The sequence below is a fragment of the Siphonobacter sp. BAB-5385 genome, from assembly GCF_002261125.1.
Lineage (GTDB): Bacteria > Bacteroidota > Bacteroidia > Cytophagales > Spirosomataceae > Siphonobacter.
On record NZ_NMPS01000123.1, the window covers coordinates 1 to 57,671 of the forward strand.

Consider the following 57,671-nt stretch of genomic DNA (forward strand, 5'->3'; position numbering starts at 1 on the left):
AAGCAGTACTGCTTCGGACTTCTTACTTTTTATACAGAATATCAGCGAACGATAACCACACGACCCGTTGCTTTAAAAGCCGGATCAATGATCGGATAGGTTTGTCCGTTCTGGCTCAATTTCAGTCGGTAGATATACGTGCCGGGCGGAAGGCGGTTGCCCTGATGGTCGGTACCGTTCCAGAAATACTCGTTGGTTCCTACTCGCAGCGGCTGGCTTTCGTTGCTAAGTACGCGTAGCAATTGTCCCTGCATACTCATGATCTCAACCGTCATGGCATCGGGGAGACTGTCGCCCGTCAGTACCAGATGGAAGCGGGTATACAGCTCCAGCGGGTTCGGGCTAACCAGAAACTGCTGAAGTCCCGTTTCCGCCTTGACCTGGAAACGAATGGCGTAAGGCAAAGCTCCGGCATTGTTACCAGCCACATCACTCCCCTGGGCCTGGAAGAAATACGTGCCCTCGGCCAGGTTTTTAGGCTGGTAGGTAACCCGTACTTCATTACCGGCCAGCGTATCCCATTTCATAGCCGGGTTTTTGTAGGAAAGGCGTTGTAACGCACCTTCCGGTTTTTGCCAGTATAAATCGATTCCCACGGTATCCTTCTTGATTGCGTATTTATTCGAATCTTTCACACGAACGACAATCACGGGATTCGCCGAAACGTAGTCTCCTTCGCGGATCGTTCGGCCATCAAACGTCACTTCCAGCGTGGGTGCCGTGCGGTCGGCCTGCACGTTCAGAGCAAACGTAACGGTGTTGTTGGTATAACTTACTTCAGGTAACACCTGTGGATTGACACTAATCGAAAGACGATTTTCTCCGGCCTGCAAATTCCGGTACGTCAGCGACAGGGGAATCGACTTGGCGGCGGCTACCCGGTATTGTTTCGTAGTGGTAACACTGGCGGCGGCATTCGTGAGGGTTTCGGTAACCAGCAGTGAATCTGTAAAGGTAGCCGTGCTGAGTACATTGAAATTCAGAGCCTGCGTAAAGGAAGCCCCTTCTTCCAGTGTCAGCGGTAGTGTGGACAGGTACGAAGTACGTCCCTGTACGTACAAGGCTCCTTCAGGAACGCCCTGATACGAAACCAGCCAGCGTTTCAGTTGTGGAGCCGTAGGACCACTGATTTTTTCCCGTAATCGCAAATTCGGATATTGCCTGGCGTCAATCTTGCTGATGTCAATCAGCGTTGACGTAAGATTAGTAATTAGCAGCGTTTCATTGCCACGGGCATCTACCCCGTACACGTCGAGCGAAGACTTCTGCTGAGCGTTTTTGGTGACCTGCTGGCGAATGGCACCCCAGCGAGTGGTAGGACCAATCAGCGAAGAAGTCAGCACACCCGACGTCGCCGAGCCCGAAAAATCCCAGCGGCCGTTCCGCAACAGTACCTGATCGGTCAGTACGTTTTCGAACTGGTTTGACTGGCTTTGAGCCCAGCCGTCTTCCACCCCTTTGATGTACGTGAATGAATACGTAGACCACTGGTTGGTACCACTCACGGCCTGATCGGCATCGCGTACCCGCCAGTAATAGACGGTGCTGTCAGAAGCAAGCAGAGCTACTTTCCAGCCTTCGGCATTGCTGGAAGGCAACGTTGTTGTTTTCTTGAACGTACTAGTGAAGGCCGCCGACGTATCCAGTTCGAAAAGGATATTTCCCGCAGTTACGCTGGCATTCGTTGGCGTATATTCCGCCATCAGACGAGCCGTCGGAGCACCGTTTTCCTGCGTTCCTACAATGGCAAAATCGTGCGGCAATACGGGCCGGGCTAACGAACCGGGCAGGGCGAGGCTAATGAATGCTTTGTTGTTCTGTTTGTTTAATTCATCGATCTGATTGGCCGCGTCGATCGTCACATCAAAGCGGTTGTTTCCACCACTGTTTGCGGCATTGCTTACGGTGAAGTACAGCGTATCCTGATAGGCAACCGGAGCGTATCGACGCGAACCCAGGTCAATTTCGCGGCCATTAGAAAGTGTCCGCTTCAGGCTGATGGTAAAAGGTTTAACCAGATTCCGACCCAGGTTACTGACCACCATTCCTACGCGGAACGAATCCGCACTGGCTACGACCTCTTTTCCATCAAAACCTTTCAGAAACAGGCCAGAGTTCGTAACGGCGTAATCGGGTTTGGTATAAGGGAAGGGAACAATAGCAGGATCGCCCTGAAGGACAAATTGTTGAGAATGTCCTAAAGCCATTTCACCCGGATAAGCTTTGAGATAACTACGGATGGTCGTGAGCAGGGAACTACCAAAGGATTTGCCCAGACCTAATTCGTTTTTGAACATCTGTTCGTAGAGCGTCGTAGAATAGCCGTTCAAATAGGTAGGGAACCCACTAAAACTGGTGGCAAGAGCCAGAATTGCTCCCCGATCGGCTGTATTTACCCAGTCGGAACTGAGTGGTATGGCCGCCAGGTTGTTATCGAAAATGTTGCCGGCATCACAACCATTAATAATCATAATGGGATACTTTCCTTTGTTCCGATAGCCGAGTGACTCATTCGTCACATATCCTACATCGATGTCCGAGATTTGAGCTGCGGCGTGACCGAAAAAAGTAATGAAGCCCAGGCCTTGATTGACGGAGCTGGAGATGTTGATAAACTCAACCGGATCATCCGTTTTTTTAGAAGTAATGGATACTTTTCCGCCTAGATTATTCTTTTCAGCAATCGTTTTGTAGTTCTCAACGTAGTTGCGAAATAAGTTGAGTTCTCCAGTAGTTTTACCACCACTCAGGTGAAGGAAGGATTTACGCCACAATGCGGGTTCCTGCCGTTCATATTCTTTGACTTTATTTAGATAGGCTAATACTTCTTCCGGCTTGGTTACGCTCAAACGGCCCACCGGAACGCCCGGAATATCCTTTTCACCCGTCAGACCTTCAACGGTAACCCAATCGGATCCCGGCCAGCCGCCCGCAGGTACGAGGTTATTCTGGTAGAAATCAGGAATAAAACGGTAAAACTGAGGAGCCAGAGCTTTGCCAATCAGGAACAGGTGCTCGGGTTTGCCATGTTGAATCATGTAATCCGCAAAGTGGCGAACAGCCACGCCACTACGCTCACCGTAGTTAAACTGATCGGCTAAAAAGTCAATATCGACAACCAGTGTATCGTGTTTACCACCCGCTGCTGATGCTCGGTAGGTGGCGTATTCTTTGACAATATCTGCATAACCCCCTGCAGGTTTCTGCAGACGTTTATTCGTAACAATGAGGTAGTTGCTTTTAGCCGGATCAATCTTGCGGAAGCCGGTCGGTTTGATAGTAGCTACATTCTTTAATTGTCGATTCACCCAGAGACTACGTCCAGAGCTGGTTTGTGAAATGACAGCTGATAAAACACCATTCGTCAGCGTACCTGTAATACGACGTATCTGGTCGGGTTGGGTAATGTCGTAAATCTGATCGGTTGCGGAGGCGGAACCAAGCTGAACAAACGAAGTGCCTGTAGTATTGGCTCGTAAACGGAACGTTTTACCCGTATTCACTCCCTGCAGCGTCAGGGCTTGCGGGTACGAAAGTTGCGTGTAAACCACGTAGTTATATTCATTATCGAAAGAACCCTTGGTAGAAGCAACCGTTAAAACGTGTGATTGAGCTGACAAATCACTCCAGTCGAGGTCGGCCTTGAATAGCTGAAGATCGTAATTTTTGAAATCGATTGTTCCCAAAAGTCGGTTTTGGGTCGAGCTAGTTCCTCCTCGGATCTCAAGTTTATGGGGATCGGGTGTACCTCCGTAGATTGACAGCTCCAATTTAGGTTTGTCCCCTGCGGTATAGGGATTGGTAAGGGAAAAGGTATAGCTTTTACTTTGCCCGTTATTGATCCTTGCGTCGGTATAGCCTTTGCCTACTTCATAAGAGCTAATCGTCATTCCTGAAAGGTACCGTACGCCAATTGGATACGTAGGCCCCACGGGATAACCCGCTTTAAACAACAGAAGCTCATCCTGCCAGTGAAAGGGTTCCGCCTGCAAGGTTCCGGGAGCCTGTGCTGCCACCGTTTCCATTCGTTTTCCGGGCTGACTGTCTAGTCGGTAGGTTAAATAGTAGTACGTTGTATCACTGAATAAACTTACTTTCGGATTGGTTTGAAGCTTCGGATCCCGGTACAAAGAAGCATCCCGACTACCGTCATTGGGAACACCGTAAAATTCAACGTAATCGTTGCTGTCAAACTTGCCATCTTCCTGTCCACTAACCGTTATAGCTTGCTCCGTACCTTGTTTAAAAAGTTGATAGGAAACGGGGTTCTTTTCAACAGGAAAACCGGCTTGCCGTAGCTGGTCATAAGGAATACGATAAACGCCTTTTTCCCAGACCGGAATTTTAAAATACGTTTGTTCGTAGTTAATCCATTCATTCCCAAATCGGCCCTGCTGAGCATGACTTCGACTAAATAGGAGCAAGCCAATAAAAAGAATATATAAAGTATAACGGTTGGCTAACATAAAGGTGAATTATAGATTAGGGATAATAAGCTGGAATAAAGTACGCAATTTAAACAATTCTTTGGGTAGTAAATTAGTCAGCGGAATCATTATAAAAAATAGTAATACCGGTCGTTTTACTTTTTCCCAGTACCGGGCTTGTAAGGGTGAGGAAAGCCAGTCCAGGGCAGCCAGACATCCAAGCAGGGTAGTGGGAGCGAGGAGTCGATAATTTAAGGGATCAAACGGACTAATCAAGCGTAAGAAGGTAATGATCAGGCCATACACTCCTCCCACGTAAAGGTATATACTAGCTCTGGAAAGGTTGAACGTCGTCCCTTTCCAGGAATAAACATTAAAGATGTAAATGAAAAGAGCCAGCTCTATCAATAGACTTACCCAGAGCAAGGGGTCATCTACGGCAGCGTCCCGCAGTACTATAAATTCATTGAACCATCCCTGAGCTATTCCACCCAGGAGAGCAGGTAAAGGCTCGGTTTCCACGAAACGTGCTCCACCCCATAGTGAATCGCCCTGCCAGAGATTTACTCCAAAATACAAGCCATAGCCCACTGCTAACGTAGAGAACATACGTAAGGACCATTGAGCCTGTAGATGTAGTCGGTTCTGCTGAAAATACACGGTTGCAATTGCCAGACTCACACCCACAAAGCCGCCCATGTAACGTACTAAAAAGGCAGCGTAGCTTAAGCCAAGAAAGGCAAAAGAGTTGGCCGCCTCATGCGTCCAGTGGCGGTAAAGTTGCAGGCAGACTAAAACCAGAATGACGATGAATAAGGTTTCCGACCAGGTGTAAATAGCCATCTTCGTTAGATAACCCAGGGCAGAACCCATCACGTATGCCCGGTTACCGTAGGTTCGGTGTAATACATACAGGAGCCCATAAATAGCAAGGAGATTAACCAGTTTGGACGCCCACAAAAGAGATACTGGCAGCAGCCAATGAACGAAGGCAATACAGGCCGAATAGCCCAGGGGCCAGAGAGTATTCCAGCCACCGTGCCATTGGTACCCTTCTCCGCTCGATAAAGCCAAGGCTGATTCGAGATAAGCGTACGAATCAGGTGTGCACCCCTGGTCAGGGACGAAGCGGAGGCCTTCGCAAATCAGCAAACTGTAAAAAGCTGCCAAAGCCAGTAGCTTACACAGGGGAGAAAAAACGAGCTTCATGACAGATACATCCTTCTGAAGAGAACATTTTTAAATCTTCTTTGGAAAAACTTCTCGACCGTATGGTGAAAAAGGTAGGCAAAGGCGATACATACCACAACCCCCAGCATTAAAATAACCAGGCGGGATTCTATGCTTGCATAATAGCGGCTGGCTAAATGGGTGAAACGGGTACCAATGGGTAAGTGGGTTAAAAACAAGGCATACGAAATCTGACCCAGGAACCGGGGCAGGCGAAGCGGTAGTCGAAAAACAATAGCGAAAAAAGCGAACAGGACGCCCAGCAAATGGATGAGATCAGATCGGTGGGTGTAGACCGAAATACATAGCAGGGCAGAAAACGTCCACCAAAACGTCGAGGGTACCAGGGCCGTACGGTGTCGTTGCCACGCTAAAATTCCCAAGGCATATAAGGAGCAGTCATGAAATACGGAAAGATGATTATCCGTGAAGAAGCCTAAACTGGACAGTAGCACCAGTCCGACGCTTTGCCCAGTGGGAGAGGCTCTGAAAAAAGAAGGTGCGGCTAACCCTATCAACAGATAAAACTGCCACTCTACAAACAAGGTCCAGTACGAGGCATTCAGAAAAGGGTAATCAAACAAAGAGTTGATATGTACCAAGTTGGTGAAAATGACGGGTACGTTGAGCTGAAAGGCAGAACCCGCATACGTTGGAGCTATGGAAGAAAGGTAGTTGAGAAAAACGACCAGGAATACGGAAAGTATAAAGGCAGGTTCTAAACGTAAGTAGCGTCGTTTCAGGAATGAGCCAAGGTAACGCCACTGGTATGGGTGATCAGATAAGGATTGAATAATGACATAACCGCTAATGACACGAAAGACCAGCACATTAAATGGATTGTGATACAGGAGTCTTACAAATACAGATTCTGGAGAAAATAACTGATCTGTGCCCAGATGCAATACGCAGATCGACAGCGAAGCTATTGCCCGAAGAGCATCAATATTCTGTAGTCGCTGGGTTGATGTCATGCTGGCAAAAATAGAATGTTTTCCTGAAAAGAGAGCTTTTAGTACTCACTTCCATCTCATCCCGTATTTGAGCCATTCTTACTATATATAAACTACGATAAAATTTATTTTGCCAACTACCTTGCATAACAAAGTACCTGCTATTACTTTTGTTTCAGAAACCGGATTAGGCTTCGGGACGAATAGCCTGCTCAGTCCACTTGATCAAGGAATGAAATGAGCTCTTTCCGAACCTGTTTAAACATTACGCGAAATGAACCTGGAAAATGCTCAAGTGCAAATGCGGAAGGGAATCCTGGAATACTGCATTCTGCACATCATCTCGCGGGGAGAGGTTTACGCCTCTACGATGCTAGAGGAGCTGACTGCGGCCAAAATCATGGTCGTAGAAGGTACTCTCTACCCGCTTCTTACCCGCCTCAAAAACTCGGGTTTGCTGGATTATAAATGGGTAGAGTCTTCTTCCGGGCCCCCACGAAAATATTATATCCTGACTGAAAGCGGCCGCCAGTTCCTGTCTCAGCTACAGACTACCTGGGAAGAACTTCAGTTTTCAGTAAATGAAATTGTGGCGAAAGAATCGAAGGGCGAATAAGACCGACGGCGTACCCCGTTCCTGTCTGCTATCATGCTAACATTCAGTCATTGAACCAATGAAAAAGACCATATCCATCACCATTGCGGGAGTTGTTTTCTACATCGAAGAAGACGGCTACGACCGCCTGCAAGGCTATCTGGAGTCCATTAAACGCTATTTTTCTTCGTACGAAGCAGTGCCGAAATCATCGAGGACATTGAAGCCCGTATCGCCGAAAAATTCTACGAGAAGGTCAAAAAAGACGAAAAACGAGCCATCACTTCCGAGGATGTCGAGGAGCTGATTCAGGCCATGGGTACCGTAGCCGATTTTGAAGCCTTGGAAGAGGATGAAGATTTCGGTACGCCCAAAACCTCGTCGCAGTCCACGTACACGACGGCAGGACCGGCTCAAACGACAGTTCCTCCCGTTCAGAAACGCCTGTACCGGGATACCAAACGTAAAGTCCTGGGAGGCGTATGTTCCGGGATTGCACACTACCTCAACGTCGATCCACTCTGGGTTCGGCTGGCGGCTCTGGTGCTGTTCATTGGTACGCCTGTCTTTGGTGGCATGTCCGGCTTGGGCGATGTTTTTGGCCCCCTCAGTGGTATTATCTTTATTATCTACATAGCCTGCTGGGTATCGTTCCCCGGTAATGCTAACCTGGAAGAAGATGAAAAATTACGGAAACTCTACCGTGATCCCGAAAAAAAGGCCTTAGGTGGGGTTGCCGCTGGGGTTGCTGCCTACACAGGTTGGGATCTGGGAATCATTCGCTTTGTCTGGGTACTGAGTATTCTGCTGTTTGGCTCAGGACTTATTCTGTACTTCGTCCTCTGGATCATTACGCCACAGGCCAAGACCCTCACAGATCGCATGAAAATGCAGGGGGAGCCTATTACGCTTACCAATATTGAAACCAATATCAAGAAGACGCTGAACGTAGAAAATCAGCCCATAGAAAGTACGGCTACGAAGATTCTGCTGTTCCCTTTCCGGGCTATTGCGGCCATCTTCGAGGGTTTAGGACCGTTTTTTAACTTCCTGTTCGTACTTATTCGCATTGCCGCTGGAGTGATGCTGATTGTCATCAGTTTATCGTTTATTCTGGGCCTGGTAGTAACTCTGGGCATTGCTCTGGGCCTTTCCGGACTCGACCACTCGCGTATGGGTATGGATATTCCCGTGGGTTTGCTGAGTGATGCTTCGCCCTGGATGTTCGTGTTCAGCTTTTTGGGACTGGTTGCTCCGGCTATTGCCTTGGGTGTCGCTGGATTGTCCTTACTAGGTCGGCAGAATTACTTCCGGCCCGTGGTTTGGCAAACGCTGCTGGGCGTCTTTCTGATCGGTACCATTGGTTCGTCGGTGATGATTCCGCAGTACGTGTCCAATTTTTCCCGACGCGGAACGGTTGAAAAAACGACGTTTTTGCCCACGCTCAAACGCCTGTATTCGACATGAACGACGACGATTATGACGAGCATCGCAACGGTAGCCTAAGCATGGAAGCCTACGACGGCACGGAAATTAAACTGATCGAAGAATTTTCCAGCCGTGGCCAGAGCCGGAAAGATGCCGAACGGTTAGCGTCGCAAATCACGCATAAAGTCAGTCAGCGGGATTCCATCATTGTCTTTGATCAGTATTTTGATCTACCCGAAGGCACGCCGTTCCGGGCACAGGAACTCCGGATGAAGTTGTACATCCCGTACGAAAAAACCTTCAGTATGACGGAGCGTTTCGCCCAGTACGTAACCAACGTTTTCCCCCGGCAGCTTTTCGACGAAAATCAGTTTGAAGGTTCTCTGTGGCAATACACGCGGGATGGCGAGCTGATTTGCCTGAACCGTAACGTTCCGCAGCAAGAAGAATCCTACAACGAAGATGAAAATGACCATTCGTACGAAAGCCAAATCGGCAGAGGTACGCCTCAGGAATATAACCTGGATGGCTTTTCCAAACTGGATATTTCCGGTGGATACGCCGTCGAAGTGAAACGTGGAAGCAGCTACAAAGTGACGGTGTACGCTGAAAATGAACGCCAGCTCGATGATATAAACGTACGGGTTTCGGGAAATACGCTGGTAATAAACCGGAAAAACCGACTTGGATTTGGCTTCCGCAACCGGCGTCAAAGCATTCGGATTGAAATGCCGGAACTGGAAAACGTAGAATTCACCGGAGCCGTGTCGGCCATCGTGAAAGGCTTTGATAATGTCGGCGACATTGAATTGGCGGGAGCTTCCAAAGCCACGTTCTCGGGACTTAACGCCGAGAAAATGGAAGTAACGGTACACGGAGCTGCGGGCCTTACGTTACTGGGTTCAGCTCAGATACTCAAGGCGGATGTTTCCGGAGCTTCACAGTTAGAAGCTTTCTCACTCAAAGCAAATGAAGTAGAAGTAGATGCTTCCGGGGCCTCTAAAGCTCATGTCATGGCTAACACCATACTGAATGCCACGGCTTCCGGAGCCAGCCGGATTCAATACAAAGGCAACGCGAAAGTGGAAGAAAACCATTCAGGAGGCAGTTCAATAGACCGCGAAGAGTAAGATTTCAAATTCAGAATACAGGTAAAACCCTGCTTCGGTTCGATGGCCGAGGCAGGGTTTTTTCGTTACTTGCCCAGATTATCAACCAGGCATTCACAGGACAGAAGCCGAAAATTCTGGACGTAGTAGTGGCCCTTTTAACTCGAAATCTAATCATGAAACTTTTTACCGTAGAGCAGATACGCCAGTGGGATGCGTATACGATCGCGAATGAACCCATTACTTCGGTGGATTTAATGGAACGGGCTGCGGCGGCTTTTACCGAATGGTTGCTGCGTACGGGACTGGCCGAGACACACCGGGAAATTTTCATTCTCTGCGGTATGGGTAATAATGGTGGAGATGGGCTGGCCATTGCCCGACTCCTGCATCAGGCGGGGTATCGGCCTCACGTATATGTGGTTCGCCATTCCGAACGCAGTTCAGACGACTTCAATGTCAATCTGCAACGCTACGAATCACTAGCTAGTGTACAGTGGCTGAGCGATCAGCAAGCCCTGCCTCTGAGCCAAACGAGCGTAATTATTGACGCTCTGCTAGGTTCTGGTCTGACCCGATCCGCTTCGGGCTTACTGGCTCATACCATTCAGCAAATCAATACTAGTAAGGCAGAAATAATCTCTGTAGATATTGCTTCGGGTCTTTTTGCCGATCAGGCTAATGGAGCGGATGACGTCATCGTACAGCCTTCGCATACGGTAAGTTTTCAGGTACCGAAATTAGCTTTTCTTCAACCTAAGAATACCTTGTACGTAGGCAAATGGCATCTGGTAGACATTGGATTGAGTCAAGCGTACGCCGAACAAACGCCTAGTCCGTATTTCTATACCGATACCCGGGCTGTACCCGAGCTCCCGGATCGCGATTCGTTTTCCAATAAAGGAACGTTCGGACACGCTTTGTTGATGGCTGGTAGTTACGGTAAAATTGGAGCCGCCGTACTGGCTTCACGGTCCTGCCTGCGGAGTGGGGTCGGATTACTAACGGTTCAGGTGCCCCAGTGCGGTTATATGATTATCCAGACTTCCGTGCCGGAGGCAATGTGCCTGACGGACGAGCACGAAACGGAATTATCGCAATTGCATGAGTTGAGCAAGTATTCGGCGGTCGGCATTGGTCCTGGTATGGGGCAGTCGGAGCGAAACCAGCATGTACTCCGCCAATTCATTACCCAGGCTCAGGATATTCCCTGCGTGATCGACGCGGATGCTCTCAACATGCTGTCGCAGGAGCGGGATTTGTTAGAACAACTACCACCCAAAACAATCCTGACGCCCCATCCGAAAGAGTTTGAACGTCTATTAGGTAAACCCTGGAAAGATGATTACGAAAAACTACAATTGCTTCAGGATTTTAGTACTCGCTACCGGGTAGTGGTAGTACTGAAAGGTCAGCATACGGTCGTAGCCTCGCCCGATGGCGAATTTCATTTTAATTCCACGGGTAATGCCGGAATGGCAACGGGCGGTACGGGCGATGTCCTGACGGGAGTACTGACCGCCTTACTAGCTCAAAAACTGGAACCCAAAGAAGCGGCTATTCTGGGGGTATACCGTCACGGTGAGGCTGGCGATCGAGCCGCTGCCCGTCGGGGAATGGTTGCTCTCACTGCCGGGGATGTAATCGATGGATTACGGTGGTGAATCGTAGGTTTCTGATTAATAGCCTTTTAGGATCTTTTCAGAGGCATGAAAAGAGATTTTTAAAGGGAGTTGAATTTTAATGTTACCAAATTGTTAAATTTTAATGAATTAATGGTTAAGTTCGGGTCTACGTCACATTTAACGCTGACTCGCGATGAAAACATTTATTTATCTGGTTGCCTGCACGTTGCTGATCTCCGCCTGTACTACGAGTAAAGTACGAGTCGATACTACTTTGGACGAACAAGTTTCATTAGCCTATAACCGTACGTATTCTATCCTGAAAAGTTCTGATTTAAAGAACCTCGGCGAATACGAGCAGGGAATTATTTTACAGGAAATTGAAAAACAGATGAATGCCCGTGGCTACAAAGCCCTGGAAGAAGGAGGGGATTTATCCGTTCTGTTTTCCGTATACACGGATCAGTTTAAACTCAAACAAAGCAGTCCCGCCTACGCGAATCAAAAACTGAAGAAAGGTACGCTGTTGATTCATCTGGTCGATGAAACCCTCAACCGCTCCGTGTGGATGGGCTATGCTTCGGGCCTTTTTGAAAAGGAAACGACTTTATCCGAACGCGAATTACGGGCGGCTACGCGGCGTATCATGGATCAGTACCCGGCTCTGGCTTATGGTTATGCTCCGGCAAAAATGGTAGTCAAGCAGTAAGCAGTCTTTAGTTAGTTCAGGTAAAAAGCCCCAACGCAGGATTTATCCACGTTGGGGCTTTTTTTATGGGTACGCAGTAATTAGCGACTACACCTAAAACAAAAATTCGCCGATCTCAGAGAGATCGGCGAATCCGTTATTGGTCTTTCTTCCCATTTGAAAACCATATCGTTTACGTCGCTGAATGTCATTCATTGACGATTGGTATCAATTTTGGTGAACCGTTGCGGCGTTGTCCGTAACAATTCTTATGCAATGATACGAATAATATTGAAACATCTAAAGAAATAGTTGAATTTTTTTACGTAAATTTTTTTAAAGAATAAATCGCAAAATTTCTCAGGGTGCTCATGCTAGGTTTAATGGATACTTTTGAGGTATAGTCCAACCCTTATGCTGGCCACCTTATTAAGTACTTTGCTTCATTTTCAGGGACTTAGCCCTGCGTTGCCTGATTCGAACTACGTAGTGGTGCGGGAAATTCGGCTGGTAGGGAATCGACGTACGAAAGACTACATTATTCGTAGAGAGCTGGATTTCAGGGAAGGGGATACGCTATCGCTGCAAATGCTGCCGGAGCGATTGGAAAAAACCGTCGGAAAGTCTTCAATACCAACTTGTTCGTAACGGCGGATGCAAAAGTCAACCTGGAACCGCGGGTCGATTCAGTGCGGACGGCAACCATTGAATTTGACTTGCGGGAGCAATGGTACATTCTGGGCTTTCCCATTTTTCAGCTGGCTGACCGAAATTTTAATGAATGGTGGACTGAGCGTAACCGCGATTTGAGCCGTACCATTTACGGCGTAAACCTGCGGCATTACAACTTTCGGGGTCGGGCTGAGCAGCTGAAAATCAATCTTGAGTTTGGGTTTGCCCGCTATTTTGACTTTTCGTACCGCATTCCATACATCGACCGTAAACAGAAGCTGGGCGTCACCTTTGGCATTTCATACAACACTACTAAAAACCTGCCGTACCGTACCAATCAGGACAAGCTAATCTATCTGCACAGCGAAAACCTGTTACGGGAGCGGTTCTATACCAATGTGATCTTCAGCCGTCGTAATCACTATTATGACTTCCAGAATCTGGAGATTCGCTACGCAACGCATACTGTTGCGGATACGGTAGTAGATCTAAATCCTAATTATTTTCTGCAGCAAAGAACCCGACAACGCTATTTCTTGGTCTCCTACGGCTATACGTACGATTTTCGGGACAAGGCTCAGTATCCCCTGCGTGGCTTTGTTTTTCAGGCGGTAGCCAATCGCTATGGGATAATGCCTAAGGATCAAATCAACCTGACCGACCTGACGTTGAGTTTTGCCCGGTATCGGCCCCTGGGGGGCAAGTGGTATTTCGGGGCGATTGCCGAAGGGAAGACGTCCTACCCGCAATTGCAACCGTACCTACAGACCAGAGGACTGGGGTATTTAAATGATCTGGTTCGCGGCTACGAGCTTTTTACAGTAGATGGGCAACATTACCTCTACCTGAAAAATACGCTGCGGTATCAGTTGCTGGAGCGAAAGATATTCCTGAAACCGCTGCGAAAAATCAGGCAGTTCAATACGCTGCCGATTGAAGTTTATCCCAATATTTTCCTCGACGGCGGGCAGGCCTGGAATCAGTATCGCGATTACTACAATAGCCGCTTCGCCAACCACTTTATGCTAGGCTACGGCGTAGGCTTGGATATTGTCACCTGGTATAATGCGGTTTTCCGCTTTCATTACGCCTTTACCCGGGATGGGGTAGGGGGCTTTCGATTCAATGTAGCAAGGGAATTTTAAATGAAAAAAGCCGGGTAAGACACCCGGCTTTTTTCAAATGAAAACGGTTTCAAACTTAGGGTCTGGCACCGGTATACTCCCATTTTTCTTTCAGGAACAGAATGTCTACGCCGCCCTGAACCATGATGTAGCTCACTTCCATTACTTTGGAATTTCCACTAATCGTAATCTTGTTCACACCACTGGGATCCAACCGAGCCGTTCTTCTATTTGCATTAGTTGGATCGTTCACGGCTACTGAATTCGTAACGCTGGTGACATTTCCTGCATCATCAAACGCGAATACGGGAGAGAATGCTCCAAAATAGCTTCCAGAACCATTATTCAAGAAGCTGAAGAAAGCAGAGCCGCCGTTCAGGTTCGGATCGAATAAATAGTTAGAATTCGCACTAAGCGTTACCAGATCACGCGTACGTGGCGTGTTGGCCGAGAATGCGGCATTCGTAGTGTGTCTAAAGGTGATGTTCGTTACGCGGTACCGTCCATCATATTTATTCTTCACGCTTACATTCAGAAGAATAGTACCGAAATTTCCGCTAACGGTTCCCGAAGAAGTCGATTGAATCTGGATGGGCAGTACGTAGTTTTTGGTAAAATCGAAACTACTGCTTTTCACCTTCAAATTCACCGTTGCCGTACGCTGTCCTTTAGGAATGACTACGGAAGCAGGTAGCGTATACAGGGAGCTGGGAATGAGATCATAATGGGCTTGCTGCTCGGTATTATACTGCGTAAGAGCCGTAGGGTCTGTTCCCAGATTAACAGTAATATCCTGAGGAGCTACGTGTGCACCTGAATAGCTTACAGTAATAGGATAATCGTTTTCTGTTGCGAGATCGAAAGCTCTACTGTACAAAGAATACTTGCTTCCGTATGGAGAAACGAAGTTGCTAGGATTTTTAAACTCAATTACGTTAACAGAATTATCTGGATCAAGAGCTGCTTCATCTTTCAGACAGGAGGAAAATCCTGAAGCCAGCAATACAAACCCAATGAATTTTATGATTGATTTCATGTGTAATATCAGTTAGGATCCCAGAAAATACGGTCTGAGAATTGGTTAACAGTTATGTAATTACCAGCGTTGTACGATTGCTCAGACGAAGGATACAGTACGCGAGTTGGTAATTTATCAGGACGAGTAGAGTTGGACTTGTTGGAAGCAATGTTGGTATAACCATTACCTGACGGATTCGTCCGGGGGTAACCCGTTCTACGGTATTCATTCCATCCCTCATCCGAGTTAATCATATTAACGGCGATGTATTTCTGGGTGATGATCGCCTCAAGCTTCTGCTCATTGGTAGTCGCCAGTTCAAAGTTGACCAGGTAGCTTTCTGGGTTATCTTTTTTATACGTAGCCACATCCGTAGCCACGTTTTTAGAAGCAGATACTGTATTGGTTACATCTTTGTACAGGTACGTAAATGAATCCGTAATGCCCTGGTTAAAGCTAGCGGCCGGGTCACCACTCAGGAAACCTTTCAAACGAGCTTCGGCCTGGAGAAAACGTGACTCAGCTGCCAGCATAATAGGCTGTCCCTGACCGGGGCCTTTCAGAACACCCAGGGAGTTAGAGATGCTGGTAGCACTGCTAAACGTACCCGTATACCAGGTGGAGTAGTTGGTAATGATCGTCGGAGCGTTCGTCTCGTTACCCAGTTGGTTAACGGGCGTTGGAGCACTCGCAGACGTGAAGTTTTTGTAGATGACACTACCGCGACCGTTATCCGTCAATTTCTGACCCTTGTAGAATCCAAACGCGAATTGCGTAGGAATACGTGAGGAATTCGACAGGGTACCGGTGGTTGTATAACCGAAGGTATTCCAGGAAGGATTAGGCTTGTTTTTTTCGTAACCGGGATTAACAATCGCATCGCCGGTGATGAAGCCTAAGGTCTGATCCAGTGCCGCAAACTTGGTGGTCACAAAAGAAGACAGGGAAGATACGCCTGACATTCGAATGAGAATACGAAGTTTAATGGTATTGGCAAATCGCTTCCACTGGGCCATGTCTCCACCGAACATCGGATCAGCCGAGGAGTTTAACGCAACCGGTGATTTAGCATTGTCAATCGTAGCAATGGCCTGATCTAACTGGTTAATTAAATCCTGATAGATAACCGAACCTTCGTCGTATTTAGGAGCCAGGTTGCCATTGCCCTGTAGAGCTTCCGTGTAAGGAACATTATTGAACGCATCTACCAAACGCTGGTAATTGAAGGCTGTCATAATGCGAGCAACCGCGTTCAGGTAGGATTGTTCATCAATACCCTGCGTCTGATTCAGTACGTATTTGTAATCCTGCAGGTTATCGTATGAGCTAGTCCAGAGGAAGTTATAATCACCCGGAACGATGTTATAGTTCAACAAGTTACCAAATCCGGAGAAACCACCAGCATTCGCTACATAGCCCCCGAAGTGTGCTCCGTAACTGAAGTTAAAAGAAGACGTGGTGGCAGCAGTACCTACGATAGCCTGGGGAAGCACCAGTTGGGCAGAGGCTTCGGTAGGATCATTAGGGTTTTGGTTAATATCCAGATACTTATCGCAGGAGGTTGTGACCAGAATGACAAAAGTCAGCAACCAGTACAAGTTATATTTTTTCATCAATGATCAATTAAAACGTTAAGGATAAGGTACCTCCGAAATAACGAGCAGGAGGCGTTTGCCCTAAGTTGGTGATACCAACGGCATTGCTATCCGTACCATTGGCACTGTATTCTGGGTCCGTATACAGGTTGGTTTTAGGTACCCAGATAAACAGGTTTCTACCCTGAACACTAACCGTAGCAGCCTTGATGAAGTTGGCTTTAGAGAGGATAGAAGCGGGGAAGTTATACGCCACTACCAATTCCCGCAACTTCCAGAAACCAGCCGAGTTTGCATAGTTTTCTCCAATGCTCGTATTACGGGTTCCATCAGTCCAGAAGTCAGCACCACCGCTACGTACGGCAATATTATTATTGGCTACGTAATTGCCATCGGCCGTCTGGTAAGAAGAATTCGGAATAACAAAGCGATCCCGGTTGTACCAGGCCGTACGAATACCTGCTCCTGAGAAATCATAACCCGTTGAAATGGCATTGTAGATGTAATGGCCATTCCGGTATTCAAACAACGCAGAGAGTCGCAGACCCTTGTACTTGATTCCGGTGTTTAAACCTAACACGTGCGGAGGGGTAGTAATTCCTAAGTCACTAAAGGTACCGTTGCTGGCAGGATAACCCGTGGTCGGATCAACGATGATACGGCCCTGAGGATCGCGATTATAAGTCGTTACCTGTAACAGGGGGAACGGAGAACCTTTTTTAGCTAATACGCGGGAAGCAGTACCAACCGATGATAATACTAACTCATTCAGCTGATCAGCCAGAGAAATAACTTCGTTCTGGTTGTACGTATAGTTAGCTCCCAGGGATACTTCAAAGCCACTCGCTGTGCGGATGGGAGTGATGTTCAGGTAAGACTCTAACCCTTTATTCTGTACTTCACCAACGTTGGTCCGCAGGCTTGAGAAACCACTGGCAGAAGATACGTTAACCGTAATCGTCTGGTCAACCGTATTGGTTTTGTAAAGGGTGATACCGCCATTAATACCAAGCTTTTTCAGTTCGAAGTCGAAACCGACTTCTGCACCCGTCGTCATTTCAGGTTTGATATTAGAAGCAACCAGGGTATTACCTAAAGTGAAACCAGCTCCGCTTGCGTAAGGATAGCCATACGCCTGACTGAACGTAGTAGCTAAAGCATAGGCACCAAAGTTCGTGAAGTTACCCAGGTTGACCTGACCTACTTTCGAGTAACCACCGCGAAGTTTCAAGCTTTGTAACCAGTTGCTCTGGCTCAACGCTGGAATAGCGTCAGAAGCAATGAAAGAAAGATCTGCAGCAGGGTAGAAGAAGGAGCGGTTATCTTTTGCCAGTACCGAACGCCAGTCGTTACGACCCGTTACGTGCAGGTAAAGGTATTCTTTGAAGCCTAACCGAACATCTCCGTACACACCTAACTGACGAGCTTTAAAATTACTCTCACCTGCCGTAGGGTTATTCAGGCTATTACCTACGTTGTACAAATCGGAGATAACCAGTCCACTAGCTCCGACGCTAACATCCTTTGAAGAGTTATCACGGGAGCTAATCCCGGCTACTACGTTCAAAGAAAAATTAGAACCCAGGCTCGTATTGTACTGAGCAATCAGGTCATTGACTAACTGCGTATTGAAGCCACTGTAATCACCTACAGAACCAGGAATATCCGTTTTGGAGCTTCCAGAAATGCTCTTCGTATAGTCGGTGAACGTAAACTTGCCAACGGTGCTCTTATTGGAAACGTTACGCGTACTCAAACCTACCCGATACGTAATCGATAAAGGTTTGATGGGATTCCATTTCAATTCAACGTTACCCTGGAAATAATCATTACGCGTATTAACGCGGTTATTTTCTAAAGTAAAGTAAGGGTTCGTATAGTATTCATTATAGTAACCATTCGGATTGGCAAAGGGATTGTTCCGCCAGTCTGAATACTGCGTAACATCTACCTGTCCGGGAGACATCAGGAGGTTTTGGTACACCGTAGCTGCCTGACTACTTTGGTCGTAACGGTTAGCAATAAAGTTGGTGTTAAAAGTAGCCGTCAGCTTATCGCTAATTTTACGCGTACTATTGGCCCGTACACTATAGCGTTGGTATTTATCGTAAGGAACCGTAGACTTTTGATCAAAGAACTGGCCTGAGATATAATAGGTCGATTTTTCGTCGCCAGAAGAGATGCTGAAGTCCGTCTGATTTTGAACACCAGTCTCCCAGAAATCTTCCCGTGAGCCTTTGTAAGAATAGGGAACCGACTGGATAGAACCATCCTGCAGAGGCTTACCAATGTTAACCATTGAGCCATCGAAAGCCGGACCATACTGCTGGTTTTCGTAAGGCGTATAGCTGGGGACATCATCAGGCGTTGTTCCTGAACCGAATTGCTTCTGTAACTGGGGTAAGAAACTTACTTTCTCCAGCGTAGTAGTATGAGCGATTTTTACTTCCGTCCGTCCGGCCTTACCTTTCTTCGTCGTCACAATCAAGGCACCGTTCGAAGCATCAGAACCGTATAATGCAGCCGCACCGGCTCCATTCAATACCTGAATGTCTTCAATATCTTCAGGGTTAAGGTTACCCAGGATACTGTTTGGCGAGATAATATTATCAATGATAACCAGTGCCTGGTTATTACCCGTCAACGAACGGTTTCCCCGCAGTACCAGACGGTAGTTAGGGTTCAAACCACTACTAACGGCTGAAATCAACAAACCAGGAACTTTACCGGATAAACCTGCCGCGAGGTTAGCCGCTTTTCCCTGGGTAATTTCAGTGTTTTTGATGGTAGTAGCCTGCGTACCGAGCTCTCTCCGTTGAGCCGTAAGACCCCCTGCGGTGACAACGACCTCATTTAAATCACTTTGGTTTACTTCCAGGCTTACATTAACCACATTGTTAGCCGGAATATCAAGAACTGAGGTTTTGAAACCAACGAAGGAAAAAGAAAGGGATTTGACGGAGGAAGGAACATTTAAGCTGTAAGATCCATCCTGGTTGGTGGTAGTACCCACCGCCGTAGAGCCAACTGCCCGGACGGTTACACCGATCAGGCCGGAACCATCCTCTAGAGCAGTGACTTTTCCAGTCACAACACGACTCTGGCCGTACGCATGCATAACAAGCGTACTGAGCAACATAACCGTTGCCAGTAGAATTTTTCTCATTTGTTTTGGTTAAGGAGTTAAGGATTTATATTGAATCCTGTCTACAAACATAATATAATATTTGCATTCTATCAAAATGTAAAATTTATTGTAAGGTAAAGATTTGAAGTATTTTAAAAATAATCCCCTGTTTTTTGTGAAGATTACAAAACAAAAGAGGCCTCTTTAATAATATGTACAAAAAAATAGAATAAACGATTTTGAAATTTTCTGCGGTCCTTCAAAAGCTTAAATAGGATAATTTCAGTATTTGACTTTTTATAAGATAAAATGAAGTATACGTCAGATAGTGAACGACTTAGACATTAAGTATGCATCCATTTATTGATCCACTCTAACGCGAAAGAGCCAGGGCCGGATGAGAATTTCATCCGGCCCTGGCTCTTTCTGGAAATAGTAATCTTTTAAGCAATAATAAACACGACCAAACTCCGGGCTCCGTGAGCTCCTACCACCAGCGACTGCTCAATATCAGCGGTTTTGGACGGGCCGGCGATGAACGTGCCAAAACCCGTCTCGTCGACCTGAATCCGTCGGTAAGCTTCGTGCATATTCGGTACAATGGTTTCCGCCCGAATAACCAGCACCAGATGCTGAGTAATGAAAGGCAGTGCTCGGTGCTGCATTTCCTGTTCCGTTACCCAGATGGCTCCGTTTTCGGCCACGCCGTACCGCCCCGGAATCACTGCCAATTGAATAGCTTCCAGTTCGTGAGGGTCACTTACCGCCAGATTGGCGTCGGCCAGATGGGCTAGCTCGGGTATGGTAATGGCGATGTGCGTCAGATCCGGGTAAATTTCCTGTAAACGTTCGGCAACCTTGGCCAGATCCGGTACTACCTCCACGGTGCCGCCAATCATTTGCAGCGTTTGCTGATACTGGGCCAGTACATCCGGATAGTTCGATTCGAAGGTATACACGGATGGTAGCGGCAACAAATCGGGTTTATTGGCCCGAATGGCCTGTAATATGATTTCGCGACTCGAGGACATGGCTAACAATGTTTATTTACGATTCTTCTCCCACCATTGCCGGAAACTGTCTTTGGGAGCATCGGGCAACTCGCGGTGAATACTCCAGGCATTCAGCGGATTGTTGGCCGCCCAGGGAGCAATCCGTAAGGCCGTACGAGCCGCGTTGAAACTCAGCTTAAATAAGGTAGGAGAGGCCAGTACCTTCGAAGCCAGCTGTAAACTGGTTTTTTTGATACCGCCTACGTAGCCTTCCTGAGCCAGTACCTGCCGCCATTTGTAAAGCTGGTCATGAATATCGATTTTCACCGGACATACGTTTGAACAACTGCCGCAAAGGGTACTGGCGAAAGGAAGATCCGCGTTCTTCCGCATATCCAGATTCGGAGCCAAAATCGAGCCAATCGGTCCTGCCACGGCGTTGTGGTAACTATGGCCGCCACTTCGCCGGTATACGGGGCAGGTGTTCATACAGGCTCCACAGCGAATGCACTTTAAGGAATTCCGGAAATCGGGTCGGCCCAATTGCGTAGTACGGCCATTATCAACAATGACAATGTGCATCTCCTGACCGGGCCGGGGACGGTGAAAGTGACTGGAATACGCCGTCACGGGTTGTCCGGTTGCACTGCGGGTCAGTAAGCGGAGAAACACGCCCAAATGATCAGCTCGCGGGATGATTTTCTCGAAGCCCATACTGGCAATGTGAATTTCGGCCAGGTGAGCCCCCATGTCGGCATTACCTTCATTGGTACAGACCACAAAGCCGCCCGTTTCGGCAATGGCGAAGTTGACGCCCGTCAGGGCTGCCCGTCGGGTCAGGAAGGTTTCGCGGAGGTGTTGCCGGGCTGCTTCCGTGAGGTACTGCGGATCGGTCGCTCCTTTTTCCGTACCCAGGTGCTCGTGGAAAGTATCCCCCACGTCCGATTTCTTCAGGTGGATGGCCGGGAGTACAATATGACTGGGCGGTTCCTGCCGAAGCTGTACAATGCGTTCGCCCAAATCCGTATCGATCACTTCGATACCCTTGCTCCGGAGAAAGTCGTTGAGGTGACATTCTTCGGTAAGCATGGACTTGGATTTAATCATCCGATCGATGCCCTTTTTGTGGAGTAATGACCAGACGATCTCATTATGTTCCTGAGCATTCGCGGCCCAGTGTACCGTAATGCCGTTTTCCTGAGCCTTACGTTCAAAGTTTTCCAGCAGGGTATCCAGGTTCGATAAAACGTGGTGCTTGATTTGCGACGCTGCTTCCCGTAAAGCTTCCCATTCGGGCAATTGCATGGCCGCCCGGTCGCGTTTCTGGCGTACCCACCACAGGGTTTCATCGTGCCAGTCTACCCGGGGCTCGTCTCTATTGAATACTTCCGAGGCGGCAGCGTGATCAAGTGTATGCGGACTCATGGCGTTGATGTTAGATTACTGGTAGAAGAAGATCTTCTTCGTTTCATACTATATATAACTTAAACTAAAAAACAGTTCAAGCATTCTAATGAAGCTTTCTTGTTCAGTACAACCACGTTTAGGAATTTAATTTTTCCCAGAATGTAAAGAGAGAGCTTGATTTCTTGTTTTTAAGAACAGATGGGGCTGAAACCATTCAAAAGATACGGAAAAAGCGTATTTAGTAAAATTTATGAAGCTCAAAAATCCATTACACAGAGCTTTTTTAAAGTTTTCTTCCGGTAATCATTAGAACTTTTCTAAGTCACACCTTTTAGTGCGAAGCTTTTTTTACTCAACTATTCCAAAAAACGGCCAAAAAAACCATTGGACTTTTTAAACAACTTTCGGCACTAAAAATAGAAATGTTGTATTATTCTAAGTTTATGGTGGCACCGTAAGAGGAACTTTTCGGATTTAACATTTAGGTAATTGACTCATAATCAAACTATGTGCACCTTTGTATCACCCAAACGGCAAAACACAATCAAAAAGCTGTTTGCACTTGTTTTGTATTTTTCCCATTTGAAAAACATATCATCCCATGAAAAAGTCCATCAACTTCATCCTTGCAGCCTTCGTGGCTTTTAGTAGTGTAGCTTTCAACGCCACTGCTACCGTAAATTCTGATCCTGCGAAAGAAACGGTAAAAGCAAATCCGTACAACGCACAACTGGCTCAGGATTCTCAACTGCGTTTCCAATTGACGTTCCAAAATCCTGATAAAAAGAAATTGACGATTGCTATCAAGGATAAGGAAAACACGACGCTGTTCACTGAAACGACTACTAACGAAAACTACCTGCGTCTGTTCGATCTTTCGACCTTAGGCGATGGCAAATACACGTTCGAAGTATTGGGTGGCAAAAATCGCTACACGCAATCATTCGAAATCGCTACGCAAACGAACCGTACGGTTTTAGCTCGTAACTAATTAGAATCCCCCATTTTTTGCAGCGTCCTGTAAGCCATGGCTTACGGGACGCCTTTTTTTATTCCTGGGCGTTCAGAATTTCGGCGATGTGTACAATCCGAACCGGACTTTTCTGGCGTTTCAGAATACCTTCCAGGTGCATCAGGCACGACATGTCGCCCGCCGTGATGTACTCAGCTCCGTGGCGTTGGTGATCCGCGACGCGGTCTTTCCCCATTTTCGAGGAAATTGATTCTTCACTGACGGCGAACGTACCGCCAAAACCGCAGCATTCGTCCTTACGGTCCAGCTCAACCAGTTGCAGATCTTTTACCATGCCAAGCAGTTTACCGGGTTTGGAAAAGGCCGGGCAGTTCAATTCGCTCATCTGTGAGGTTTTGAGTCCCCGCTGGCCGTGGCAGCTTTGGTGAACGCCTACCTTATGCGGAAAGCGGGCTTCCAGCTTTTCGACCTTTAGGATGTCCGTCAAAAATTCCGTGAGTTCGTACACCCGGTGCCGAATGGTATCCGCCAGCGACTGATTTTCGGGATAGTGCAAATGTTCCTTGACGTGCAGTACGCAGGAACCGGAAGGAGCTACGATGTAATCATACCCCGTAAAATTGCGTACAAAATTGGCGTCGCAACCGACGTTGAGGTGGGCAAAGCCCGAATTGGCCATGGGCTGCCCGCAACAGGTCTGATTACGGGGGAAATCGACTTCACAACCAAATTTCTCAAGTAATTCCAGGGTAGCAACGGCTACCTTCGGATAAAATTGATCGACGTAGCAGGGAACAAAAAGAGCAACTTTCATCAGCTTTGAGCTTGTCGCTATTGGCTGTGTACTCGGGTTTCTGCTTTCGGATCAGCGAAAAGCGGACGGCCAATAACGATTTATAATTCCGTACAAACTGTTTTCTTCAACGTAAATAAACTCCCATCAAAGGGCTTTTCCTTATTCCAGGCGTCCTCGATAACCAGAGCCGCTCCCAGAGCCGAAGCCTGAGCAATTTCCGAAGCCAGTACTTCACATTCCGGAAAAGCCTGAGCCAGCAGATTCAGGTAAATTTCGTTCCGGCTGAAACCACCGTCCACAAAAATTCGCCGGATGGCCGTGTTGCCTTTGGCTAATTTGACCGAAGCGATTTGCTGAGCCATCAAATCCAGAATCAACTGATGGTACGCTTCCTCGTAACTACTGAATTCGTTCAGGTTTCGTTCCGAAAAAGTGGAATCTTCCAGCGAACCCAGCCGTACCGAATCGGGCGAAGCCTGGGTGAAGCGACTGCGTAAGGACAAAAGAATCGCTTCGTCGTATGATACTCGCTGATACTGCGAAAGATCCGTTTGGAAATAATCCGCCAGGTGTTTAACGGCCCGTTCGTGTTCATTTCCGGCAAACAGTCGGGAAGCTTTGACCGGATCGCCCCGGAAGGTGAGGTAACTGAGACAATCCTGACGTAACTCGCTGATCGTAAGGGGTTCGTCGCTGAACGGGTTCATGGTAATACACCAGGTACCCGTTGAAATCAGCAGAAAAGGTTCCTGCCCGAACGCCCGCAGGTACGGTACCAGAGCCGCCGAACTATCGTGAATACCTACACCTACCTGCATATCGTCTTTTTCTACGGCGGGGGAGGTCACAAAGGAAGGCAGTACCATTTGCCCGAGTGAATGAAAACCTTCTTCGAATACCCAGCGGTGGTACTTGCGTTGCGTAAAATCCCAAAGCCCCGTATGGCAACCGACACTGGTAATTTCAGAAACCGGACGCCTGGTAAAAAGATAACTGGCGTACTGGGGTAGATGCAGCGAGTGCTCAATCTGCCAGTACAACTCGGATTTTTCGTACTTGAGCCAATACAACTGCATCCCTGAATTCAGCATACCCAAAACGGGCGAAGCCGTACGGGCCGACCATTCCAAACCCGGACCGTAATGATCGTTAAAGCGTTGCTGAAGTTCCAGTGGGAATGTTTTCAGGTAATTATAAAGTGGCGTGACGGGTTTTCCGTCGGCGTTAATATGAACGAAACTCGCCCCGTACGCGGAAAAATTCAGAGCCCGTACGTCAAATCGGCCTTCGTTCAACACTTCCGCCAGACTGTCGATCAGCCAATTGCTCAATAACTGTAAATCATCCCCGTGGAATCCGTCATCGTCCGGAATTTCTTCGAAAGGTGTCTGCTTCTGGTACACAATCTGGTAGTCCTGATCAAAGAGAAGCAGTTTCTTATTGGTTTTCCCAATATCAAAAATGGCGACGCAGGGGATAGACATGGGGCGTACAGAATGAATTAATGAATGGGTGGATTAAAAAAACGTCAGGTACAGGACTTACCTGTACCTGACGTAGCTATTAAAGACCAGTAGCCACGGCTTTCAAACCACGAGCATCGATCAGTTTGTTGCGAAGGGATAACTCACGATATAGGCCGACTGGATTCAGAGCGGCATCGGCCCGCAAACGGGCTTCGGCCAGCAGGGGCCGTAAATCCGTACGGAAGGCATTCTGTAACAACTCCTGAGCGGCGGCTACATCATTATTAGTACGGGCTTCTTCCAGAGCCACGCGATCCACGAGCAGTGCCTGAGCGTAGGCGAGCTTGATGGCTTCCACCGATTGCAGCAAATCTTCCAGCGGGTCTTTTACGTTGTGTGACGCATCAATCATCCAGCCCAGATCCGAGGCGTGATTCATGCCGCGAACGTCCATGCCATCAACCAGTTCGTTGAAAATCAGGAACAACTGATAGGGTTTGATGCTGCCGGCCGTCAGATCGTCGTCGCCGTATTTCGAATCGTTGAAGTGGAAACCACCCAGCTTTTCTTCCATCAGCAGCAGCGATACAATTTGTTCGATGTTGGCATTGGGCAGGTGGTGACCCAGATCGACCAGCGTGTAGGCTTTAGGGCCTAACTTGCTGGCGTACAAGAATGACTGTCCCCAGTCACCCACCGTAGTTGAGTAGAAGTTGGGTTCGAAGGCTTTGTATTCGACGAAAATCTTCCAGTCGGCGGGAAGAGCCGCGTAGATTTCCTGCAAACCTTCTAACGTACGCTGGAAAGCCTTGCGGAAGTTCAGTTGTCCGGGGAAGCTCGAACCATCGGATAACCAGACCGTCAGGGATTTGGAACCCAGAGCTTCGCCGTAACGAATCACGTCGATGTTATGATCGATAGCTTGTTTGCGAACAGCGGCATCGGTATGTTGCAGCGAACCAAACTTGTAGCTCAGTTCCTGATTCGGCTGATCTTGAAACGTATTCGAGTTCATGGCGTCGAATACGAGGCCGTAGCTGGCAGCCAGTTGTTTGATGGCCTCGCCGTCGGTCGGAATGTCCCAGGGAATATGCAGGGAAATGGCTCCGCTCGAACGGTTCAGGGCGTGTAGCAGGCCTACGTCAGCAATTTTTTCTTCGAGATTCCGGGGTTCTCCACCACCCGCAAAGCGACCAAAGCGGGTACCACCCGTACCCAGAGCCCAACTGGGAATGGCAATCTGAAAATCAACGAGTTTGCTAAGAATACGCTCGGTGTTTTCGGAGCCCAGTTCTTCGGCTAAAAACTCAAACTTCCGGCGATGAGCAACTTCATGCTGCTGGTTATATTGGGCTATCTGATAGGATTCGAGAGGCATATGTTGGTTAGTATTAGCGTGTTGAGTTTTGGGTTTAGGGTTTTATCAAGTCAGAAATAGGGATAGTTAGATTCACTCATTCATTCAAAATGGACGATAACCGCAGCCACTCAAAACCCTAAACTCAAAACACCAAACTCATTTCAGGTAAAAAACTTCCGGTAAAGCGACCTGTACGGGTGACTGGTCTGGATTGGTTTCCATGAGATCAGCCATGTACGCCCACCACTTCTGCATGACGGGATTTTCGGGTAACTTCCCTGTAACGCTCAGATCATCGACTTCCTGTACCCCGAAAAGCGTATTCGTGCTTTCGTCCAGAAAAATCGAATAGTTATGAATCCCGCTGGACTGGAGTAATTCTACCAGTTCCGGCCAGATTTCGTCGTGTCGCCGGCGGTATTCGTCCACGTTTCCCGGAAACAACTGCATTTTAAAAGCAACGCGAGGCATGAGGGGAAAGATTATCGTTGTCAGTTTGCGGTTTTCAGTTTTCAATAGTGAACCACTGGATGATTCAACCTTGTATGGCGAGATCAAACTGAAAACAGAAAACCGCAAACTGGAAACTTGCTTATCGATAAAAGCCCATTGCAACCCCACCATCTACATTCAGGGCGTTGCCGGTGGACTTGTTGAGAAGTCCGCCTACGAACGCGAAGCAGGCATTGGCGATGTCTTCCGGTAAAATGATTTCGTTCAACAAGGTCCGCTTGGCGTAGAAGGCGGGCAGCTCTTCCACCGTGATACCGTACGCTTTAGCCCGACCTTCGGCCCAGGCACCCGCCCAGATTTTTGAATCGGCAATAACCGCGTCGGGGTTGATGGTGTTGACCCGGATGCGTTCGGGACCGACTTCCGCCGCCAGCAGACGCGTACCGTGGGCCTGAGCCGCTTTCGCAGAGCCGTACCCCAGGTTGTTGGGACCACTCACGACAGCATTTTTCGAAGCAATATTGAGGATGTCACCCCCCAGAGCCTGCTTCCGCATGACAGCTACGGCGGCTTGCGATACCAGGAACTGACCTTTGACGAGAATATCGAAGAGTAAATCCCAGTCCTTTTCCGTATGATCTTCGATGGATTTGGAAATGGAAATACCGGCGTTATTCACGACAATATCCACGCCACCGAAAGCCAGCGAGCAGGCATCGAAGGCCTTGGCGATGGATTCCGCCGAGGTGACGTCGAGCAACTCGGAAGCGGAAGAATCTTTCCCATAGCTTTTCAGGAACTCTTCCTTGGCTCCGGCCAGACGATCCGCGTCGTTATCATTCAGGAATACAACGGCACCTTCGGCCTGTAATTTTTTGGCAATGGCTTTTCCAATACCACCCGCCGAACCCGTGATCAGGGCAATTTTACCCGAAAGCGGCTTAGGCTTGGGCATGCGTTGCAGCTTGGCTTCTTCCAGCAACCAGTATTCGATGTCAAAAGCTTCCTGACGGGGTAGGGACGTATATTCCGAAATAGCCTCGGCACCCCGCATCACGTTGATGGCGTTGACGTAAAATTCCGATGCTACGCGAGCGGTTTGTTTGTCTTTCGCAAATGTAAACTGACCCACGCCCGGCCACAGAATCACCACCGGATTGGGGTCACGCATGGCGGGACTGTTGCTGCGTTTGCAGCTTTCGTAGTACTCGGTGTACATGGCCCGGTACGCTTCGAAGGCCGGAGCCAGTTTTTCCTTCAGAGCTTTAGTATCCGAAAGATCCGCGTCGGCGGGCAGGTCGAGTACCAGCGGCTGGATTTTCGTACGCAGGAAGTGGTCGGGGCAGGAGGTGCCCAGCGGAGCCAGCTTGTCCAGGTCATTGGAATTGATGAATTGGAGTACGCGTTCATCATCCGTAAAATGACCGATCATGCGTACGTAGCTGGAGCAGAAACCCCGCAGTACGGGAGCCAGTTTAGCTGCCTGCTCTTTCCGGTTTTCAACGGTTTGCACTTTCTGACCACCGAATACGGGGCCTTTTTTGCCGTAGTTTTCTTCCAGATATTCCGCACAACGTTCGATCACCTCGAGCGTGTTGATGTAGCTTTCATACGCCGTATCACCCCAGGTAAATAAGCCGTGGCTGCCCAGGAAAATGCCGCGAATACCCGGATTTTCGGACAGACAGCGTTCCAGTTGCAGACCCAGATCGAAGCCGGGACGCTGCCAGGGTACCCAGCCGAGCGTACCGCCAAACAGGTCTTTTACGATTTGCTCGCCGTCTTTCGCTGCTGCAATGGCAATGGCCGCGTCCGGGTGCAGGTGATCGACGTGATTGAACGGCAAAAAGGCGTGTAAGGGAGTATCGATGGAAGGAGCTTTCGAGTCCAGATCGTAAATGCAGTGGTTAAACAAATCCACCATCTCATCTTCAAATTCGAGGCCCCGGTACCGGTTTTTTAACGCGTGCAGACGATCTAGATACAAAGCCGCCAGTCCCGATTTCTTCAGCGTACCCAGGTCACCACCGGAGCCTTTCACCCACATCACGCGGGTATCTTCGCCCGTCAGCGGATCGGGAGAGGTCACTTTGCAGGACGTGTTGCCACCTCCGTAATTGGTCAGGCGAAGGTCGGCACCTAACAGATTGGAACGATAAATCAGGAGAGCGACTTCATCGCCAGCCAGTTCGGCGGCTTTCGCATCATCCCATAAATAACTTACGTGCTTGAAAGAGGTAGTCTCGGTCATGATTGTATACAAAAAATGATATAGGCCTTAGTTAGCGGTACAAATGAACCAAAGGAAAAAGAATGAGCTGTCATGGTCTGTTAGGGTGAACCATCCTGCTCTGTCGAGGGAGTTTGTAGTCAGCAGGTTAGACAGAGGGTATTTGAGAAGGTATCAGGTTGATCGTTGGTTTAAGATTTCAGTAGCATCAAGTGCGAATCCTTTGAAAACCCCAGTGGGGTTCAATTTAATTAATTCGGGGTTACAACCCTGGGCCTTTCCAGTAGCAGAGCCAAGCAAAGCATCCCGGAAAGATTACGCACGTTAATTAAATAAGTCATAGGCTTACTAATTAAAAAAGAATAACTTGTGGATTCGTTTAATCCATAAAAACCGATCCAGGAAAGAATTTTATATACATTCTTTAAAAGAGTATTATTGATAATTTTTGACAACCCTCTTTAAAATGATGAAGTTTACAGTTTTTAGTAAGTATATTAAATTAAAATATTTGATATTTGTCGATTGCAATAGTATGATTAATTCGATATAATAATTAGAAGTATATACTAAAAATTATTAGTTTAGATAAATGATTTGAATATTAATAAATAATAATTATCAAGATAAAATAATTAATCCCAACGATATTTTAAATCGGTTACTGTATAAAAATAAGATTCTATACATTCTAACTTACTGTCATTAAATATAGCTAAATTATAGCCATTAGGATACATAGAACTTTTATACTCTATAGCATCAAAACCTAATTTTTATTTAATGAATTCACATAAATACTGAGTTGGTAAATAATCTAAATGAATATCTTGTTTTCTAACAGGTTTAGAGAGTTCTTGCCCTAGTCTCTGCAGATAAGGTCTATATTGTATAAACTCTTCTAAAATAAATCCTTTGTCAATTATCTCAAAAGGACTATAGTCAGATATACTCTTTAGTGAAATTATATTCAAGGGATGAGTTAAAATAAATTTTCCTATACTTATTCCCTCGTGCAAAGCAACTCTAGTTTCGTAAAGAGTAGTTTCTTTGCTTTCTGATACATATAAATAAGGAATTCCAATAGGATTAGCACGGCCAGGGGTAGTTTTGTCAAAAGGAGGTTTGCCTAATTCATTTCCTTTAAGCAAATTATCAGATATTCTGGCTCTATAGAAAGTTGTTCCTGTTGGGTATGTTGAGGTCAGCCTTTGGAAGATACTTCCTAGTATATCTGTGTCAATACTAGTATTTAGAAAAAACCTATTATTATACTTTATTTCATTGCAAAAAGAATCCCATTTTAATTCAAGATTATTGTTTTCTGTCTCTGTAATTGCGATCGAAAGTTCAACAGGTTTTGAAAATAAATCTGAAGTATACAATTGACTACCTCTGCCAATTTGATCAATTAGTTGTTTGACGTCTTTTAACTTTAATGTCTTTGTGTTAAATAAATTTGGCCAGTATGTAGATAAATGCTCGTGTAACAAAAAAGGAGCATCAATCTTTAGAGAGGTGATAGAGCTAGGGAAATTTTCATATAATTCAAAAAGATTTTCAAAACTGTCACTTAATTTTTCACAATTAACTATAGTAACGTCCCTTGTGTCGCAGAAATCGCAATTTCCCGACAATGTCGATAATGAATTAATAATATTTATTAAACTAGTGTCGCAGAAACAGTTAGTGCAACAATTCATAACAACTATAATATAGATTGTACTAATTCAATATGGTGCATAATTGATAATTTTTTAATTACTCCCAATCCCGGGAAAGATCCTTTTTGGTAATAATCCTTAAATTGTCTAACAGCTACAGTATCTATTCCTTGTGCATTTACAAAATTTATAAGTTTTTCTAGTGCTTCATAAAACTTTCCAGCAGTATCGCTAGTATCTTGGTTGCTATCTGAAAGAAAGTGTTTAATTCTTATGTCTTTACTCGTTCTGTCCAAATATGTAAGATGAATAACTACTGCGTAAGGTAACATTCCTCCTTCAATAAACTCAGAACCGATAGTTAAGTAATCGGAAAAACCACAAAAGCCCTCACTTTTGTAGTGTAAATAATCATTAGAAAAGAATTCATCTTCAAAGTCTTGATAATCTCCATTTTTTTTCTGCTTTACAAATGGATCGCTTAAGAATGCTAAATTTTGTGCAGTATAACCCCTTTTTAGACCGAAAATATGATTTACTTGAATTATGTTATAGATAATATTTGTGGATTGTGTGATTTTTTTCAATTCCTCAGCACTCGTTATCTGATTTAATCTAATTAGAGAATATCCAGTGGTATTATATTCGTTACTATATAAAGTATCTTTAAAATTTTTGAAATCATTTTCTGTGTTTATAATGTAGGTTGGGATAACGCTTTTCACCCCATGCCTGTGAAGGTTATTTATAAAATCTAAAATTATAGTCTTGTCTTTCTTGAGTTCTCCATTTTCAGGGTTTACTATTATTTGAACATTTATTTTGTTCTTATATAATGACCCTACTGCAATTTGAATTCCTTTCAAGTCTTTTTTTACAGGTTCAATGATAGGGGATATTTTATCCGGAGATAATGGTAGTCCTGAAAGATCTCTTAAAGCTAAAAGCTCAAATTGCTTCGATCTTAGAAAGGGTAAATACATATAAATATACAATTATAGTTGAAATTTCAGGTGTTTTGTAATGAATTTGTAATTATTAGTACTTATGTTGGACAAGTAGCAAGAGAATTTTAATATATTAGGTACACCTTGAGTATTAATTAGATCGTTTGTATTAAGATTTATTCTATTTTTTATTGCTTTTAAAAATTCTTGTTGAATTTTTTCAGGAGGTAGTTTGGATATTTCTGCCATGCAAGTTTTAAACATCATAACAGGCTTTACTATTGGTATATAGCCTAAGAGATTCTTAGTCATAGCTAAAAATTCATCTTTTCTGAGAGCCTTAGCCATAACTACAGAATCTAATTTATGATTTACAGGTCTTGAATTGCGGAGTAATTTAATTGAATTGCATGAAGAAAAAATCATTATACCTACATTCTCGTCAACAATATGAATATATTTTTCAATATCAGAGTGATGAATAATTATGTATACCTCTGAAAATGCCTTATAGTAATCGTTAATTTGATTCTTTAATCTTTCTGGTGAATCTAATTCTGTTTTTATTTCAAATACTTTGTTGGTGCCATTGACTAGTATTATATCTGCTATGGAGCTATTTATCTTAAATTCATTAAGAATTACTGTGTCTGATAGTGAATAGTTTCTTAGGACATATTCATTTAGCCAAACAAGTTTATATAAGTATTCGTATCTGTAATTTGCTAATAAATGTTCATATGAGATATTTATCAAGTCATTGATAGAATGTTTTTTATTTAATGACTTTCCACTTGCTTTAAGGAGATTTTTGATTTGAATTCCATATGATTTGTAGTCTTCTTTGTTTACTAATCTTTTAAAACCAGCATTGGACACTAGCTTGGATAAAGCATTTAAGTTTGCTGTCGATATGGAACTACTTTTTCTCATGGTTAATGATACTGTACTCTTTTGTTTGTAGCAAATTTAGTATTTACTGAAATTCGTTACAAATTATAATTATTATCAAACATAATTATAAATATCAAACATCACAATTTTAGTTATTTCACCGCGGGTGAGTAAAGAATAATCACCTGCGGTGAAATAACTAAATCTACTGAATCTCCACTTGGTACGACCCCGGAGCCAGCGTAGTCGTATTGGTTTTGAGTTTCTTCCCGGCCAGCGTAGCAGTTTGGCCCGCTGTCAGGGGCAGTACCAGTTCGGCCTGCGTATTGGGGGGCACGGTGACGTTCAACTGCAGCTTCCCGTTTTTGCGTTCCCAGTTGGACACAATCGGGCCGTATAGCGACTGATACGAAAACTTCACCCAGTTGAGGTCTTTTGGTGGCTTGGGAGCAATGCGGAAGGTTTTGAAGCCCGGATCGATCGGTTCCACACCGGCCAGATACCGGAAATACCACTCAATGACGGAACCGTACGCAAAGTGATTGCGGGAGTTCATGCCTTCGGGTTTTTCCTTGTCCGAATTCCAAAGTTCCCACATCGTCGTAGCTCCATTTTCGGCCATATAGCCCCAGCTCGGGTACGTTTTCTGCGTAGCTACCTGATAGGCCAGGTCATTGTACCCGTAATCCGACAGGCGGGGCAGAATCTGCTGGGAAGCGATGAACCCCGTCGTCAGGTGATTGTCGTGAGCCTTCACATCATCGGCTACGTTCTGAGCAATGCGGGCCCGCAGGTTTTCCGGTACAATGCCGAAGGTAAGCGGCATCAGGTTAGCCGCCTGGGTTTTGCCTTCGTAATTGTTGTCCTTGAAATAGAGATCGTTATACTTCGAGGTGTACTGTTTGGCCAAGGCTGCGTACTTCGTAGCATCTTCCGTTTTGCCAAGAACAGTAGCCGCTTTTGCCAGGAGCGTATTGGAATAAACCTGATACGCCCCGCCAATGGGCTTACTGGGCGAGGCCACAACGGGAACCCAGTCGCCGTAGCCGAACCATTTTTCACTGGGATCAGCGAAATAGTACAGTCCCGTTTTTTTCGTAGAAGCGTGCTGGTTCATGTACTCCACCCAGGCTTTCATGCTGGCGTAGTTCGTTTCCAGAATTCGTTTGTCGCCGAAAAATTCGTAGGAAGTCCAGGGAACAATCAGCGTCGCATCGCCCCAGGCGGGCTTCGACGGGCCACCCACTACCATCTTCGGATTAACGTCGTACACGTACCCCGAAGGGTGTTGGGAATCCGCAATATCCCGTGAATACTTGGCCCAGAAACTGTTGATGTCCATCAGATAGCAGGAAGAAGCCACGAAAATCTGAGCATCGCCCATCCAGCCCAGTCGTTCGTCGCGTTGCGGACAATCGGTGGGAATGGACAGGGCATTACTTTTCAGCGTCCAGCGGGCATTTGAGTAGATTTTATTGAGAATGTCCTCGGAGGTAGAGAATTCGCCAATCGGCTCAAAATCCGTATGAATGACTTTGGCTACGACCTGATCAGCGGTAGGCTTACCCGGAAAACCGACTACTTCGACGTAACGGAATCCGTGGTACAAAAACATCGGTTCCCATTCTTCTTTTCCGCCATTGCTTTTGCAGATGTACCGATCCGTAGACTTGGCCGAACGCAGGTTTTCCTGAGCTACGGTTCCATCGTCGTGGAGCAACTCCGCGAAATGCAGAGCTACTTCCTGCCCGTACACGCCTTTCGGAATACTCAGATGCACAATCCCCGCCATGTTCTGACCAAAGTCAAAAACGAAATGGCCGGGTTTGGGTTCAGTCACTTTTACGGCTTTGCGGGTTTCCGTGACGCGGATCGGTGGAGCTTCCTGAGCCACCACCTGTAAGGTACTCATGTCGAACGTGGCCGCTTGTTCGTTCGTGTTGGCGTCGGCATTGGGGCCAAACAGGGTCGTCTGGTTTTTGGCCGTGTTCAGTACGACGGGCGTTACCCAGCCGTCTGCCTCCGTACCTTTCGCTTCCTGCCGGGCATCGTAATGCTCGCCGTGGTACATGGAGTCGTAAATGACGGGCGACAACCGAATTTTCCAGCTGGGATTCGAAGTAATCAGCTCCCGCGTACCATCGGCGTAGGTCAATTCCAGTTGGCATAGCAGCCGCAGCGGGCCTTGTGAATACCGATGAAAACCACCACCCCAGCCGAGGCCACCGCTCCACCAGCCGTTCCCCAGAAAAGCGTCGATCTGGTTGTTGCCTTCCTTGAGTAGCTCCGTGACGTCGTAGGTTTGGTAGTATACTTTCTTGAGATAGTCCGTCCAGCCGGGTGTTAGCAGCATATCACCTACGCGTTGTCCATTGATTTGCAGAGCGTAATCACCCAAACCTGTAGCATAAATACGGGCTTTCACGAGTTTGCCGCGTACCGAAAATTCCTTCCGGGCCTGCGTCGAGCGGGGCGGTTCGCCCACCACGCCCGCCATACCGATCCAGTCCGCTTTCCAGTCGTCTTTGGCGAGCAGGCCCATTTCCCACCAGTCGGGTTTGGACCAGCCCGAGGCTTTCCCTTTTTCATCCCAGACTTTTACCTTCCAGAAATACCGTTGCCGACTTTCCAGATTTTTTCCCTGATAATCGACGTAGACGGATTGCGAAGCATTAATCTTACCCGAATCCCACACATCTCCCTGGTTTTTAGCCAGGGCCTCTGCGGAAGAGGCCACGAGGATTTGATAGGCCGTCTGCCGGGCTCCGGCCTGTGTAGACGCAAGCTGCCAGCTCAGGCGAGGCTTCCTGACGCCGGTTCCCAGGCGAATATCGCCGTATTCGTAACGAAGTTTGTGAGGGGCCTGTTGGGCCTGAACCTGTGACAAGAGCCCAACTAAAACCAGGCACAGCCAGGTGTGAAGAAAACGTTTAAGCATAAGTTTAGAGTGATTAAATACTAACCATACAGGCTTGAGTTTAAATGTACGTAACCTGTCTATTCGGTAAGTGTAGCCAGTGGTTTTTTTCTACTCAAGCCGTACGGAAAATATTCTATGGGGTATTTAGGACGTAACTTACGATCTTTACGGTTCAGTTTGCCTCCTATTCGCATGAAACAAACGGTTCGTCAGGTCTTTGAAATCATTCAAATTGATGAGTATTCAACGACCCCCAAATACAAGCAGATTGTCAATTCAGTAATCGCGGCCATCGAGAAGGGGCTGATCAAGACCAAGCAGGGATTGCCGTCGATTAATGAACTGTCGATGCTGTATGACATTTCCCGGGATACGGCTGAAAAGGCGTATAACGAACTCAAAAAGCTGGGCATTCTGGGCTCCGTGCCCGGAAAGGGCTTTTATATTGCCAGTGCCAGCTACCGGCAGAAGCGTCGGATTTTTCTACTTTTCAATAAGTTAAGTCCCCACAAAAAAATCATCTACGACGCGATGGTGGAGGTGCTGGGCGAAGAAACAGCGGTTGATTTTTACATCTACAACAACAACTTCCGGCTGTTTAAAGAACTGATTCAGAACCGGGCCGGGCATTATACACATTACGTGATCATCGCCCATTTTCTGGAAGGTGGCGAAACGGCGGCGGAACTGATTAATCAGTTTCCCAAGGATCAGCTACTGATTCTGGATAAACTGGTCCCCGGCGTAGAAGGCCCGTACGCGGCGGTGTATCAGGATTTTGAACGGGACATTTTTACAGCTCTAACCGAAGGGGAGGAATTGTTACGAAAGTATCAGGTACTCAAGCTGGTTTTTCCGCTGTATACGTATCACGCCCGCGAAATCCTGATTGGTTTTCAAAAGTTTTGTACCGAATACGGCTTTCCGTACAAGATCATTTCGGATGTATCGAAAGAAGTGATGTCGCCGGGCGATGTGTACATTAACTTAATGGAAGACGATCTGGTGACGCTGGTGAAGCAGGCGAAAACCAACGGGTATCGGGTAGGCAAGGAAGTAGGGATTATCTCCTACAACGAAAATCCGCTTAAGGAAGTCATTCTCGACGGAATCACGGTACTTTCCACGGATTTTGAAGCCATGGGGAAACAGGCCGCCGAACTGATTCTCAACAATTCGACCCAAAAGTTAGCGAATCCATTCCGGCTGATTGTCCGGCAGTCGGTATAGTAAAATATGGGAGGTACGGTACAGGTTTGGAAACCTGCACCAGTGTTCGTCCCTCTTTCAGGGAGTACCCTAACTCCGGAGGGGTTCAATCTGAATAGCCTCGCATACCATGCGGGGAACAAACAAATCCGTCTGCATCCAACGCAAAACATAGAAAAAAGGGTACGCCGTTCAGAAACAGCGTACCCTTTTGGTAATCAACTAAAAACGACCCATTACCGTCTCCGGCGACCGCCGAAATCTTCTTCGTCATCATCTTCCTCCTCGTCGTCATCGTCAAAGTTCATGCCGGCAATAAGGCTGTCGGTCAGATCCTTGAACTGTAAGCCTTTGTCGAGGGGTTTCTTACTGATAAGCGAAAACTCGGCCATCCCGTGCAGGGCAAATTCCATGAAGAAGAACTTTTCGTCGCCCGTGAGTTCCGTGTGAAATTCTTCCACCAGATCATCCAGGCCATCGATGGCTAGCAGTCGGTTCTGGTAATCTTTATCGGACAGATCGCTCAGTAAGTCCAGCGAGTGTTCGCCAAACCAGGTTTGTACTTTCTGGAACGGATTCTTCTTATTTTTGATCTGTTTTTTCAGCTTTTCCGGATCGGGGAAATACTGTAAAAACTGCGTTTTAATGGCTTTACTGACCAGGTTCATCGCCACGATATAGGGCCCTTCCACTTCACCTTCGTACACCAGCTCTACCTTACCCGTAATCGCCGGAATGACTCCGTACAGATCCGCAAGACGCACGTACGTACGCTCTTCACTGTTGAGCAAAGCCCGGCGTTCCGCGGCAGAAACCAGATTTTCGTACGCCGAAATCGTCATCCGGGCGGATACCCCCGACTTGGCATCGACGTATTCACTTTGACGGGCTTCAATGGCAATTTGCTCGATCAGGTCTTCCGTTACTTCATTGATCGAGACGATTTCCTGACCTTCTTTCACCTTCGCTTCCTGACGCGTGATGCGTTTCCCGATCTCCAGCGTACGCGGGTAGTGCGTCAGAATCTGGCTGTCGATCCGGTCTTTCAGGGGTGTTACAATGCTACCCCGGTTGGTATAATCTTCGGGATTCGCGGTGAAAACAAACTGAATATCCAGCGGTAAGCGGAGTTTGAAACCACGAATCTGAATGTCTCCTTCCTGCAAAATATTGAAGAGTGACACCTGAATCCGGGCCTGCAAATCCGGTAATTCGTTGATCACAAAAATGCCCCGGTGCGAACGCGGAATTAAACCAAAGTGAATCACCCGTTCATCCGAGTAGGGGAGTTTCAGCGTAGCCGCCTTGATCGGGTCCGCATCGCCAATCAAATCGGCAACGGATACGTCGGGGGTGGCAAGTTTTTCGGTATACCGCTCATCCCGGTGCAGCCAGATCACGGGCGTTTCGTCGCCTTTTTCGGCAATCAGATCCACCGCGTAACGCGATAAAGGCTGTAGGGGATCATCGTTGAGTTCAGAACCTTCAACGACGGGAATGTACTCGTCCAGCAAGTAGATCATCAGGCGGGCAATCCGGGTTTTAGCCTGTCCGCGAAGACCCAGCAGGTTAATATGGTGTCGGGAAAGTAGGGCTCGTTCGACATCCGGGATAACGGTGTCTTCGTAGCCGTATACGCCGGGAAACACTTCTTCGCCCGAACGCATTTTGGTGATGAGGTTGCGACGAAGTTCGTCTTTAATGGATTCAGGCTGATAGCCAGCCGCCTTGAGCTGACCCAGCGTAGTAATAGTGAGTTTATCGGAAACGGAAAGCGAGTGATACGACATCAAAAAAGGGTTTAGCTACGTAAGTGGGTAACGTTTTCAGAATCAAAAAGGTTTGGGCTGGCCGTACCGATGGGCAATTAACCCAAAGATATACGATGCAAGAAGCAGGCGAAATACAAAAAAATGCGAAATCATTTGGGATATTGATTTTTTATTCTACGTTTGTAGAGTAAAATCTATGAATGTAGAATATGTCTCAGTTAACGAAAGCCGAAGAGCAACTGATGGAGTTGATCTGGCAACAGGAAAAAGTATTTATGAAGGACTTACTGGAACTGTATCCGGAACCGAAACCCGCCGTTACTACCGTGGCTACCTTACTGAAACGGATGCAGGAAAAAGGCTTCGTGGATTACACCGTCTACGGTAATTCCCGAGAGTATTATGCCCTGGTGAAGAAGGATGATTACTTCGCTAAACACGTGAAAGGAATCATTAAAAGTTACTTTGAAAACTCAGCGTTAAAGTTTGCTTCCTTTTTTACGAAAGCCTCTGATTTATCGGTTGATGAACTGGAAGATTTAAAGCGAATCGTTGACGAAGAAATCACTAAAAAGAAAAAGTAATGGACTATATTCTGAAGTCTATACTCTGCTCCATCCTGTTTCTATTGATCTACAAAATATTGCTGGAACGGGAGACCATGTTTGTGTTCAATCGTTTCTATTTATTGATGAGTCTAGGAGCCTCCTTAGCGATTCCATTACTGACGATAGAACTGGATAATTCGGAGGTAATTCCCGCAACAGAAGTAGTATACCGATTGACTGGCAACGAAGTAAATAGGCCGTTGATAACGGTTGAAAAGCAAGCTGTTACGTTCGAACAGTATGCATGGTTAGTATATGCCCTCGTTACGGGTATACTCGGCATTCGCTTTCTGAAAAATGTACTGGCCGTGGTATGGAAAATCAGGAAAGCAATGGTAATCAGGGATTCGGTGAAGATTGTTTTACTGGACGAAGATGAATTGCCGTATAGTTTCATGAATTACGTTTTCGTCAGTAAACGTAGCTATCAAAAGCAGGAAATAGAAGCACAGATCTGGCAACACGAATTAGCCCATATCCGGCAGCGGCATACCTGGGATATTCTGTTCATGGAGTTAGTACAGGTATGCTGGTGGTTCAATCCGGCGGTGTATGTCTACCAGAAAATGATCCGGATGAATCATGAATACCTGGCCGATCACGCAGTATTATCCATCGATCCGGAAGTGAAAAAGTACCAGCGTTTATTAGTGAGTAAAGTAAGTCAGGGCTTATTTCTTACCAGTTCGTTTAATTATGTAACCACTAAAAAAAGACTACTGATGATGACGAAAATGACTTCTAAATTTCGAACGGTTATTATGCAACTTAGTATGCTTCCGTTGTTGGGAATAAGCATTCTTTTATTCGGTAACGTAGAACATACGATAGCCCAAACGAAGCCAGCAAAACAGCCGACGTTTGAGCGGCCCTCAAAGCAAGGTGAGATTGATAAGGTTCCCGGTAAGGAAGGGGTTTCTGATGATCTTTTAAAAGAATATAAAGCAATTGTTGAAAAGTGTTTCAGAAAAAAAGATAATAGGTACGTACCTAAAAATTTTACAAACGCAGACGAAGCTAGACTCATTGTTATCTATAATCAGATGAATCAGCAGCAAAGGGATCAGCAGGATGTTGTAGTACGTCATGTCTCCCCAATGAAGAAAGAATCACCTACGCAAAAAGACCTGGATATATGGAAAAACCCTAAAACAAGCGGCGTATGGATTGACGGTAAACGAGTGGCTAATTCAGTGTTGAATAACTACAAGCCAGAAGATTTTTCCTACGCGATGGCAAGTAGATTGAGTGGCAAGGCAAAAAATCCTAACTATAGCTACCAGATTGATTTAATGACGAATCGTTATTTCGATGAATATGTAAAGGAAGTAACGACAAAGCCTATCTATCTTGTCCGAGATAGAGCCTGGGGAAAACCGAATAAATAAAGATCTATTTTCCAGGAAGCGTACAAACTAAACCGTGGCTGGTGTTCTTACCAACCACGGTTTAGTTTGTAAAGATTGGAGAGCATTAACCCACCGTGTTCACCAGCGTACCAATGCCATCGATGGTGATCTGTACTTCATCGCCGCGTTGCAGGGTGAAATCATCCGGGGGAACAATACCCGTTCCCGTCATCAAAAAACAGCCATAGGCAAACGAGCATTCGCGGAACAGGAACGAGACTAACTCGGTATGTTGCCGTTTCATCTGGCTGATGGAAATTTTATTATCGTATACACTTTCCCGGTTCCGGTGAATTTCCAGTCGAATGTGCGTATGCGGATCAATCGGCGTACCGGGTACGTACAGGCAGGGCCCCAAGGCTGCACTACCATCGTACGATTTGGCCTGGGGTAGATACAGGGGATTTTCTCCCTCAATATCCCGTGAACTCATATCGTTGCCGCAGGTATACGCTACAATTTTTCCCGAAGAAGTCATGAACAAAGTCAGTTCCGGCTCCGGAACGTTCCAGTGTGAATCTTTCCGAATGCGTACCGTACCGAGGGGATCCGCTACCCGCTCGGGAGTAGCCTTGAAGAAGATTTCGGGCCGTTCGGCGTCGTATACGCGGTCGTAAAAACTACCGCCACCGGCATCCTGGGATTCTTCCATCCGTGCATCGCGACTCCGCAGGTACGTAACTCCGGCGGCCCAGACTTCCTGCCGGCCGATGGGAGCCAGCAAATCCGTATGCAGCCAGTGGTGCAACTCCGGGGAGGAGCTTACCGATGTGGTAATCGTTTGCAATACTTCGTGCAGGTTATCCTGGTTAATGAGCTGATCCCAGTCAGTTGCTTCGATGGGATAATATTGTTCGTTGGCTTCCAGAACGATGCCCAGGCGGGTTTTGTATAATCTCATGGGTTTAGAAGAGATAGAAGAAATGATGGATGTGTTTCGAGAAAGAGGTTGGTTTGCGTACGTCACCCTGTACAAAGCGGGTATTTACTCAGGCGTCACAAGGACAAACGTACGTTGAATTTCTGATCAGAGGCGATTCGTAGCTTTTCTAACGTAGAAAAAAGGGACGGTAATCGTTCCGCCCTAAAACAACAACGCCCCGCATGACCAGGGGCAGCGGGGCGTTGTTGCGTAACTTATCGGCGATTCAGCTTCGCCAGGAGTTTCAGAATTTCCAGATACAGCCAGACGATCGTTACCAGCAGACCAAAAGCGGAATACCATTCCATAAACTTGGGAGCCTGCTGAGCCACGCCCGCTTCGATGAGGTGAAAATCGATCAGTAAGTTCATGGCCGCAATGCCTACCACTACCAGCGAGAAAATGATACCGATCCAGCCCGCTTCATGAATATAAGGTACCAGGATACCGAAAAAGCTCAGAGCGAATGTCAGCAGGTAAAGCAGAGCCACGGCTCCGGTAGCAACCATCACGCCCCGCATAAACCCTTGCGTAACACGAATCAGGCCCGTTTGGTAGACGACTAACAGCAACGCCAGTACACCGAAGGTGAGTACGGCCGCCATAAATGCCAATCCGGAAAACAGACTGGAAATACTACCAACAAAAGCCCCCTGTAGCACGGCGTAGAGCGGAGCCAGCGTTGGGGCAAGGGTAGGTTTAAAAGCTAGTACGAGAGCAATAATCAGGCCACCAATGGCTCCTGCGGGTAATAGAAGCGAGGTCCATTGCTGACCCTGAAGGGCGGCGTAAAAGGTTACTGCCGCTACGCTGATGGTAAGCGTTAATAAAAGGGCGATTTTGTTTAACGTGCCCTGCATCGTCATGACGTCATCTGACGCCACGGAAATTTTGTCAAAGGTTTTTTCTGAGAAAAGCGGATTTGCCATAAAACAAGGGAGGTTTACTAAACAGTCGCCAATAAAAGGGGATTTTTCTGGAAATCAAACATACTCATCCACAAAGGGAAGATTGGAAGTAGTAGTGGAAAAGGGAGCGTTTGAAGTAAATCTAGTAGAGGTAAGCGAATGAAGTAAAGGCGACCTGATGAATTGCTTTCTGTAACTGGATAAGTGTACTGAAACGAGTGATTATTCCGACTGTCAACTACTAAATTTTCAAGCGTACCAAAGGTTTTAAAACTCCTGAAACGGAACTAATTTGGCTAGCACCCAGTGGGTAAAGGTTTCGCGATCCAGTAAGCCGGAAGCGAGGTCTAGTATGATTTGTTCCTGCTCATCGATAGAAGCCTCGATTTCATACCCATTCAAGTTTAACAAGTACTCTAAAGCAGCGTGCCCAATTCTCTTGTTTCCATCAACAAAAGGGTGGTTCATTACTGGAGAGAAACATAAACAGGCCGCTTTTTCGGCAATACCCGGATACAAATCTTCTCCTCCAAAAGTCATCAATGGTGATTGAATGCAAGAAAAAAGAAGTTGTTTGTCTCGAACACCGGTACCTCCTCCTGAAGTGTCAACAATAAGTTGGTGAAGATCAAGAATGTCTTCAATCGTAAGGTATTCCATTACGCTAATCTTCGATACAGTTCAGCATTTTTTCTACCACCCGTTCCATTAAACGCTTTCTACGATTCGTTTCACTTTCCAGTAGTTTTTGAACGGTCTGTTGAAGTAATACTTCCGCTGATTCCAGTCCCATTTCCTGAGCTTTAGCCTCTAATTGCTTCAAATCTGTTTCTTCGATGGGTATGCTAAGTGTTGTCATGTGGTGAAAGCAGATTATAGTTTTTAAACTAATCATTTGAGATAAGCATCTCGATAAGATGCTTATCTCAAACGCAAATAAATTAAACTACCGTACATTCTTTTTCCGATTCCTTTCGAAATCTTCAAAAATAAATTCACCTAATCCTTTCAGGCTTGAGTAATAGGCCCGGCCATTATTGGTTTCCGTAAACTTGCGAACGAAATCCTGGAGGTATGGATCCCGGGCGATCATAAATGTGGTAATTGGAATCTTAATCCGGCGACACTGGGCGGCCAGTGTTAGCGTTTTATTCAGGATTTTACGGTCCAGACCAAAGCTGTTTTTATAGTAGCGAATGCCTTCTTTCAAACAGGTGGGTTTACCATCCGTAATCATGAAGATCTGCTTGTTTTTATTCTTCCGACGGCGGAGTAAATCCATCGCCAGTTCCAGTCCGGCTACGGTATTGGTGTGGTACGGACCCACTTCCAGATAGGGCAGATCTTTCACCTGAATCTGCCAGGCGTCATTACCGAAAACGATGATGTCGAGTGTATCCTTGGGGTACTTCGTCATAATCAGTTCCGACAGGGCCATGGCTACTTTTTTCGCGGGCGTAATCCGGTCTTCCCCGTACAGAATCATCGAGTGGCTAATGTCAATCATCAATACCGTGCTCGTCTGAGCCTTGTATTCGGTATCGACAATTTCCAGGTCATTCTCAGTCATCATAAAATCGCCAATACCGTTGTTGATCTGGGCATTCCGAATGGATTCGGTCATAGCGATTTGTTCGAGTGAATCCCCGAACTGGAAGGTCCGGCGATCCGACGTTGCTTCGTCACCCGTACCCGCGTGCGAAGTCCGGTGATTGCCGCCTGAGCGTGATTTTTTGAGTTTCCCGAAGATTTCATCGAGCGACTGTTTCCGGATGGATTGTTCACCTTTCGGCGTCAGTACGGTTTCGCCCTCGGCGTTTTCTTCGGTGATATAGCCTTTCTTTTTCAGGTCTTCGAAGAAATCCCCAATGCCGTAGTTTTCGTCGGTAAGCTTGTATTGTTTGTCCAGTTGCGTCAGCCACGACATCGCCTGAGCCACGTCGCCACTGGTCATGGTGAGCAGTTGATTAAAAATATCCAGCAACTGGTCAAACTTGGCCTGCTGGGAATCCTGCTGAATGTCGGGTACAAATTCGGAAAAACGGTGACCGAGCATAAATGTCTTGGATAGAAGCGTCAGGCAGAACCTGTCGGCTTGAGTTTAGCGAGTAATCAAGGCCCGTAAGCTGATTTATCAGATAGAGGCGGTTTAGAAAAGCGATTCACGTACCAACATCGTCCTTTCTACTAATTTAACCCATTTTCAGGGATTGAGTTTGTCCAGTGGCTAAAACTTGCTCCGGGCTTCCCGTGTAAAAGGTTATCTTTGCGTGATCCGATTGAGAGATACACATTTACAACGACTAGAAAACGGCGATAGTACGCTCCAAACGATTCGCCGTATCCCCTAAACTAACGGGTTAACTGCTTTATTATGAGCGTTCCTAAAACACAGCAATCCGGTTTTGAAGCCCTGGCTCAGCAGACACTTTTGTATCCCCAGGAGCAGCTGGCTCCCATCAAAACCACGCAGCATTCCCTGCTGATTGGGTTGCCCAAAGAAATTTCATTTCTCGATCACCGCATTGCTCTGGTACCCGAAGCGGTTTCGTTACTGGTTCGGAATGGTCATCAGGTGATTCTGGAGAGTGGAGCGGGTGAGGGGGCTCAGTTCAGTGACCACGATTACCGCGAAGCCGGTGCCCGCATTGTCTACTCGCCCGAAGAAGCCTACGCCGCCGATGTGATTCTGAAAGTAGAGCCCGCTACGGAAGATGAATACAAATACCTGAAACGCGGCAGTACGCTGATTTCAGCCCTGACGCTTCCCAACCGCACGCAGGAGTACTTTGCGGCTCTCAACGAAAAGCAGATCACCGGGATTGCCTTCGAATACATCGAAGACAAATCCGGAGCCATGCCCATCATTCGTACCATGAGCGAAATTGCGGGTAGTACCGTGATGATGATCGCCGCCGAATACCTCAGTGGCGTACACGAAGGTAAAGGCATTATTCTGGGCGGCATTACGGGCGTTCCTCCGACCAAAGTCGTGGTACTGGGAGCGGGTACGGTGGCCGAATACGCCACCCGAATGGCTCTGGGACTGGGAGCTCAGGTACAGGTTTTTGACAAAGATATGTACCGGTTACAGCGATTGCGGTACGCAGTGGGGCAGCCCATTTATACGAGTATCATTCACTCCGAGGTGCTGTCTGATGCCATTCAGCGGGCAGACGTGGTGATTGGAGCCATCCGGAGTGAAGAAGGTCGTAGTCCGATGGTCGTAACGGAAGATATGATTTCACGGATGCGTACGAACTCTGTAGTGATCGACGTATCCATTGACCAGGGAGGGAATTTTGAAACCTCGGAAATGACCAGTCATAAAAATCCGACTTTTAAGAAACACGGCGTCATCCACTACTGCGTACCTAATATTCCCAGTCGCGTGGCCCGCACGGCCAGTATCGCCCTGAGCAACGTATTTACGCCTTTTCTCTTGAAAACGGGCACGCTGGGCGGGATCGAGGAAATGATGTTCGCCAATAAATGGTTTATGAAAGGGGTGTATGTGCACAACGGTTCCGTAACCAACGCCCACATTGCCCGCCTGTTCAATTTACGCTATAAAGATTTAGGGCTGTTACTAGCCGCGAGAAGATGAGTTTAGTGGACAGTTTACAGTTGTCTGCTTTCAGTTAAAAATATGTAAGTTACTGGAAGTGAAGGCAACAACGAGAACAGCGAACAATTGTCTGTTTTAGTTAGTGATCTGGAATGCATTATTTGCTGAACAGGAAAACTGTAAACCGCAAACGGAAAACTAAAAGAAATGATCGACGAACCCGAAGCACTATCCAATGCCCCCAATTCGCCGGAATTGAGCGGGAAATACCTCGGCATGATTACGGCCGACTTTGTGAAAGTATCCGAATTTATTCAGGAAGCCGCCCACCAGATCCGGCAGCGGGGCTTTTCCAATTACCCCATTTTTGTGGCTTGTCAGCAGCCGCAACCGCTTGGTTCGGTGTTGATTGGTCGGGGAGAAATGAACGATAACCAGTGGTACTACTCGGCTACGTTTCTCGAAGAATTCCTCCAGCGGGAAATCATCGGGGAAGATGGCGAGGAGCTTTTCAAGGAAAGCTATAAAGACCCCGCCGAGTACGCGTGTCTGTTCATCATTGACGCGGATTTCACCAAGTTCATTTTCGTTCCGTATCCCGAAGATTAGGGAACAGAATACCAAAGCCAGCGGCCCGATGAATCATTCGTCGGGCCGCTTTTGTTGAGTCAAAGGCTGGCCGACAATGCTTCCGTCAGGGCTTCCAGATCCGCCGCTTCGTTGTAAACGTGCGTCGCAATACGCAGGGTAGTACCCCGCGTGGAAATGTATACCTGATGGCGTTCCAGCTCCGTCCGCAAACGGTTCATATCCAGCCCTTCGTGCCGGAGTCCGAACAGGTGGGAGCTTCGATACGCTTCTGCTTCAATCCAGAAACCCAGTTCCTGCCAGTGGGCCACGTGCGGACGAACCAACGCCTCACTGTACGCCTGCACGGCTTCGGGCGTCCAGGCCAGGATTTGCTCCAGAGCCGTCGCCAGCATCGGTATCTGGATGAAATTGCTTTGTTCGCCCATCGAGTAGCGACTGGCTCCGGGCCGGAACTCTGTCGTATAGGCCATCAGTAAGCGGAAATTATCACTGCCCTTGCGATTAATCCAGCTTTGTTCAATGGAGCGGCCTTCGTCAAAGGCGGGACCGAAATACGCCAGTCCCATCCCGTACGTACCCAGCAGCCATTTATACCCGCCAACGATCAGAGCATCCACCGATACCTCCGTTAGATCAAGCGGTAAGGCTCCCACCGTCTGCGTACCGTCGAGTACGAACAACGTGCCCGTTTCCCGACAGCGTTTGCTGAGAGCTTCGATGTCAAATCGCGTTCCGTCCGACCAGTGGATGGGAGCGATCATCAGCAGGGCGGTTTCTTCACTGATGGCGTCTAAAACGGCTTCGTTCCAGCTTTTACCATCGCCTGTACGGCTAATCGTTTTTAGAGAAATGGCCTGCGTTTGGCAAACTTCTTCCCAAGCGTATACATCCGAGGGGAACTCATCGGCGACCAGCAGGATATGCTGGCCAGGCCGGGCGTTCAGGTTCTTTGCCACAATCGCCATCCCGTACGAAACGGAAGGAATAATCGCGACGCGTTCGTACGGAACGTGTACTAGTTGTCCAAACAGTTGCCGGACGCGGTCTACATCGGTAAAGTAATCTTCCTGGTGAATCGTGTGGGGTTGCGATTTGCGTAACAATCCCTGAATACCCGCTTCTTCGACGCTTTTAAGCAGGGGAGACATGGATGCTCCGTTGAGGTAATGAATGGCTTCGGGGAGCGAAAAAAGAGGTTTCTGGCAGGTAAGCATGGAAGAAAGAAGTTGGTAGATGCTAACGGATGAGTGGACGTTTTGGCCTTCACTTTTCAGAAAAGTCCTGCTCAAACTTAGTAAACGGCCGAGGAATTCCGACTTTCTTTTTTCAGCTTCAAAAAATCGCAAAAAAGGGCTGAATTATTTGTGATTTTCTTTGAAAAAAGCACGGTTTTGTGGTAAAAAAATTGTATTTTTACCAAGTTTATTTCGAAAGGTGAGGCGAGTTTTATTGTTTGCCCAGTAGTCTAAAAACCAAGTATTTATGACCAACGAAGTTTTGGAAGAAGATAAGGTCGTAACGGCCCGCAACGATTATGGTGCCGATAATATTCAGGTGTTGGAAGGGCTCGAAGCCGTACGGAAACGGCCTTCCATGTACATCGGAGACGTAGGAACGAAGGGACTTCACCACCTGATCTGGGAGGTAGTAGATAACTCGATTGACGAAGCTCTGGCGGGGTACTGCGATACGATCCGGGTAACCATCAACGAAGACAATTCGATTACGGTTGAAGATAATGGCCGGGGTATTCCTACGGGGATGCACTCGAAAGAGAAAAAGTCGCTCTGGAGGTGGTTATGACCGTTCTCCACGCCGGTGGTAAATTCGACAAAGGCTCTTATAAAGTTTCAGGTGGTTTGCACGGCGTGGGGGTTTCCTGCGTGAACGCCCTGTCTACGGACCTGAAAGTTAACGTTTACCGCGAAGGAAAAATCTTCCAGCAGGAATATAAAATCGGCGTTCCCCAGTACGCGGTTAAAGTCGTGGGTGACGCGGGTGAACGTACGGGTACGACGGTTCGTTTTCAGCCCGATGCCACCATTTTTACCATCACGGAATACAAGTTCGAAACCGTTGCCCAACGCTTACGGGAACTGGCTTTCCTCAACAAAGGCATTCGGATCTTCCTGACTGATTTACGGGATCTGAACGAAGCCGGTGAGCCTCTGACCGAAGAGTTTTTCTCCGAAGGCGGTTTGATCGAGTTCGTGAAATACCTCGACGGTACGCGGGAAGCACTTTTGGCTGATCCCATTTACATGGAGTCGTCGGATAAAGCGTCGATTCCGGTACAGGTGGCGATGGTGTATAACAACTCGTATTCCGAGAACGTATTCAGCTACGTTAACAACATCAATACCATCGAAGGCGGTACGCACGTAGCGGGTTTCCGGGGAGCACTCACGCGTACCCTGAAAAACTACGCCGATAAAAACGGCATGCTGGCCAAAGAGAAAATTGAGATTTCGGGCGAAGATTTCCGCGAAGGTTTAACGGCAGTTATTTCCGTGAAAGTAGCCGAGCCTCAGTTTGAAGGACAGACGAAAACGAAATTAGGTAACGGCGAGGTTTCCGGAGCGGTTTCCCAGGTAGTAACCGACATGTTACAAACCTGGCTGGAAGAGCACCCCAAGGAAGCCAAGACGATTGTCGATAAGGTAGTCATTGCGGCCAAAGCCCGGATTGCGGCCCGCAAGGCTCGTGAAGCGGTTCAGCGTAAAACGGTACTGGGGGGCGGTGGCTTGCCCGGTAAACTGGCGGACTGCTCGGAATCGGATGCGGAACAGTGCGAATTGTTCCTCGTTGAGGGGGATTCTGCTGGGGGTACGGCCAAGCAAGGCCGGAACCGGAACTTCCAGGCGATTCTGCCCTTACGCGGTAAAATCCTGAATGTAGAAAAAGCTCAGGAGTATAAGATTTACGAGAACGAGGAAATCAAAAATATGATTACCGCTCTCGGGGTACAGTTTGGCAAAGAAGGCGACGAAAGAGCCTGAACCTGGATAAACTGCGGTACCACAAGATTGTGATCATGACTGATGCCGACGTGGATGGTAGTCACATTCGTACGCTGATTCTGACCTTTTTCTTCCGGTACATGAAGGATCTGGTTGATCAGGGATACGTATACATTGCTCAGCCTCCTTTGTATCAGGTAAAGAAAGGTCAACAAAGCCGGTACTGCTGGACGGAACAACAACGCGAACGAGCCGTTATGGAAATCGGTGGCGATCGTCCGGATTCAGTAGGGATTCAACGCTACAAAGGTTTGGGTGAAATGAATGCCGAACAGCTTTGGGAAACCACGATGAACCCCGATACGCGTACGCTGAAGCGGGTGACCATCGAGAGTGCCGCTGAAGCCGATCACGTATTCTCAATGCTGATGGGAGATGAAGTAGCTCCCCGTCGCGAGTTCATCGAACGCAACGCTAAATACGCCAAAATCGATATTTAACGGTTTGATTTGGCAATAGTTACGGGTGGTGGGTGGAAACGCCCGCCACTTTTTTTATGAAAATTTGGGTAGGCAACGCCTGCTCGTTTTTAGATGCTCATTAGTCGGTAGGTACGACCTACGTAAAATGCGATTCCGTATGACATTCGATTTCAAATCATACCACATCCGTTCCATCAACGCCAGCGATGAGGAACGAGCCGTTATTAACCAGGAATTGAAAGATTTATACGCTTCCCTTTCTCCGGAAGATAAGGCTATTTTTAACGAACAATTGCAGACTTTTCTGGTTAAGGAGATGGCTAACATTGGGTCGGAATATGCGGCAATAAAATCCCAGTTAAATAATAATAACTAGGGTTATGCTCGTTTTTGTAACGAAGGTCTGACCGGATGGTCTGGTTATTTAACAAAACCATAATCGAATATTCGTCCGGCTCAGCGATAAAATAGGTTTGTTTTGTGTCGAGAAGAAACTCAATATATCACCGTTTATCGAAAGGCTCGCGGACCTCGGGCCTTTTGTCGTTATTTCGACGGCTGATTCGTTTTCGTACCTTTATGGAAGATCAGAAGCGTCTGGCACGTAGCCAGGAAAAAGTTAGTTCAACCATTGAACAATCCCCGTACCTCAGCCGCGACTTAAGCTGGCTGGCCTTCAATGAACGGGTACTTGACCAGGTTCGGAATCCCCAGCGAACCTTATTTGACCGACTTAAATTTCTAGCGATCACGGCTTCCAACCTGGATGAGTTTTTCTCCATCCGTTTGGGAAGTTTATATAACTACCTGGATTACAAGAAAGAACGAATCGATTATTCCGGCTTACGGGAATGGCCCTTCCGACAAACGCTGCTGACGATGAGTCAACAGTTTTACGAAGAGCGTAATCGGATTTTCCGGGAAGAGCTACTACCGCTGTTTCCCGAAAATGAACTGCGTCTGGCGACTTGGAGCGACTTGACGGAAGGAGAAGCGGCGGCAGCCATCGGGCATTTCGACCGTACCATTTTTCCGATGCTGACACCCATGGTGTACGATCAGACGCACACCTTTCCCAGCCTGATTCCGCGTACGCTGACGTTTGCTGTAGTGACGAAAAACCCGTACGTAACCAAGAAAGATCAGGCCGAGAAAAAGCTTTCGTTCATTCAGATTCCACAAAATCTGCCGCGTTTCTTCGTAATCGATCGGGTAGAAGAAGTCGTATTTCTGCCGATGGAAGAAATTGTGCGGCACGAGATCCACAAGTTGTACCGCAACATCGAAATTCTGAACGTTAGTCTGTTACGGATTATCCGCAACGGGGACTTTGCGGTTGATGACATTGACGATGTCGAAGATGATATTGTGGACGAGATTCGCCAGAAAGTGAAAAACCGTCGTCTGGGCCGCGTAGTAAAAGTGGCCGTAGAACCCAATTGTTCGGAATGGGTGATCAACATCCTGAAGAAGAAATGGGAAATCGACGATCTGAATATTTTCTACGCGGATCAGCTCATCGACTTTACTTCCATGTGGCAGATTATTCGCCACCCGGAATTTCGCGATGAACTTCCCAAATCTCCATCGCCCGTACCGGCTTTGGGGCTACCCCGAGGGCCGATCGACGATATCTTTTCCGTCATACGGGAGCGGGACATTTTTCTTCACCACCCGTATAACAACTTTGAAGCGGTACTACACCTACTCGAACAGGCCGCTGAAGATCCGAACGTACTCAGTATCAAGCTGACCGTTTACCGCGTTGCGAAAAATTCCCGCGTGACGGCTGCTTTGCTTAAAGCCGCAGAAAATGGGAAGAACGTAGCCGTACTTTTTGAAGTAAAGGCTCGTTTTGACGAAGAAAATAACATTCGCGAAGCCGAGCGTCTGCAAAAAGCGGGTTGCTTCGTAATCTATGGCATTGGTCGGTTCAAGACGCATACCAAGCTGTTGCTGATTGTACGGGCCGAGGGAGATGGCGTGAAACGTTACGCCCACTTATCGAGTGGAAACTATAACGAGGATACGGCCAAGCTGTACACGGATGTTGGCTTGCTGACGGCCAATGAAGTGTACACGAGTGATGTGGCGGAGTTTTTCAACGTAATTACGGGTCACTCCTTACCCAGCAGTTACCAGAACCTGATTACGGCTCCGGGTGACATGCGGAATAACCTCATCGAATTGATTCGGGCCGAAGCAGCGAATGCCCAAGAAGGGAAACCTTCGGGGATTTGTCTGAAGATTAACTCGCTGGAAGACCGCGAAACCATCGACGAGCTGTACCTGGCTTCGCAGGCGGGCGTCCCCATCAAATTGATCGTACGCGGCATTTGCTGTTTGCGTCCGGGTCGGGAAGGGCTGTCTGAAAACATTACTGTACGGTCGATCGTTGGCGATTTCCTGGAGCACACGCGGTTATTCTACTTCCATAACGAAGGCGACCCCAAAATCTACGGCGGTAGTGCTGACCTGATGGTACGGAGCTTCGATAAACGAATCGAGTCCCTGTTTTTACTGGTAAACCCGAAAGTACAACAACAGGCGGTACAGATTTTGGAGTACAACATGAAAGATAACGTCAATGCGTATACGCTCAAAGAAGACGGTACGTACGCGAAATGCCCCCGGAAGGCCGACGAAGAGGTTTTCAATATTCATGAGAAGTTCTTCGAAGTGACCGAAGCCAGTCTGCCGGAAGCACAAGTGTTTTAAGCGAGTATCGTTCAAAAGCGGTGAAGAGGTTTTTGTATCCTGGATACAAAACAATCTTCACCGCTTTTTAGTATCAAAAAGAAATCCGTTCGTACTTCGGAAAACGACGATCAACTCTTATCAGACCGCTGATTAGCTATGCGTTATTTCATTGCCTTCTTCCTGGGATGTATTGCCATTACTACGCAGGCCCAGAATATTCGCTATTCGTATGTGGCCCGACCTGACTCGGTGCTGAACATTCTGGTATCCCAACGGCAGGGTTTGTATAAGCAATGGGCTCAGGATCAACAGGAGCGAAATGCCTTTTTCGGCGGCCAATCCAAGAAAGACCTACGGAATATCATCACTACGCTGGAGCAAATTCTGAATAAAGACAACGAAATTCTTACCGAGCTGAACCGGATGAAACAGGCCGAAGTGACGGAGCTTCGCCGTAAAAACTCCGACGTCTCCAAACGTGTCAATTCGTACCTCGACGAAAGCGGAGCCCTCATGGAAGAAAACAAGCAGTTGCGGTCACAGGCCGAGCGAAACCGAAAACGGGCAGAAGCACTGGAAAACCAGTCCAACTACCCGTTTCAGATTACGATTTGTCTGCTGATTGCTTCGTGGGTTTTGTTCTTTTTGCTCCGTCGAAAAAAGGCTACTGCGGAGCCGCAGCGGAATTCTGATTTACGATAGGCCAAACGCCCGGACGCGGTACGCTAACGCCCTTCGTCATTCCCCGTTGCATGTTATCGGGACCGAAGTAATAGAGCGGCCAGCCTTTATACACCAGTTGGGTACGGCCAAAAACCGTAATGGTTTTAAAGTCAGCCGCATTCAGTAGTGAAGGAACGTTTTTCGCGGAAAACTCGGCTAAGGGCCAGGTTGCGTTGTTACTGAAATCGGATTTGGTATAGGTGTTGGTATCCCGTTTGTCCGGAGCAAAGGCGTATAAGGTACGGCCCAGACTATCGACCAGGAAAAGCGTTTCACCCGTTCCTTCCGCGTACGTTCCGGTATATTTCTTTCCATCATTACCCACCAGCTGAGCCATGCCGAGCATGACGCTAAAATGCGGTTTGGCGACAAACCAGACGCTGTTCACCTTATCCCCTTTGGTATCGCCAGCGGCAGCATCATTCTGGTAATAGTACAGCGGCCAGCCTTTGTAGGTCGTTTGCTTGCTACCGTCAGCCCGGGTAATCGTAGCGAAATCAGCGGTGGCGAGGCCCGAGGCCAGTTTAGGATTTTCCGCGTAGAACACAGGCCATACGCCCAAACAGTTGCCTTCGCATACCGATGCTCCGGCGACGTCGCGGGCGAAGAAGTACAGCGTTTTTCCTTTGGAGTCCGTCAGCACTTGCCCTAGAGACGTGGATTGAATGGAAACGTCCGAAGCGGGCGTCTGTTCATTTTTGGAATCAGAAGAGCAGGCGGTTAATAAAACAGCGGCTGCCAGGGTGTAAAGAAAGTTTTTCAGGTACATAGAGTTCATCGTTTACGATTCATCTAGGGTACTCGGAGAAAAGGGCGGAAAAGTTGTTTCAGCCGAAAAATTTATCCATCTGTCGAAAAGCGGGGCTCTTGTGGAACGTAAAGCGAAGGATTGGTTTTGTCTTCGGGTCGAAATGGGTTAATTTCGCAGGGTTTCATCACACACTAGCAGTAGCTTCCACTTACCATATGGATCGATTTACCGGATTGATTGGCATTATTGTTATTCTGGGCATCGCCTTTGCCTTATCCAATAACCGAAAAGCCATCAATTATCGAACAGTAGGCATTGGCCTGGCCCTTCAGGTCGGTCTGGCTGTTTTCATCTTAAAAACTTCCGCCGGTCAACAACTTTTTGGAGCCATCGGCGAGCTCGTCAAAAAATTACTCGATAAAGCCAGCGAAGGAGCCACCTTCGTTTTTGGTCCCCTGGTTAATTCACCCCTGCTGACCAGCGTTTTCGGAGCGTCTAACAACTTCATTTTCTTTTTCCAGATTGTTCCTACGATCATTTTCGTGGCCGTACTGGTGAACATGATGTACCACCTGGGCATTATGCAACGCATCATTTCCGTACTGGCCCGGGGAATGTACTGGCTGATGGGCGTAAGTGGGGCGGAAGCTCTTTCCAACGTATCGAGTGCCTTTGTAGGGCAGGTGGAGGCTCAGATTATGATTAAGCCTTACCTGAAAGACATGACCAAATCCGAACTGATGTCTTCCATGACGGGTAGTTTTGCCTGTATTGCCGGAGGAGTCATGGCGACGTATATCAAATTAGGCGTGGATGCTTCGTATCTGTTGGCGGCCAGTCTGATGGCGGCTCCCGGAGCCCTGGTTATTTCGAAAATCGTCTATCCCGAAACGGAAGAATCGGCGACGAAGGGTGTTGTAAAACTGGAAGTCAAGAAACATCACGCCAACCTGCTAGACGCCATTGCTGCCGGAGCGGGGGAGGGTTTGAAAGTAGCCTTTAACGTAGTGGCGATGCTCATCGGTTTCATTGCGTTGATTGCTCTGGTGGATGCCATCTTCTGGCGGGTTGGATACTACGTTTTTGGGATGAGCGATTTAAGCCTGAACTGGTTTTTAGGAAAAATCTTCTCCCTTTTTGCCTGGTGTATGGGTGTGCCGAGCGAGCACATTGAAGAAGCCGGAGCCCTGATGGGTACGAAAATGGTAGTAAATGAATTCGTGGCGTACCTGGATCTGGTGAAAATCCGCGAAACGCTGGACCCCAAAACCATTGCCATTACTAGCTTTGCTCTCTGTGGATTTGCCAACTTTAGCTCCATTGCCATTCAGGTAGGGGGCATCGGTGAGCTGGCTCCCACGCGGCGTTCGGATCTGGCTAAACTGGGTTTTAAAGCTCTGATCTGTGGAACCCTGGCCAGCTACATGAGTGCGACCATTGCCGGTTTGTTGCTCTGAAGCTGACGTAAAACTTAACAAGAGATGGCGGGCACATGACCCGCCATCTGTGTTTTCGGCGTATGAATCAGTTGCTGGATTACTTTCATTTCAAACCCGGTGAAGTCATCGGCAGTCTCGGCTGTGGTGGCGGCTTGTGGGAAGCAGGCTGGGGCGTACAGGTGGATCAACTGACCTTTGTATTGATGGATCTGGTACCGGAAATGCTGAATGAAGAAGAAATTCAGGCGGCGGTGCAGTACTGGGAAAAACAGTATAGGAAAACGTGTACCAGCCAGTTTATTCTATACATCAGTACTGAAACAAAGATTCCGCTCGACGATGAGCAACTGGACAAGCTTCTGGTGATTAACGCCTTTCACGAATTTTCTGAAAAAGAAGCCATGATAGCCGAAATGAGGCGGGTACTGAAACCTGGCGGCTGGCTTTTTGTGGAAGAACCCCTGGCTCAATATCCCGGCGAAGTACACGAAGGCTGCGGAAAACCACTCTATGAACCCTTGGCTCTTCGGACAGTCTTTGAAAACCAGGGCTTTGTGTATCAACGGGCTGAGTCCACTTCACCTATTTCTCAAGTATTTACCTTCCAAAAACGATGATCGACGTTCGTTCTCCCCAAACCGCTGAAGAATGGAAAGCGTATTACCAGTTACGCTATGACGTGTTACGCGAACCCTGGAATCAACCCCCGGGCAGTGAAGTATTGCCCGACGATCAGACGGACATCATCCACGTGGCTGCCTATGACACCGACGGTATTACTTTAGGAGTAGCCCGCCTGCATACCAATGCCGATGGCAGGGGGCAGGTTCGCTGTGTGGCCGTCTCAAAAGCCGCTCAGGGCAAGGGCGTAGGTAAAAAACTGATGGCTCATCTCGAAACGCTGGCTCAGCGAATGGGTGTTATGGAAATCATTCTTGAAGCTCGGGAAAATGCCGTTCCCTTTTACCAGTCTCTGGGGTATGACGTTACGCAAACGAGTTATTTACTATTCAATGAAATACAGCATTATACCATGCGTAAACGCTTAGCCTAGGGTAAGCTGGCATGTTTATTTTTCGGGGATGGGGAGACAATTGCTTATCTACCCATATGAATATGAATGCAAATCGTTTTCACTCCAGCTTTTCAGCCTTAAGCATATTAGGAGCCGGCATGATGGTGGTTATGTGCACGCAGTGTGTACAGAAATCCAAAGATGACGCGTCCCAAACCGATTCTACTGCTGTTACCACCCCGGTTGCTGAACCTACCGTACAGTTGCCCGAACCTTCGAAGCCTAAGAATAAGTTCAGTAATATCATTGGCTGGTCGGATGGACAGATGCCCCAGGTACCCGCCGGATTTGTCGTTACCGAATATGCAGGAAATCTTAAAAGTCCCCGCTGGGCCTATCAGTTGCCGAATGGGGATGTCCTGATTGTGGAATCCAATACGGAAACGAAAGGAGCCAAACGCGTTCAGGAACAAGTTTCTGGTAAAATCAAATCCCGTTCGGATGACGGACTGAGTGCCAACCGAATCACCCTCTTGCGGGATAACAACAAAGATGGGAAGCCCGATATGCGGGAAACGTTCCTTTCGGGTCTTAACCAGCCTTTCGGGGTAGTATTGATCAAAAACGATCTGTACGTAGCCAATACGGACGGCGTCTACAAGTTTCCGTATAACGAAGGCGATACGAAAATTACGGCCAAAGGACAGAAAATTCTGGAACTGCCCGCAGGTGGCTACAATAACCACTGGACTCGAAATCTGCTGACCAACGCCGACGGTTCGAAGATTTATATTTCCGTAGGATCGGGTAGTAATGTGGCCGAGCACGGCATGGAAAATGAAGTACGCCGGGCTAACATTCTGCAAATCAATCCCGATGGTACAGGGGAGAAAATTTTCGCCAGTGGTTTACGTAATCCCG

At 47.3% G+C, this 57,671-nt stretch carries 46 protein-coding genes and 1 pseudogene (1 of these 47 running past the window's edge); 22 read left to right on the forward strand and 25 right to left on the reverse strand.

Annotation, left to right across the window (positions count from 1 at the left end; genetic code table 11):
- Window positions 1-41: 41 nt before the first annotated feature.
- Genes BWI93_RS12480 through BWI93_RS12490 form a run of 3 tightly spaced genes read right to left on the reverse strand, consistent with a single transcriptional unit; the run spans window position 42 to window position 6,631 of the window.
- A complete protein-coding gene (locus BWI93_RS12480) occupies window positions 42-4,466 on the reverse strand; it encodes a C25 family cysteine peptidase (protein WP_094811761.1) in 4,425 nt (1,474 codons plus the stop codon).
- Between the two features lie 9 nt (window positions 4,467-4,475).
- Complete coding sequence (locus BWI93_RS12485) at window positions 4,476-5,636, reverse strand: hypothetical protein (RefSeq protein ID WP_094811763.1); 1,161 nt, start codon at window positions 5,634-5,636, stop codon at window positions 4,476-4,478.
- A complete protein-coding gene (locus BWI93_RS12490; protein ID WP_094811765.1) occupies window positions 5,633-6,631 on the reverse strand; it encodes an acyltransferase in 999 nt (332 codons plus the stop codon). Before BWI93_RS12490 ends, BWI93_RS12485 begins: the two co-directional genes overlap by 4 nt.
- 253 nt (window positions 6,632-6,884) lie before the next feature.
- Between BWI93_RS12490 and BWI93_RS12495 the strand changes: the two genes are divergently transcribed.
- From BWI93_RS12495 to BWI93_RS12525, 8 genes are all read left to right on the forward strand, one after another.
- The gene (locus BWI93_RS12495; protein WP_094811767.1) at window positions 6,885-7,226 is read left to right on the forward strand and encodes a PadR family transcriptional regulator; all 342 of its coding nucleotides are present in this window, start codon (window positions 6,885-6,887) and stop codon (window positions 7,224-7,226) included.
- 58 nt (window positions 7,227-7,284) lie between these two features.
- A complete protein-coding gene (locus BWI93_RS27445; RefSeq protein WP_141217446.1) occupies window positions 7,285-7,512 on the forward strand; it encodes a hypothetical protein in 228 nt (75 codons plus the stop codon).
- 8 nt (window positions 7,513-7,520) lie between these two features.
- On the forward strand, window positions 7,521-8,672 hold the full coding sequence (locus BWI93_RS12500; RefSeq protein ID WP_094811769.1) for a PspC domain-containing protein: 1,152 nt from the start codon (window positions 7,521-7,523) through the stop codon (window positions 8,670-8,672).
- Window positions 8,669-9,763, forward strand: coding sequence for a head GIN domain-containing protein (locus tag BWI93_RS12505; protein WP_094811771.1), 1,095 nt, complete (start codon window positions 8,669-8,671; stop codon window positions 9,761-9,763). The genes BWI93_RS12500 and BWI93_RS12505 overlap by 4 nt, the downstream gene beginning before the upstream one ends.
- 155 nt (window positions 9,764-9,918) lie before the next feature.
- Complete coding sequence (locus tag BWI93_RS12510; protein WP_094811772.1) at window positions 9,919-11,406, forward strand: NAD(P)H-hydrate dehydratase; 1,488 nt, start codon at window positions 9,919-9,921, stop codon at window positions 11,404-11,406.
- A 154-nt stretch (window positions 11,407-11,560) separates the two neighbouring features.
- The gene (locus tag BWI93_RS12515; RefSeq protein WP_094811774.1) at window positions 11,561-12,076 is read left to right on the forward strand and encodes a DUF4136 domain-containing protein; all 516 of its coding nucleotides are present in this window, start codon (window positions 11,561-11,563) and stop codon (window positions 12,074-12,076) included.
- A gap of 393 nt (window positions 12,077-12,469) precedes the next feature.
- Entirely contained in the window at window positions 12,470-12,703 is a 234-nt protein-coding gene (locus BWI93_RS12520; RefSeq protein ID WP_094811776.1) for a POTRA domain-containing protein, read from the forward strand.
- Window positions 12,694-13,872 (forward strand): BamA/TamA family outer membrane protein, encoded by a 1,179-nt coding sequence (locus BWI93_RS12525; protein ID WP_176454205.1) that lies wholly within the window; start codon window positions 12,694-12,696, stop codon window positions 13,870-13,872. The genes BWI93_RS12520 and BWI93_RS12525 overlap by 10 nt, the downstream gene beginning before the upstream one ends.
- Before the next feature lie 55 nt (window positions 13,873-13,927).
- Here the strand turns inward: BWI93_RS12525 and BWI93_RS12530 are convergent, their stop codons facing one another.
- From BWI93_RS12530 to BWI93_RS12550, 5 genes are all read right to left on the reverse strand, one after another.
- The gene (locus BWI93_RS12530) at window positions 13,928-14,887 is read right to left on the reverse strand and encodes a DUF1735 domain-containing protein (RefSeq protein ID WP_094811779.1); all 960 of its coding nucleotides are present in this window, start codon (window positions 14,885-14,887) and stop codon (window positions 13,928-13,930) included.
- 8 nt (window positions 14,888-14,895) lie between these two features.
- A complete protein-coding gene (locus BWI93_RS12535; RefSeq protein WP_094811781.1) occupies window positions 14,896-16,482 on the reverse strand; it encodes a SusD/RagB family nutrient-binding outer membrane lipoprotein in 1,587 nt (528 codons plus the stop codon).
- Window positions 16,483-16,492: 10 nt separating this feature from the next.
- Entirely contained in the window at window positions 16,493-19,630 is a 3,138-nt protein-coding gene (locus tag BWI93_RS12540) for a SusC/RagA family TonB-linked outer membrane protein (RefSeq protein WP_094811783.1), read from the reverse strand.
- A 404-nt stretch (window positions 19,631-20,034) separates the two neighbouring features.
- Window positions 20,035-20,622 carry an LUD domain-containing protein gene (locus tag BWI93_RS12545; RefSeq protein ID WP_094811785.1) on the reverse strand — a complete coding sequence of 196 codons (588 nt, stop codon included), beginning with the start codon at window positions 20,620-20,622 and terminating at the stop codon, window positions 20,035-20,037.
- A gap of 12 nt (window positions 20,623-20,634) precedes the next feature.
- Window positions 20,635-22,008, reverse strand: coding sequence for a lactate utilization protein B (locus BWI93_RS12550; protein ID WP_094811786.1), 1,374 nt, complete (start codon window positions 22,006-22,008; stop codon window positions 20,635-20,637).
- A gap of 583 nt (window positions 22,009-22,591) precedes the next feature.
- Here BWI93_RS12550 and BWI93_RS12555 point away from each other — a divergent pair.
- Window positions 22,592-22,981: a hypothetical protein gene (locus BWI93_RS12555; protein ID WP_094811788.1), complete on the forward strand. Its 390-nt coding sequence runs from the start codon at window positions 22,592-22,594 to the stop codon at window positions 22,979-22,981.
- A 58-nt stretch (window positions 22,982-23,039) separates the two neighbouring features.
- On the opposite strand, the gene BWI93_RS12560 is transcribed toward BWI93_RS12555, so the two are convergent.
- The 9 genes from BWI93_RS12560 to BWI93_RS12600 form a co-directional block, all read right to left on the reverse strand.
- Window positions 23,040-23,777: a (Fe-S)-binding protein gene (locus BWI93_RS12560; RefSeq protein WP_094811790.1), complete on the reverse strand. Its 738-nt coding sequence runs from the start codon at window positions 23,775-23,777 to the stop codon at window positions 23,040-23,042.
- Between the two features lie 80 nt (window positions 23,778-23,857).
- The gene (locus BWI93_RS12565; RefSeq protein WP_094811792.1) at window positions 23,858-25,243 is read right to left on the reverse strand and encodes an FGGY-family carbohydrate kinase; all 1,386 of its coding nucleotides are present in this window, start codon (window positions 25,241-25,243) and stop codon (window positions 23,858-23,860) included.
- Between the two features lie 79 nt (window positions 25,244-25,322).
- Entirely contained in the window at window positions 25,323-26,603 is a 1,281-nt protein-coding gene (locus BWI93_RS12570; RefSeq protein ID WP_094811793.1) for a TIM barrel protein, read from the reverse strand.
- Window positions 26,604-26,741: 138 nt separating this feature from the next.
- On the reverse strand, window positions 26,742-27,056 hold the full coding sequence (rhaM, locus tag BWI93_RS12575; protein ID WP_094811795.1) for an L-rhamnose mutarotase: 315 nt from the start codon (window positions 27,054-27,056) through the stop codon (window positions 26,742-26,744).
- 121 nt (window positions 27,057-27,177) lie between these two features.
- Window positions 27,178-29,289: a bifunctional aldolase/short-chain dehydrogenase gene (locus BWI93_RS12580; RefSeq protein WP_094811797.1), complete on the reverse strand. Its 2,112-nt coding sequence runs from the start codon at window positions 29,287-29,289 to the stop codon at window positions 27,178-27,180.
- A 755-nt stretch (window positions 29,290-30,044) separates the two neighbouring features.
- Complete coding sequence (locus BWI93_RS12585; protein ID WP_176454206.1) at window positions 30,045-30,905, reverse strand: RES family NAD+ phosphorylase; 861 nt, start codon at window positions 30,903-30,905, stop codon at window positions 30,045-30,047.
- Window positions 30,906-30,976: 71 nt separating this feature from the next.
- Entirely contained in the window at window positions 30,977-31,915 is a 939-nt protein-coding gene (locus tag BWI93_RS12590) for a sce7725 family protein (RefSeq protein WP_094811801.1), read from the reverse strand.
- A gap of 12 nt (window positions 31,916-31,927) precedes the next feature.
- Window positions 31,928-32,812 carry a sce7726 family protein gene (locus tag BWI93_RS12595; RefSeq protein ID WP_094811803.1) on the reverse strand — a complete coding sequence of 295 codons (885 nt, stop codon included), beginning with the start codon at window positions 32,810-32,812 and terminating at the stop codon, window positions 31,928-31,930.
- A gap of 166 nt (window positions 32,813-32,978) precedes the next feature.
- Window positions 32,979-35,711, reverse strand: coding sequence for a family 78 glycoside hydrolase catalytic domain (locus BWI93_RS12600; RefSeq protein ID WP_094811805.1), 2,733 nt, complete (start codon window positions 35,709-35,711; stop codon window positions 32,979-32,981).
- 174 nt (window positions 35,712-35,885) lie between these two features.
- On the opposite strand from BWI93_RS12600, the gene BWI93_RS12605 reads away from it, so the two are divergent.
- On the forward strand, window positions 35,886-36,923 hold the full coding sequence (locus BWI93_RS12605) for a GntR family transcriptional regulator (protein WP_094811852.1): 1,038 nt from the start codon (window positions 35,886-35,888) through the stop codon (window positions 36,921-36,923).
- A gap of 215 nt (window positions 36,924-37,138) precedes the next feature.
- Here BWI93_RS12605 and BWI93_RS12610 read toward each other — a convergent pair whose 3' ends face one another.
- Window positions 37,139-38,692, reverse strand: a complete 1,554-nt coding sequence (locus tag BWI93_RS12610) for a sigma 54-interacting transcriptional regulator (RefSeq protein WP_094811807.1) — start codon at window positions 38,690-38,692, stop codon at window positions 37,139-37,141.
- 191 nt (window positions 38,693-38,883) lie between these two features.
- Between BWI93_RS12610 and BWI93_RS12615 the strand changes: the two genes are divergently transcribed.
- Both BWI93_RS12615 and BWI93_RS12620 read left to right on the forward strand, forming a co-directional pair.
- Window positions 38,884-39,258: a BlaI/MecI/CopY family transcriptional regulator gene (locus tag BWI93_RS12615; RefSeq protein ID WP_094811808.1), complete on the forward strand. Its 375-nt coding sequence runs from the start codon at window positions 38,884-38,886 to the stop codon at window positions 39,256-39,258.
- Window positions 39,258-40,670: a M56 family metallopeptidase gene (locus tag BWI93_RS12620; protein WP_094811810.1), complete on the forward strand. Its 1,413-nt coding sequence runs from the start codon at window positions 39,258-39,260 to the stop codon at window positions 40,668-40,670. The genes BWI93_RS12615 and BWI93_RS12620 overlap by 1 nt, the downstream gene beginning before the upstream one ends.
- Window positions 40,671-40,755: 85 nt before the next feature.
- Here the strand turns inward: BWI93_RS12620 and BWI93_RS12625 are convergent, their stop codons facing one another.
- The 5 genes from BWI93_RS12625 to BWI93_RS12645 form a co-directional block, all read right to left on the reverse strand.
- Window positions 40,756-41,592, reverse strand: coding sequence for a fumarylacetoacetate hydrolase family protein (locus BWI93_RS12625; RefSeq protein WP_094811812.1), 837 nt, complete (start codon window positions 41,590-41,592; stop codon window positions 40,756-40,758).
- 236 nt (window positions 41,593-41,828) lie between these two features.
- Window positions 41,829-42,542: a Bax inhibitor-1/YccA family protein gene (locus BWI93_RS12630; protein ID WP_094811814.1), complete on the reverse strand. Its 714-nt coding sequence runs from the start codon at window positions 42,540-42,542 to the stop codon at window positions 41,829-41,831.
- 246 nt (window positions 42,543-42,788) lie between these two features.
- The gene (locus BWI93_RS12635) at window positions 42,789-43,181 is read right to left on the reverse strand and encodes a type II toxin-antitoxin system death-on-curing family toxin (protein ID WP_094811816.1); all 393 of its coding nucleotides are present in this window, start codon (window positions 43,179-43,181) and stop codon (window positions 42,789-42,791) included.
- Window positions 43,182-43,185: 4 nt separating this feature from the next.
- Window positions 43,186-43,380 (reverse strand): hypothetical protein, encoded by a 195-nt coding sequence (locus tag BWI93_RS12640; protein WP_094811818.1) that lies wholly within the window; start codon window positions 43,378-43,380, stop codon window positions 43,186-43,188.
- Between the two features lie 87 nt (window positions 43,381-43,467).
- Window positions 43,468-44,577 (reverse strand): VWA domain-containing protein, encoded by a 1,110-nt coding sequence (locus BWI93_RS12645; RefSeq protein ID WP_094811820.1) that lies wholly within the window; start codon window positions 44,575-44,577, stop codon window positions 43,468-43,470.
- A 318-nt stretch (window positions 44,578-44,895) separates the two neighbouring features.
- On the opposite strand from BWI93_RS12645, the gene BWI93_RS12650 reads away from it, so the two are divergent.
- Entirely contained in the window at window positions 44,896-46,128 is a 1,233-nt protein-coding gene (locus BWI93_RS12650) for an alanine dehydrogenase (protein WP_094811822.1), read from the forward strand.
- 168 nt (window positions 46,129-46,296) lie between these two features.
- Complete coding sequence (locus tag BWI93_RS12655; protein ID WP_094811824.1) at window positions 46,297-46,698, forward strand: hypothetical protein; 402 nt, start codon at window positions 46,297-46,299, stop codon at window positions 46,696-46,698.
- Window positions 46,699-46,757: 59 nt separating this feature from the next.
- Here BWI93_RS12655 and BWI93_RS12660 read toward each other — a convergent pair whose 3' ends face one another.
- Window positions 46,758-47,894, reverse strand: coding sequence for an aminotransferase class V-fold PLP-dependent enzyme (locus BWI93_RS12660; protein WP_094811826.1), 1,137 nt, complete (start codon window positions 47,892-47,894; stop codon window positions 46,758-46,760).
- A 268-nt stretch (window positions 47,895-48,162) separates the two neighbouring features.
- Between BWI93_RS12660 and gyrB the strand changes: the two are divergent.
- The 4 genes and pseudogenes from gyrB (at window position 48,163) to BWI93_RS12680 (ending at window position 53,524) form a co-directional block, all read left to right on the forward strand.
- A pseudogene (gene gyrB, locus BWI93_RS12665) lies at window positions 48,163-50,140 on the forward strand (DNA topoisomerase (ATP-hydrolyzing) subunit B).
- Window positions 50,141-50,279: 139 nt separating this feature from the next.
- Window positions 50,280-50,498 (forward strand): hypothetical protein, encoded by a 219-nt coding sequence (locus BWI93_RS12670; RefSeq protein WP_094811828.1) that lies wholly within the window; start codon window positions 50,280-50,282, stop codon window positions 50,496-50,498.
- Window positions 50,499-50,701: 203 nt separating this feature from the next.
- Window positions 50,702-52,840: a polyphosphate kinase 1 gene (ppk1, locus tag BWI93_RS12675; RefSeq protein ID WP_094811854.1), complete on the forward strand. Its 2,139-nt coding sequence runs from the start codon at window positions 50,702-50,704 to the stop codon at window positions 52,838-52,840.
- 138 nt (window positions 52,841-52,978) lie between these two features.
- Window positions 52,979-53,524 (forward strand): hypothetical protein, encoded by a 546-nt coding sequence (locus tag BWI93_RS12680; RefSeq protein WP_094811830.1) that lies wholly within the window; start codon window positions 52,979-52,981, stop codon window positions 53,522-53,524.
- Here BWI93_RS12680 and BWI93_RS12685 read toward each other — a convergent pair.
- Entirely contained in the window at window positions 53,487-54,323 is an 837-nt protein-coding gene (locus BWI93_RS12685) for a hypothetical protein (RefSeq protein WP_255157831.1), read from the reverse strand. The genes BWI93_RS12680 and BWI93_RS12685 overlap by 38 nt on opposite strands.
- Window positions 54,324-54,511: 188 nt before the next feature.
- On the opposite strand from BWI93_RS12685, the gene BWI93_RS12690 reads away from it, so the two are divergent.
- From BWI93_RS12690 to BWI93_RS12705, 4 genes are all read left to right on the forward strand, one after another.
- Window positions 54,512-55,753 (forward strand): NupC/NupG family nucleoside CNT transporter, encoded by a 1,242-nt coding sequence (locus tag BWI93_RS12690; RefSeq protein WP_094811834.1) that lies wholly within the window; start codon window positions 54,512-54,514, stop codon window positions 55,751-55,753.
- Between the two features lie 35 nt (window positions 55,754-55,788).
- On the forward strand, window positions 55,789-56,352 hold the full coding sequence (locus BWI93_RS12695) for a class I SAM-dependent methyltransferase (protein ID WP_094811836.1): 564 nt from the start codon (window positions 55,789-55,791) through the stop codon (window positions 56,350-56,352).
- Window positions 56,349-56,789: a GNAT family N-acetyltransferase gene (locus tag BWI93_RS12700; protein ID WP_094811838.1), complete on the forward strand. Its 441-nt coding sequence runs from the start codon at window positions 56,349-56,351 to the stop codon at window positions 56,787-56,789. Before BWI93_RS12695 ends, BWI93_RS12700 begins: the two co-directional genes overlap by 4 nt.
- A gap of 62 nt (window positions 56,790-56,851) precedes the next feature.
- Window positions 56,852-57,671, forward strand: the 5' portion of a protein-coding gene (locus BWI93_RS12705; protein WP_233207877.1) for a sorbosone dehydrogenase family protein. Its footprint extends 533 nt past the window's final position; 820 of the gene's 1,353 nt are visible here — the first part of the coding sequence; the start codon lies at window positions 56,852-56,854; its stop codon lies beyond the right edge, outside the window.

Coding starts and splice junctions, on each gene's coding strand:
- BWI93_RS12480 (WP_094811761.1), bottom strand. CDS start 4,466: ATGTTAGCCAACCGTTATACTTTATATATTCTTTTTATTGGCTTGCTC.
- BWI93_RS12485 (WP_094811763.1), bottom strand. CDS start 5,636: ATGAAGCTCGTTTTTTCTCCCCTGTGTAAGCTACTGGCTTTGGCAGCT.
- BWI93_RS12490 (WP_094811765.1), bottom strand. CDS start 6,631: ATGACATCAACCCAGCGACTACAGAATATTGATGCTCTTCGGGCAATA.
- BWI93_RS12495 (WP_094811767.1), top strand. CDS start 6,885: ATGAACCTGGAAAATGCTCAAGTGCAAATGCGGAAGGGAATCCTGGAA.
- BWI93_RS27445 (WP_141217446.1), top strand. CDS start 7,285: ATGAAAAAGACCATATCCATCACCATTGCGGGAGTTGTTTTCTACATC.
- BWI93_RS12500 (WP_094811769.1), top strand. CDS start 7,521: ATGGGTACCGTAGCCGATTTTGAAGCCTTGGAAGAGGATGAAGATTTC.
- BWI93_RS12505 (WP_094811771.1), top strand. CDS start 8,669: ATGAACGACGACGATTATGACGAGCATCGCAACGGTAGCCTAAGCATG.
- BWI93_RS12510 (WP_094811772.1), top strand. CDS start 9,919: ATGAAACTTTTTACCGTAGAGCAGATACGCCAGTGGGATGCGTATACG.
- BWI93_RS12515 (WP_094811774.1), top strand. CDS start 11,561: ATGAAAACATTTATTTATCTGGTTGCCTGCACGTTGCTGATCTCCGCC.
- BWI93_RS12520 (WP_094811776.1), top strand. CDS start 12,470: ATGCTGGCCACCTTATTAAGTACTTTGCTTCATTTTCAGGGACTTAGC.
- BWI93_RS12530 (WP_094811779.1), bottom strand. CDS start 14,887: ATGAAATCAATCATAAAATTCATTGGGTTTGTATTGCTGGCTTCAGGA.
- BWI93_RS12535 (WP_094811781.1), bottom strand. CDS start 16,482: ATGAAAAAATATAACTTGTACTGGTTGCTGACTTTTGTCATTCTGGTC.
- BWI93_RS12540 (WP_094811783.1), bottom strand. CDS start 19,630: ATGAGAAAAATTCTACTGGCAACGGTTATGTTGCTCAGTACGCTTGTT.
- BWI93_RS12545 (WP_094811785.1), bottom strand. CDS start 20,622: ATGTCCTCGAGTCGCGAAATCATATTACAGGCCATTCGGGCCAATAAA.
- BWI93_RS12550 (WP_094811786.1), bottom strand. CDS start 22,008: ATGAGTCCGCATACACTTGATCACGCTGCCGCCTCGGAAGTATTCAAT.
- BWI93_RS12555 (WP_094811788.1), top strand. CDS start 22,592: ATGAAAAAGTCCATCAACTTCATCCTTGCAGCCTTCGTGGCTTTTAGT.
- BWI93_RS12560 (WP_094811790.1), bottom strand. CDS start 23,777: ATGAAAGTTGCTCTTTTTGTTCCCTGCTACGTCGATCAATTTTATCCG.
- BWI93_RS12565 (WP_094811792.1), bottom strand. CDS start 25,243: ATGTCTATCCCCTGCGTCGCCATTTTTGATATTGGGAAAACCAATAAG.
- BWI93_RS12570 (WP_094811793.1), bottom strand. CDS start 26,603: ATGCCTCTCGAATCCTATCAGATAGCCCAATATAACCAGCAGCATGAA.
- rhaM (WP_094811795.1), bottom strand. CDS start 27,056: ATGCCTCGCGTTGCTTTTAAAATGCAGTTGTTTCCGGGAAACGTGGAC.
- BWI93_RS12580 (WP_094811797.1), bottom strand. CDS start 29,289: ATGACCGAGACTACCTCTTTCAAGCACGTAAGTTATTTATGGGATGAT.
- BWI93_RS12590 (WP_094811801.1), bottom strand. CDS start 31,915: ATGTATTTACCCTTTCTAAGATCGAAGCAATTTGAGCTTTTAGCTTTA.
- BWI93_RS12595 (WP_094811803.1), bottom strand. CDS start 32,812: ATGAGAAAAAGTAGTTCCATATCGACAGCAAACTTAAATGCTTTATCC.
- BWI93_RS12600 (WP_094811805.1), bottom strand. CDS start 35,711: ATGCTTAAACGTTTTCTTCACACCTGGCTGTGCCTGGTTTTAGTTGGG.
- BWI93_RS12605 (WP_094811852.1), top strand. CDS start 35,886: ATGAAACAAACGGTTCGTCAGGTCTTTGAAATCATTCAAATTGATGAG.
- BWI93_RS12610 (WP_094811807.1), bottom strand. CDS start 38,692: ATGTCGTATCACTCGCTTTCCGTTTCCGATAAACTCACTATTACTACG.
- BWI93_RS12615 (WP_094811808.1), top strand. CDS start 38,884: ATGTCTCAGTTAACGAAAGCCGAAGAGCAACTGATGGAGTTGATCTGG.
- BWI93_RS12620 (WP_094811810.1), top strand. CDS start 39,258: ATGGACTATATTCTGAAGTCTATACTCTGCTCCATCCTGTTTCTATTG.
- BWI93_RS12625 (WP_094811812.1), bottom strand. CDS start 41,592: ATGAGATTATACAAAACCCGCCTGGGCATCGTTCTGGAAGCCAACGAA.
- BWI93_RS12630 (WP_094811814.1), bottom strand. CDS start 42,542: ATGGCAAATCCGCTTTTCTCAGAAAAAACCTTTGACAAAATTTCCGTG.
- BWI93_RS12635 (WP_094811816.1), bottom strand. CDS start 43,181: ATGGAATACCTTACGATTGAAGACATTCTTGATCTTCACCAACTTATT.
- BWI93_RS12640 (WP_094811818.1), bottom strand. CDS start 43,380: ATGACAACACTTAGCATACCCATCGAAGAAACAGATTTGAAGCAATTA.
- BWI93_RS12645 (WP_094811820.1), bottom strand. CDS start 44,577: ATGCTCGGTCACCGTTTTTCCGAATTTGTACCCGACATTCAGCAGGAT.
- BWI93_RS12650 (WP_094811822.1), top strand. CDS start 44,896: ATGAGCGTTCCTAAAACACAGCAATCCGGTTTTGAAGCCCTGGCTCAG.
- BWI93_RS12655 (WP_094811824.1), top strand. CDS start 46,297: ATGATCGACGAACCCGAAGCACTATCCAATGCCCCCAATTCGCCGGAA.
- BWI93_RS12660 (WP_094811826.1), bottom strand. CDS start 47,894: ATGCTTACCTGCCAGAAACCTCTTTTTTCGCTCCCCGAAGCCATTCAT.
- BWI93_RS12670 (WP_094811828.1), top strand. CDS start 50,280: ATGACATTCGATTTCAAATCATACCACATCCGTTCCATCAACGCCAGC.
- ppk1 (WP_094811854.1), top strand. CDS start 50,702: ATGGAAGATCAGAAGCGTCTGGCACGTAGCCAGGAAAAAGTTAGTTCA.
- BWI93_RS12680 (WP_094811830.1), top strand. CDS start 52,979: ATGCGTTATTTCATTGCCTTCTTCCTGGGATGTATTGCCATTACTACG.
- BWI93_RS12685 (WP_255157831.1), bottom strand. CDS start 54,323: ATGAACTCTATGTACCTGAAAAACTTTCTTTACACCCTGGCAGCCGCT.
- BWI93_RS12690 (WP_094811834.1), top strand. CDS start 54,512: ATGGATCGATTTACCGGATTGATTGGCATTATTGTTATTCTGGGCATC.
- BWI93_RS12695 (WP_094811836.1), top strand. CDS start 55,789: ATGACCCGCCATCTGTGTTTTCGGCGTATGAATCAGTTGCTGGATTAC.
- BWI93_RS12700 (WP_094811838.1), top strand. CDS start 56,349: ATGATCGACGTTCGTTCTCCCCAAACCGCTGAAGAATGGAAAGCGTAT.